The following is a 55,374-nucleotide window of genomic DNA, read 5'->3' as shown; positions in this document are numbered from 1 at the left end:
ACCAGCGGGGAGGGCCTTCGTCGTGTCCAGGGGCCACGCGTCGACGATGCGGTCCAGGGTGCGCCTGCCCCAGCGGCTCATCGTCGGGTTCGTGTCGCGGTAGTACCAGACCAGTCCCATCGCCTGCTGGAACGCCCAGGCCATGCCCCGCGCCCACTGGACGTCGCCGCAGCCGAGCGCGTCACGCAGGAGCTCGCGGCGGGGCACGTCGAGCAGGTGCCAGGCGGACACCAGGTCGAGCGCCGGGTCGGCCGGACCGTACCCGCCGCCGTCCAGGACTCCGACCAGGCGGCCACCATCGACGAGGACGTTGGGCGGGATGAGGTCCCCGTGGCACATCGCGTCGGGGTCGACCACGGGCAGCGTCCGCAGCTGGGTCCAGACCTCACGGAGCAGCCGCACGTCGAGGACGTCCTCGCTGTGCCGGAAGCAGGTCTCGAGCCACGGGTCGTGGTCCGGGAGGTGCCCACCGCGGCCGCTCCCGGAGAAGCGTCGCCCCCGGGTGTCCTGGGCGCGGAGTGCGGCGATGAGCCGAGCGAGGTCGAGGGCGAACGCGTCCGAGCCTGCGGGGTCCTCGACGGTCCCGTCGTGGCCGGGCAGCCAGGTCTGGACGCTCCACGGCAGCGGGTAGCCCGGCCCCGGCGCACCGATCGCCACCGGCTCGGGGACGGGCACGCAGGAGGTGCCCGACAGCTCCCGGGCGGCCTCGGCCTCGGCCTGCAGGGCAGCCCTGACCTGCACCGGGTCGTCCCCGACGAGCGGGAACCGAGCAGTGAGGTCCTCGCCGATCCGGAAGATCGCGTTCACGGTCGCCGGGGTGCGCAGCTCGACCACCGGCAGGCCGCGCCAGTGGGGGAACTGTGCATGGACGAGGCGGCGGACCGTCGGGGCGTCGACGTGGAGCTGGTCGGCGTGCATGGTCATGGCGGCATCCTCGCGGCCGGCAGCCACCGGTGTCCCTCGACTTTCACGCGGCCGGTCCGGCAGCCTCGGGCCGGGCGGATACTGGGGAGGTGGGTTCGTCGCTGCTGGGTGGCCTCCTCGTGGCGGTGGCCGTCACCGCCGCCAGCCTCTGGGTGCTCCAGGACGCCCGGTCGCGCGCCCGGCTGAGGCGGCCGGTGGTCGCCACCCTCGGCGGCCTGACGGTGGACCGGCCCGAGGTGTGGGCGACCCTGTGCCTGCTGGTGGTGGTCGTATTCCTGCCGCTCTACCTCACGGCGCGGCGCGCCGACTGACGGGCGAGCGAGACCTCGACGAGGGACGACCACGGACTGGATCCGGTCGTGCAGGGCCAGCGCGCCGCCGTGATCCTGTGGACGGACGACACCCCCGCGGCATACGCGCAGCTGCTGGAGCTGGGCGCGACGGCGGTGAAGGCGCCGGAGCCCTGGCTCGGACGACTCCTCATCGCCTGGGCCGCGGACCCCGACGGACACCTGGTCCAGGTCGTCCAGGACGCCGAGCCGCGCACCACCTGAGCCGCACCACCTGAGCCGCCCGCACACGAGGGCGTCCGCACCGAGAGCGGGGCGTCGGCAAAGCCCCTCGGGGCGGCGCCGCCGGTCAGGGGAACGCCTTCCAGGTGCCCTCGGAGACGACCTCCACAGCGCCGTCGACGACGGCGACGGCGGTCTGCTCGTCGATGGCGTACGCGGGACCGCCGACCTCGGCGGCCCACTTCTCGGCGTTGGCCAAGGTGTTCCAGGCCATGTCGGGATGGTTCAGGTGCGGGAAGATCGAGAAGTCGACGAGGCCGAGGGTCCGGTCGCCGTCGGTGGTCCCGCTCCAGGAGACGAAGTCCTCACCGATGCGGGGCGTCATCACCATGCTGCCGGCGCTCACGCCGACCCAGACAGTGTCGTCCAGCGACGGGAACAGCTCGGCGAGCCCCGACTCGCGCAGCCAGTGGCACAGGTACGTCGCGTCACCGCCGTCGACCAGGAGCACATCCGCCTCGCGGACCCAGCATTCCCAGCGCTCTCGGCCGATGCTGGGCAGCGCGGTGAGCTCGAGGAGCCCGACCGACCTCCAGCCCAGGTTGACCATCGGTGACGACGGCTCGCCGCCCGGGGCCAACCCGGACACGAAGCGCCAGGCGGACTGCGGCGTGCACCACGGGTGGCCCCACTCGGCGCTCGGGATGCACAGCGCGGTGGACTCCTCGACGGGCTTGCCGAGGAGGCTGACCAGCCGTTCCCGGATGGTCGGGTTGGTGACACCCCCGGACGTCAGCAACAGCTTCACGACGCTTCCCCTCCTGCTCGTGGTGCGTGGCCCCCTGCGGTCGGGACGACGCGGTGGTCATTCTGACCGGTCGACCGGCCGGGAGTCATCGGTCATCGTCGCGGGCGGTCACCTCGCGACGCGGTCGAGGGCGGCGAGGTAGCGCCGGGTCATCACGTCCTGCACCAGGGTTCCGAGGGGTCCGCCCAGACGGGCCAAGGCGGTCGCCGGCCGCGAGAACGCGGTGATGGTGAAGGTGATTCGGCCGTCGGCACCGCTGTGCAGCAGGAACAGCTCCTCCCCGGACTCCGGGTGCCCGGGCAGCGTCCCGTAGGCGAAGCCGCCCCGGTCCGGCTCGTCCACCACGGACACGACGCGGCACGGGATCCGGACGGACAGCGGCCCCGGCCCCAGGCGCATGTCGACCACCGCGCCGGGAACCGCGGGACCCGAGGCTGCGACGCGTAGGCCGGCCCGCTGGTGCACCCGCCAGGCCAGCAGGTCCTCGGCCGCCCGTCGAGGTCCGGCCGCTCCAGGACGCGCTCCTCCCGCACGGCCCGGTAGCCGGCCGGCGGCGACGCCGAGCCGCTGGCCCCCACGGCGGCATACGTCAGGGGCGCGGCCCGGAGCTCCTCGAGGCGGCGGGGTGGGATCGGGCTGGTGACCATGGCCCATTGTGGGCTGCGCCGCCGAGACAGCCTCCGGCGCCCCGGCGTGGGCGCCGGGTGTGAGAGCGTTCGCCGCATGGACGACTGGCGCGCGGACCGCATCGGCGCGGCACTGCGCGGGGAGAACCCGACGGTGCTGCGGCGTATGCCGGGTGGCTTCGCAGTCGTGGGCGACGTGCAGTGGCTCCCGGGGTACTGCGTCCTGCTGACCGACGACCCGCAGGTCCAGCGGCTGTCCGACCTCCCCCGCGGGCGCCGGCTGGAGTTCCTCGACTCGATGGCGCGCCTCGGCAAGGCGGTCGAGCGTGCCTGCGGCGACATCGATCCCGAGTTCCGCCGGGTCAACCTGGAGATCCTCGGGAACACCGACCCGTACCTGCACGCCCACGTCTGGCCGCGCTACGGCTGGGAGCCGCCGGAGCTCGTGCGCAAGCCCGTCTGGCTGTACCCGCCGGGCCACTGGTCCGACTCTGCCACCGCTCTCGGGCCGCAGCACGACGTCCTCCGCGCGGCCATCGCCACGCACCTCGCCGAGGAGCCTGTATAGCGGCTCCCCCGAGTGGGTACGAGCAGGCGCCGAGGGTCGTGCCGTCGGCGTGTGCGCCTGGCGACCGGCGGCGCCGAGCCGGAAAGGACGTGCTGGATGCCGCAGGAGCTGTGGGAGATCGAGAGGGCACGGTCGAGTTCTTCTGCACCCTGCCCGAGGAGGAGCGCACCGTCGGCTACTCGATCGACACCAGCGGGGCGCTCACGGTGACCATGGACGGCCTGCCCCGGTTCGTCTTCAACGCCCGCTCGTGGGACTCGGTCAAGCTCAACGGCGCGACCCTCCGCGACTGAGCCGTCCTCCTCTCCGCAACTCACCCCGCTCACCCTCACCGCCCCCGACCGGCAGGTGCGGCACCGACCTGCGTGCCGACAGCGTGAAGCGCGCCAGCGGCGCCTTGGGCCAGCCGGCCCCGTAGGGTTGAGGGGCTGGCGCAGGGCCCGAATCGATGAGGATGTGGCGATGGCAGACGTACTGCTCGGCGTGGACACCGGGACCGGAAGCACCAAGGGTGTGCTGACGACCGCCGACGGGACGATCCTTCGCACCGCGGTCCGACAGCACGCCATGAGCCTGCCGCGCCCCGGATGGGCCGAGGTCGACGCCGAGGCCGTCTGGTGGGCCGACTTCGTGGCCGTGTGCCGCGATCTCGTGGCGGACCTAGGGGGCCACCGCCTCGTGGGCATGTGCGTCAGCGGGGTGGGTCCCTGCCTCCTCCTCTGCGACGCGGACCTGGCTCCCGTCCGGCCTGCCATCCTCTACGGCATCGACATGCGCGCCACCGCGGAGATCGAGGAACTGACCGACCGACTCGGCCCCGATCACGTGCTCGACCGGTGCGGCAAGGCCCTGTCCACGCAGGCGGTCGGACCCAAGATGACTTGGGTCCAGCGGCACGAGCCGGACACCTGGCGGCGCGCCCGCCGGTGGTTCAACTCCAACTCCTACCTCGTGGCGAAGCTCACCGGTGAGTACGTCCTGGACCACCACACCGCCAGCCAGAACGACCCCCTGTACGACCTGCAGCGCAACGACTGGGCGCACGACTGGTTGGACGGCATCGTCGGGCACTTGGAGGTTCCCCGACTGGTGTGGCCGGCCGAGGTCGTCGGGCGCGTCAGCGCCGAGGCATCCGCCCAGACGGGGCTGCCGGAGGGGGTCCCCGTGTGCGCCGGGACGGTCGACGCCTGGAGCGAGGCCTTCTCGGCCGGCGTCCGCCACCCGGGGGACCTCATGCTGATGTACGGCTCGACGATGTTCTTCGTGCAGGTCCTGCCATCGATGCACACACACCCACTTCTGTGGACCACGTCGGGCGTCGAGCCGGGCCAGTACACCCTCGCTGCGGGCATGTCGACGTCCGGCTCCCTCACCTCGTGGGTGCAACAGCTGACGGGCGGCGCTCCGTTCGAGCAACTCGTCTCCGAGGCCGCTGCAATTCCACCGGGATCGGACGGCCTCGTGCTGCTGCCGTACTTCGCCGGTGAGCGCACGCCGATATTCGACCCGAGGGCGCGCGGCGTCGTCGCCGGCCTCAGCCTCAGGCACGAGCGCGGACACCTGTTCCGGGCGGTCTACGAAGGCATCGCATACGGCATACGACAGATCGTCGAGTTTCTCGACGGCGAGCAGACGCCCATCGAGCGCCTCGTGGCAGTGGGCGGCGGCACCCAAGGTGGCCTGTGGACCCAGATCGTCAGTGACGTGGTCGGACGCCCACAGGTCGTCCCCACCCAGACGGTCGGTGCCAGCTACGGCGACGCGCTCCTGGCCGCCATCGGCACCGAACTCGTTGCGCCCGAGACCGACTGGGCCTCGGTGGGGACGGTCGTCGAGCCCAACAAGGAGAACCACGAGTTCTATGACCGTCTGTACCGCGTGTACGGCGACCTCTACCCGGCGACAAAGTCCCTGGTGCACACCCTCGCGTCGACGCAGGAGGACGCCTTCCGGAGCTGAGGCTCCGGCGCCCGTGGTCGGACCGGAGAGCTTGCCCCTGCGCGGGCACACGGACGGGCCGGACGCGGAGTGTCCGCGCCCGGCCCGCTTCGGCCGCTCTCAGGCTCGTCCGTGGGAGACCCGCGAGCGCCGCGCCAGCGAGTCGATGAGCACGGCGAGCGCGAGAACCCCGCCGGTGATCATGAACCGTGGCGCCGACGAGAGGTTCAGGAGCGTCAGGCCGTTCGAGATCGACTGGATGACCAGGATCCCGAGCAGGGCGGAGTAGGCGGACCCGCGGCCACCGAACAGGCTCGTTCCTCCGATGACTGCCGCTGCGATGGCGTTCAGGTTGACGTCACCCGTGCCTGCACTCTGGCTCGAGGACGCCAACCGGGCCGCGCTGAGGACGCCACCAGTCGCGGCCAGCAGGCCGGTCAGGACGAACGCCGACAGGTACACCCTCTTGACGTTGATACCCGCCCGACGGGCGGCCTCGACACTGCCACCGACCGCGAACATGTGCCTGCCCCAGCTGGTCCGGGTCAGGGCGTAGTTCGCCACCACGACGGCGATGACGAACAGCATGAACATCCACGGAACGCCGTTGTCACGGTTGAGGTACCACGCAGCGAGCAGGAAGAGCACCAAGAGGGCGACCGCACGGAGCACGAGGACCTGGGTGCTCGTGTACGAGAGGTTGGCCTTCCGTCGTTCGCGGGTGTTGAGGAGCCCGGTGAGGAACACGACCCCGGCGGCCACCACCGCGAAGACGTAGGCCACCACTGGAGGCAGGAACTGCTGCTGGCCGAAGGTCACCAGGGCAGTGCCGTAAGGAAGGTTGATGGACCCCTGACTTCCGAGCAGCTGCAGCTGCAGGCCGAGGAAGGCGAGCAGCCCCGCGAGGGTCACGACGAAGCTGGGCATCCCGAAGCGGGTGAAGACGATGCCGTAGAGCAGCCCGATCACCGCCCCGCTGAGCATGGCTGCACCGATGGCCAGGACCACGGGCCAGCCTTGGTTGACCCAGAGCACCCCGAGAAAGGCGGAGGACAGCCCGCTCAGCGACCCGACCGAGAGGTCGATCTCCCCCAGGATCAGCACGAGGACGATGCCCAGGGAGATCGTGCCGACTGCGGCGCTGTCGTACAGCAGGTTGACCAGGTTGGTGGAGGTCAGGAAGACCGGGTTCAGCGCCTGGAAGATGACGGCGATGATTACCAGGCCCACGACGACCGGCAGGGGTCCGAGGTCGCCGGACCTCACGCGTCGGCCGAAGTCGCCGACAGCACCTCGCACGCCACCCTGCCCGACCGAGACCCGGCTGTCCTGGCGGTCCAGGGTCGCCCCACTAGAAGGAGCCGAGCGAGCCGGCTGCGCCGGCGTGGCGGCGGACTGTGGCGATCGTTCCTGCGTCATGACGGCTCCTCCGGAGAGTGGATGGACGACCCGGTTTCAGCGGCTCGCCGTTCCGAGCGACGGGTGACCACGTTGTCGGTCGCCCCCGTGATGGCGGCGACAAGGTCATGGCTGCTGGCCTCCGGGCCGAAGACACCGTTGTTGCGTCCGAGGCGCAGAACGACGATGCGGTCGGCCACCGCGCGCACGTCCTCCATGTTGTGGCTGATCATGATCACGCCGAGGCCTCTGGCCCTCACCCGCTCGATGAGGTTGAGGACCTCTGCCGTCTGCGCAACGCCGAGGGCCGCGGTCGGCTCGTCGAGCATGACGATCCGTGGGTTCACGAGCAGCGACCGGGCGATGGCGACCGTCTGCCTTTGGCCACCGGACAGTGAGGCGATCGGCACCCGGACGCTCGGGATCCGGGCCGAGAGCTCGCCGAGCAGCTCCCACGACCTGGTCTCCATCTCCACCTCGCTGAGGCGAAGCGGACCCATCTCGCGGCCGAGGAAGAGGTTGCCCACCACGTCGAGGTTCTCGCACAGCGCGAGGTCCTGGAACACCGTGGCGATGCCGAGCTCCAGTGCAGCCGAGGGCGACTCGATCGAGACGCGCCGTCCGTCGAAGAACAGTTCGCCCGTATCGGGCTGGTGCACTCCGGACAACACCTTGACGAGCGTGGACTTCCCGGCACCGTTGTCACCCACCAGGGCGACCACCTCGCCGGCGTGGACCTCCAAGTCGATGTCGGTGAGCGCTGACACGGCACCGAACATCTTGCCCACACCGCGCAGGCTCAGGACGGGCGTCGTCTCACCGGTAGCGGTCGGCGTTGTTTCTGTGACTGTCATGGAGAGGCCTCCCTTGGACTCGACAGCGTGCTGTGCGTCAGGAGATTCCGAGGGACTTGCACCCGGCGGCGTAGGCGCCCGTGCAGAGGTCGGAGGCCTTCGCGATGTTCGTGTCGATGATCTCGGCCTTGAGGTTTTCCTTGGTGATCACCTTCGGGACGAAGAGCATGGTGGGTGCGTTGAAGACCGTCGTGAGCTTGCCTCCGCCGACTGCCTCGACCTTCTTGCCCTGGACCAGGTCGACGACCACCTGCGCAGCCGCCCCAGCCACGATCTCGCTGGGCTTGGAGATCGTGTTGTACTGGTCGCCGGCGATGATGAGCTGCAAGCCGGCGGTGGTGGCGTCGTTGCCGGTGACGGGCGGAACGGGCTTGACGTTGGCTGCCTTCAGCGCAGCGATCGAGCCACCACCGGTGCCGTCGTTGGCTGCGACGATGCCGCCGATCTTGTCGCCGAAGCGTGAAACCTGCCCCGCCACCCACTGCTGGGCCTTCGTGGGTTCCCAGTCGGGGGTGTCGTACTCCGCCAGCGTCGTGTATCCACTCCCCGCGAGACCCTCGTGGATGCCCTTCTTGATCAGTCCCGCGGCGGCGTCGGTCGGGGAGCCGTTGACCTCGAGGATGCCCTTTGTCGTCGGCACCGAGGTGTCCTTGAGGTGCTTGACCAGGGACTGTGCGATCGACTTGCCGATCTCCTCGTTGTCGAACGACACGTAGTAGTCGACCTTGGCGTTGGGGATGGGCCGGTCGTAGGCGATGACCTTGATACCCCGCGCCTGGGCCCGGGCCACCATCGACGTCGCAGCCGTCGAGTCGACCGGGTCCAGGACGATGGCCTTCACGCCCTGGGAGATGGCTGCGTTGAACTGCTGCTGCTGCTTGGAGGCGTCACCGGTCGCGTTGTTGTAGAGGACGCTGCAGCTGGAGCAGAGCTTGCCCAGTGCGCTCTTGAAGCCGGGGGCGTCGTGCTGCTCGTAGCGGGTGGACGCCTCATCGGGCATCAGGAAGGCGACCTTCGCGCCCTCGATGGAGCCCTTGCCCGCCCCAGACGCACCGGCATTGGCGGACTTGCCCGAGCTGCATGCCGCGAGAGGCACGACGAGCGCGGCGGACAGCAGGATGGTGGCCTTGGTGGCGCGGCGGTGCTTCATGGCGTGGTCCTTGTCTCAGATGAGTGGTCGGGTGGGGGTGGGGTGGACGGAACCGTAGGAGGTGTGGACGGGACGCCCCGTCTCAGGGCAGGAGGGAGACCTTGATCGACTGGGAGCCGCTCGCGACCAGGTCCAGGCCGTGGGCGAATTCGCTGATGGGCAGCTGGTGGGTGCAGATGTCGTCGAGGGGCAGGCGGCCCTCCTCGATCAACCGGATGGCCGCCGGCCAACAGTTCGGGCCGAGGTGCGCGCCGAGGACGTCCAGCTCCTTGTCGTCGCTGATGATCGTCCAGTCGACGGAGACCTCGTCCTTGAAGACGCTGTATTCGACGAAGCGCCCGAGCTTGCGCAGCAGCGAGAGTCCTTGCACGACCGCCGAGGGGTGCCCCGTGCCCTCGAGGTAGACGTCGGCCCCGTAGCCGTCTGTGAGCTCCATGACCGTCGCGACGGGGTCCTGCTTGCCGATGTCGATCGTGACGGTGGCACCAGTGCGTGCGGCGAGCTCCAGCTTGCGCGGTTCGAGGTCGAGGGCGATGACTTGCGCGGGGGACTTCGCGGCCGCACCGGCGATCATGCCCAGTCCGATCGGCCCGCAGCCGGCCACGACCACGACGTCGGAGAACCCGATGCGTGCCCGCTCGACGGCGTGCAGGGCGCACGAGAGGGGTTCGGCGAATGCGGCGTGGGCGGGCGGGATGTCCGAGCGCACACGGTGCACCAGAGAGCCGCGGGTCAGCACCATGTACTCCTGCATCCCGCCCTGGGTCGCGCGCTTGAAGCCGTAGATGTTGTGCACTTGGCACATGTGGTAGGCCCCTTCGAGGCAGTACCGGCAGGCGCCGCACGGCACGATCTGCTCGACGACGACGCGATCGCCTTCGTCGACCTGCCAGCGCTCTCGCGCCTCGGGCGAGATGGCGACGACGCGTCCGGCCACCTCGTGCCCGGGAACGACCTGGGTCTCCGCCCAGGCCGGCCGAGTGGCATCCCCCCAGAACTTGGCGGCGCCGTGGAAGCACTTGAGGTCGCTGGCGCAGATCCCGACGGCCTCGACGCGGATCAGCGCCTCCCCGGGACCGGCGGTGGGGACAGGGAGCCGCTCCAGTCGGTAGTCACCCGGCCCGTGGCAGACCACCGCCTGCATCGTCCCCTCCGCGTTGCCGAGCGCTTCGACGGTCTCGACCATGGGTGACCTCCTTTGGCCTGGTTGTCCGATCTGCCCTGAACCGGCATCGAATCCGCCATCACCGTAAGACGCGATTGCACAATTGTCCAGCACAAATGTTCAGCCGCTTCCACTATGCTGAACATCCGTGCACCAGCGCACGGCTCGACGACGCACCAGGGGGCGGCAACAGTGGGAAGGGACTCGACCCCGAGAAACGAGCACGGGCCTGCGCGCCAACGCTTTTCGTCGCGACTGGTCTACGAGGCGGCCCGGCTCTACTACCTCGAGGACGCCACCCAGGCGGAGATCGCGCGCCGCATCGGCACGAGCCGTCCCACGGTGAGCCGGCTGCTGGCGGCAGCCCGGGAGACGGGCATCGTGGAGGTCCGGGTCCGGGACCCCGAGCACGGTGCCGCTGCGGACCTGGAGGGTCGGCTCATCGCCTCGCTGGGCCTGACCAGCGCCTACGTGACCCCGTCGGCCCGCGGGGTGGAGCCCGGGGTGCTGCTCGCTCCCCGGGTCGTTGAGGCGCTGGCTGCAGCCCAGCTTCGAGCGGGTGATGTCCTGATCGTGTCGTCAGGCGCGACCGTCTACACCGTCGCCCAGCAGAGCCTTCCCGCCATGCCGGGAGTCGTCCTGTGCCCGACGGTCGGTGGGGTGGAGGAGCCGGAGCCGCAGTACCAGACCAACGAGATCACCCGTGCCCTCGCCTTCAAGGTCCAGGGGAACCCCGTCATGCTCTATGCGCCGGCCATGCCCACGCCGTCGCTTCACCGGGTGCTCGTGAAGGACCCCCAGGTGCAGCGCGTGCACAACCTGTGGGATCGCGCCGACGCCGCTCTCCTCGGCATCGGCGCACCGCCACACCGACGATGGTCACTGCCCAGCGTCATCTCGGCCCACGAAGAGGCCATGCAGGCAGCCGTCGGTGACATCTGTGCGCGGCCCTACGACCGGGACGGCCAGCCGATCGACTTTCCCGGGTCGGAACGTCTCATCGCGATCACCCTCGACGGACTGCGCCGCATCCCGCACACCATCGGGGTGGGAGTGGGCGCCGACAAGGTCGAGTCGATCCGGGTGGCGGTGCGTGCCGGGTACGTGAAGGTGCTGGTCACGGACACGGCCACCGCCGAGCTCCTGCTCTCAGGCGACGAGGTCTGAGCGCCGGGCGCGGGAACACGACGGCACGACAGTTCGCCGCCGGGACAGGTCTTCAGGTCGGGGTCGTCACGATGTCGACCGAGACCTCGACGGCCGTCTCGGTGCCCCGGTTCTCCAGCCAGTGCAAGGTGTTCCGGTCCTCGGGCCACCCCAGCCCCGGCCCGTAATCGGTGGCCACGCCGTCCCGGTGGTCGGTGATGGTGCCCTGGAGCACGTAGACGGTGCCGGGCCGGCCCTTGTGGTCGTGCTCAGGGCCGAAGGTGGCGCCCGGCGCCATGGTCACCAGGCGCATCCGCAGCTGCCGGCCCTCCATGCCCTCGATCTCCGGGCCGAGGTCGACGGTGGCCAGGAGCTCGACGGTGACGCCCTGCGTCGAGGGCGAGGTCTGTTCGCTCACGGCGCCATGGTCCTCCCCCGGGCCGCATGGAGGAAGGGCTGCGCGCCGCCGCGAACCGCGGGCTCAGAGGCCCGCGCGGAGCAGCACCGTCAGCAGCACGGCCGCGGCATACAGGACCGCGACGGCGCCGGCCACGGCGGCCATCGTGTGGCCCACCCACCAGCGCGGCTGGTGGTGTGGCACGTGCAGGTGGTCGAGTGCTGTGCGCATTCCGCACCCCCTCGTCTCGGGTACCGACCACCTTCACGGTAGCCGTTGTCGACGGTAGGACTCGAGGGTCGAAGGTCACAGCCGCCACGCCGCGGCGCGGCCAGGGTGCGCTCGGCGCGGCACGGCGCTCAGGCCCGGTAGTTCTCCACCGTCGCCGCGTCGCGCACCTGCGCGGCCCCCGGGTCCTCGCCGAACTCGCGACGGGCGCGGCGCTGGCGCAGCAGGTCCCAGCACTGGTCGAGCTCGACCTCGAGCGCCCGCAGGCGCGAGTTCTCCTCCTCGACGCTGATGTCCCCGTCGCCGAGCTGCGCCCGGAGCGAGTGCTCCTCGTCGATGAGTCCCTTGATCCGCTGCTGGATGTCGATGTCCTCGGCCACCCGCCCACTATGGCACCGAGGCCTTCCGCCGGCGAGGGATCCGCTGCTTTCATGGACGCGTGGCACCGGACGGTGTCGAGAGCCGGGAACCGCCCGCCTGCACCGTGGTCGGCGGCGGTGGTGCCGCGGGCCTGGCCGCCGCGTGGGAGCGCCTGCGCCTCGACGTCGTGGCCCCGGCGGTGGTCCTCGCCCGCGTCAGCCCGCCCACCCCGGCGGGCGCGGAGGTCGTCCACGCCGTGGTCGACCTGCTGCACCGGCACGGGTGCGACGAGGTGTCCGTCGGCGTGCGGCTGACCGTCGGCGACCACGACCGGGGTCACCGGTCCGCGACGCTGCTCGCGGTCGACGCCGGCCTCACGGGACGCACCGGGGAGGGCCGCCCGTATGCCGTGGTCGACCTCGGCGACGACCTCGTCACCGCACCCGTCCCCGAGACGGCCGTGCTCTCCGGCCACCCGTGCAGTGCGGCGTGGGCGCATGCCGGCACGCGGGTGGTCGTCGGGCGGGCCGTCACCGACCTCGTCGACGGGTATGCCGGGTCGCTGGAGACCCTGCTAGGCGCGGCTCTCGAGGTGGCTGGGGCCGAGCCGGCGGACGTCGTGGTCGACCTGCTGGCCCACCTGCCGCCCACGCTCGTCGTCGTCGACGCGCTGGCGCCGTGCGTCGGCGTGGACGGGGCGCGGCTGCCGGTGCCCGTCGACACCGGGGTCCTCGTGGTCGCGACGGACGCGGTGCTGGCGGACACCTGCGCCGCCGGACTGCTCGGCCAGGACCGCGGCGCCTCGCGCCTCGTGGCCCGTGCCGTGGAGCGGCTGGGCCCGTCGCGCGGTCGGCTGGAGGGGCGGGTCCCCACGCCTGCGCAGCCCCGGGGGCCGCACCCGCGCCTGAGGGCGGCTGCCGCCGCGCTCGCTGCCGAGCCCAGGCTCGAGCGGGTGCTGAGGGCGGCCGTCGGCCGCGACGACGAGGGTGGCGAGCAGGCGGACCCGGTGCTGGCGACCCTGCGGGGACTGCTGACCCCCGTGGTCGCGGCCGCGGACGACCCCGCCGGCCAGCTCGCCCTGGAGTCGCTCCTCACCCTCACCCACGGCGTCGCGGGCTCGGCCCGGGCCTGGGCGGTCGCCGCGGACAAGGACGCGGTCGACCGGCGCGAGGTGCCGCTCGGGTTCGACCCCACGGACTGGCCGGGCGAGGCGTACGACGGGCTGCCGGCGTTCCTCGCACCGTTCGAGGGGCTCCTGGACGGCACGCGCCCCAACGCCGACGGGATGCGCTGGCGGCTGGTCGACGGCGCGACCGTCTTCGAGGTGTCCCGCGAGGTGCCGGCGGGCTTCGACGCCTGGGTCGCGCGGGTCGACGTGGCGGCCGGGATCAGCCTGATGGCCGACTACCTGGGCGGACGGCGCGTCACCGTGCCGGGCAGCGCCGACCCCGAGGCGACGCGGCAGGCCGAGCGCAACCTGTACCTCCCCCAGCCGAACTGGGTCGCCGCGTGGGGCGGCCGGGCCATCGACGTCGGCAAGATCGAGCTCGTCGAGCGGCGCGAGGACGAGCACCGCCTGACCTGGCGGACCGTGGTCAGCCCCAACGGTTCCGCCACCTACGACGACGGCCTGCTCAGCTTCCGGCGGACCGGCCGTGGGACGCGCGTCACCGTGCGCGGTCGCCAGCTCTTCTCCCTGCCCCCGGCATGGGCCGGGGTCGACCTCGACCTGTGGCCCGAGGTGCGCACGCCCCTGCTCGAGGAGGCGTACCGGCGGTTCTTCACCACGACCTTCGACAACCTCGAGGCCTGCTTCGAGGGACGCGAGTTCCGCATCGGCCGGCCGCCACCGGACCCGCGCGAGCCGTTGCTCACCCGGTCGGTGGAGCTGCTCCTCGCAGCCGCGAAGGACTGGGTGGCAGACCGCACCACAGTCCACGACGGCGGCCCGGACGGTGGCCCGGCGCAGGGGCCGGTCGTCGACGACCGCGGCTTCACCCACGTGCGGGGCCCGCGATGAGGGTGGCCGTCACCGGTGCCACCGGCCTCGTCGGGACGCAGGTCGTGGCCGCCGCGATGGCCCGTGGCCACGAGGTCGTCGCCGTGACGCGGGACCCCGGACCACCCGTGCCGGTGACCGGCGGAGGCACGGTCCCGCGTCGCGTCGCCGCCCTCACGGACCGGGAGGGCCTGCGCGGCGCCTTCATCGGCTGCGACGCGGTGGTGCACTGCGCGGCCGTGTACGCGTTCGGCTCGGCGCGGGCGGCCGAGGTGGGGCGGGTCAACGTCGACGGCACCACCTCGGTGGTCCGTGCCGCGGCCGACGCCGGGCTGGACCGCGTCGTGGTGACGAGCTCGAGCGTGACCCGCGGCTCGAGCCTGCTCCCCGTCGCCCGCACGGAGGACGACCGTCTCGGTGACGAGCCGGCCCCCGCCTACTACGCGAGCAAGGTGGCACAGGAGGAGGCGGCCCTCGCGGCCGGGCGCGAGCACGGCATACCGGTCGTCCTGGCGCTGCCCACCGTCGTCCTCGGCGGCCCGTTCACCCGCCTCGCGCCGAGCAACGCCATCGTCCTGCGATACCTCCTCGACCCGACCCGGAGCACCTTCCCCGGCGGCTGCAACGTGGTCGACGCCCGCGACGTCGGCGCCGGCCACGTCGTCCTGCTCGAACGGGGCGGCCCGGGCGAGCGCTACCTGCTCGGCGGCGAGGACGTCACCTGGCGCACGCTGCACACCCTCGTCTCCGAGCTGGCCGGGCTGCCGGGCCCCTTCGCCGAGCTGCCTGCCGCGAGCGCATGGGGCATCGCCGCGGTCACCGAGTGGTGGGCGAGCCTCACCGAGCAGCAGCCGCTGTCGACCCGCGACGAGGCGAGCACCGTGGGCCGCCACTACTGGTACTCCAGCGCCAAGGCGCGAGAGCTCGGGTATGCCGCGCGGCCGGCCCGCGAGGCCGTCGCCGCCTCGCTGGCGTGGCTGGCGGTGAGCCGCGACCTGCCGCGCTGGGCGCGCGAGGGCCTGCGGCTGCACGCGGACGTGCGGGCCGCGCGGGAGCTCGTGCCCGCTCCCCTCGGCGACCCCGCGGCCGACGCGGCCGTGGACGCAGGTGCCGGGACGGGTGCGCACGCGGACGGTCCCGGCGGGTCGTTCCCTGGGACTGGGGCGGTCAGGCCACGACCTCGACGGTCACCTCCAGCGTGGCCTCGTCGCCCCCGCTGACCTCGACCGTCCCCTCGTACCGGTCGCCCACGGCGGCGTCGGCGGCGTCGAGGTCGACCTCGAGGCGCACCGGGTGGTCCCCGCCGGCGGGCACGGTGACGTGCTCGGGGTCGACCCGCAGCCGGGCCGCCACGAGGGCGCCCCCGGGGTCGCGCAGGTCGCTCGGGGTCAGCTCCACCCGGCGGGCGCGGGTGTGGCGGTTGACGACCGTCACGGTGGCCTGGGCTGTCTGGCCGAGCACGCCGCGCAGGACGACGGCCGAGCGACGGGCGCCGTCGGGTGCCCTCCCGGCCGGGGGCGGCCCGCCCGAGGAGGGTCCACTCCCCGCCCGGGTGTGGTCCGTGCCCCGCGAGCCGGCCGCCGAGGCCTCGCTGACGACGCGGGCCGCGCTGCGCGTGCCGAGGGCCAGGAGCTCGCTGGCGTAGTCGAGCCCGAGGGCCCCGACCTCACGCCAGTAGCGCGCCCCCTCCCGGCTGACCGCGTCGAGGTAGGCGCGGCCCGCGCTCGACCGGTCGACGTCGCCGCTCAACGTCGCGCGGCCGAGCTCGAGCGACTGCTTGGCGAGGTTCGCCTGGGCCTGCAGCGCCTGCCGGGCCAGCTCGGTGATCCGCGCGAGGGTCTCGTCGGTTCCGGTCGTGCGCTCGCTCACCGGTGCTCCTCGCAGCAGCACCCGCACCCGCACCCGACGTCGACCGGGTCGCACTCGGCCGGCAGCACCACGAGCGCCACCCGCTGGGGTCGGGCGCACCCCTCGAACCGCACGTCGGCATACGCGGTGGAGCAGGAGCCCACGTCGGCGCCGCGCAGGACGGACACCTGACGGACCGCCTCCTCCCCCACGTCGCCGGCGGCACGTACTCGCTCGTCCTGGGCGGGATCGGCCTGTCCCGGCTTCCCCGGGTGCTCGGTCGTGGTGTCTCCGGCGGCCTTGGAACCGGTGGCGGTGACGAGCAGCCGCACGACGCGGTCCTCGCACGGGGCCAGCGTGAGGCTGGTGTCCTCGAGGCGCGCCCGGACCTCGAGCGCGTCACCCCCGCAGGCGTGCCACGGCCCGACCTCGAGGGTGACCTCGCGCTCCCGGCGCCACGGGTTGTGCAGGCGGAACGGCACGACCCGGACCTCGCCGGCCCGCGCCCGGACGACGACGTCCGCCTCCGGGACGCAGCAGTCGCACGGACCGGCACAGCAGCCGTGGGCGTGCTCGCGCCCTCCGCAGGCGCACCCACGGCCGTGGCCGCCGCACCCGCAGCCCTCGTGCCGGTGGGCCTCCGCGTGGCCGCGACACTCCGCGCACCCGCAGCCCTCGTGCCGGTACGCCTCCACGTGTCCATGGGGCTCCGCGTGCCCCTGGGGCTCCCCGCAGCCACAGCCCTCGTGGCGGTGCCCGGCGCGCTGCTCCCAGCCGTGGTGGTCGTGGTGGTGCCCGTGGCCCGGGTGGACGCCGTGCCCGTGGTCGTGGTGTCCGTGGTCGTGGCGGGCGGCTGCGCCCGCGGCCGTCACGACCCGGGGCGGGGAGCCGGGCTGCAGGCGCGGCACGCCGAGGGCGTCGGCGCCCGCGTCGGCGACCGGCTGCCACGCTCGCGTCCACTGCTCCCACGCCGAGGTGGACTGGTCCGCCCACTGCTGCACGGCCTCGGCGAGGCCGGTGCGCAGCGTCGTGAGGTACTCCGGTGCCGTGGTGCTCATGACAGCTCCTCCGTTGCGGTGCGGGGCAGGACGACGACCTCGAGGTCGGCGGTCCCGACGGGGATGCGGGCGACGTGTCGCCGGGTGGGATCGAGGTCGTCGGGCACGGTGAGCTCGGCGGCCACGCTGACGACGGCACCGGGCTCGACGGTGGTCGGGTCGAGCACGGTGAGGGAGACGTCGGGTCCCGGCTCGGGGCCGCCGTCGTCGGTCCGCGCCCGGGTCAGGGCGGCCAGGGGGATGTCGACGTTGCCGTGGTTGACCAGGGTGAGCGGCAGGCGCTGGCTGCCCGGCACGGCGAGCACGCGGGACGGGCTCAGGTGGAGGTCGAGCTCGGGCTCGACCAGGACCCGCACCGGCCGGCGGGTGCCCCCGACCTCCAGCTCGGCCTCCAGCTCCCCAGGGGGTGTCGTCCGGGAGAGGCTGACCGACACGGGCACCGAGGCGGTCGCGCCCGGGGAGATCAGGGCCGTGGCCAGGCCCGGTACCGGCTGCTGGCCGGACCGGTGCAGCACCGCTCCGCGCACCGACACCCGCTCGGAGACGGCGTTCTCGACCGAGACCGTCGCGTGCAGCCGGCCCGGTGGCCCCGTGAGGACGACCTGGTCGGCCACCGAGGCCGTCCGCGCGCGGTCAGCGGCTCCGGGCTCGGCGGGGCGACCCGCCGCGCGGGAGGAACGGGTCGTGGAGGGAGCCTTGCGGCGACTGGTCGGCATGGGGACCTCACAGGTCGATCACGACGGGGCCGTGGTGCTCGGGTCGGATGTGTGCGGTGGCCCGCCCCCGCACCGTGAGCGAGAACAGCTCCAGGCCGAGGACCGACCAGCCCCACGTCTGCTCGTACGGCGTGCACACCTCCGTGGCGGGCGGCGGCCCCAGCTCCAGGCGGACGCACGTGTCCACGGCCACCGGCTTGAGGTCCACCGACGAGGTGGTGTCGACGCTGGACCGGCTCTCGAGGTTCGAGGTCGTGTTCACCGTCGACGTGGTCGTCACCGGCTCGAGGGTGATCGTCGCGTCGGAGTGCACGGTGTTGGTGCCGTTGTTGGTGTTGGTCGTCCCCCCGGCCAGCGTGAGCTTCATGTCGTCGAGCCCCGTGAGTGTGGAGGTCACGTCGGCGGTCACGTCCGAGCTGAGGGTGCTGCCCCCGTAGACGGTGGTGTCGATGCTGTAGTCGGCCATCAGGGCTCTCCTGCCGTGGGCGTGGGTGGGCTGACGAGGTAGGAGTGGTGGAAGCCGAGGCGCGGGTCGCCGAACGCGCCCACCCTCGGGTCGAGGTCCTGCAGCTCCGGCATGACGACGCGGTCGCGCAGCTCCAGCGACGGGTAGTCGTAGACGGTGATGTGGTTCTGCCCGCGGTTGGCCGTGAAGAGCAGCGTCTGGTCGGCCGAGAGCTGGCAGGCGTAGATGCCGTCGACGAACGCCCCGCGACTCACCCGCAGCGACTCGGCATACAGGTGGCTGTTGCCGAAGACGTTGCCGCGCATGAAGGACTCGGCGATCGTGCTCGCGCTCTGGCGCGTCAGCGCCAGGCTCTCCAGCGCGCCCGGGTGCTCGTCGATCAGGCGGTGGTGGCTCAGGGTGAGCAGGTCGACGAGGACGACGGTGTGGCTGCCGCCGGTGCAGAAGATCAGCTCGGAGTCGGAGATCGTGACGTCCGAGTTGACGTGTGCGGGCAGGTCGCGGTCACCGGTCCAGTGACGGACGACGCGACCGTCCTCGGCGTCGATCTCGAACGCGTACTGGCGCAGCCACGCCATGCCCCAGTGCTCGTAGTCGGTGCGGTCGGCGGGGTGCACGCGGAACGAGATGGCGTAGAACACGTCGAGCACCGGGTGGCAGACGACGTGCCAGCAGGTGGTCGGCAGCGGCACCCGCCGGACCTCGCCGGTGACGGTGTCGAGGATCCCGACCTCCTTGGCCTCGCCGCGGGTCGGGTGGTCCATCCCGCCGTAGACGACGTAGCGACCGGAGGCCGTGCGCTTCATGGCGTGCGGGATCTTGAGCTGGTGCGGCGCGACCTGCTCGGCCTTGGTGAGCCGGTTGACGTCGAACTTCCAGAGGTGCTCGCCGATCGAGGTGACGAACTGCGTGTCGTCCAGCCAGACCAGGTGGGTGCTGCCCTTGATCGTCGTGTCTGGCACCTCGAAGCGCAGGGTGGAGACCCGGTCCGCCTCTTCGAGCGTGGCGAGGTCGTAGAAGAGCAGGTGCTGGCCGGTGTTGCCCAGGAACCCGATCCGGCGACCGGGGTCGACGTTGGGCGCGTGACCACCGGAGGCGCCGTCGAAGTAGGTGACCTTGTACGCGTGGTCGCCGGTCTCGGGGTCGTAGTGGAACAGGCACACGCCGGCCCGGCCCTCGAGCCCGTTCAGCCCGTTGCCGTCGAGGGCGACGTGGAACGCATATGGGTAGGTGCGCATGTGCCCCCGGCCCGCTTGCCCCGGTCGTGCGGTCGGCGGCCCTGGCGGAACCACCGCACTTCACGGTACCCGGGACCGAACCCGCGTGACAGGGGTCAAGGAGCCCCGGGCGGAGGCGACTGGCGGCAGGCGGGCAGGCTTTGTCCCCTATCCACCCAAGTGCCCGGCTCCGTTGCCGCTCAGCGGAACAGGGCCCAGCGGAACAGGGTCCCGTGGCACGGGGCTCAGCGGAACAACTCGGGAAACTGCTCGTCGCGGAACTCCTCCGACAGCGACGTCCCGCCGTCGAACGCCCGCTGCTCCCGGTCACGCAGCTCGACCCGGCGGATCTTGCCCGAGATCGTCTTGGGCAGCTCGTAGAACTCGATGCGGCGCACGCGCAGGTACGGCGCGAGGTTGGCGCGGGCGTGGGCCAGGATCGACTTCGCCGTCTCCGCGTCGGGCGCGTGCCCGGCCGCCAGCGCGATGTATGCCTTGGGCACGGCCAGGCGCGTGGGGTCCGGCGCCGGGACGACCGCGGCCTCGGCCACGGCGGGGTGCTCGATGAGGACCGACTCGAGCTCGAACGGCGACACCTTGTAGTCGCTCGCCTTGAACACGTCGTCGGTGCGCCCGATGTACGTGATGTAGCCGTCCTCGTCCCGCTGGGCGACGTCGCCGGTGTGGTAGAAACCGCCCGCCATCGCCTCGGCCTGCCGCTCCTCGTCGCCGAGGTAGCCGATCATCAGGTTGACCGGGTGCTGCGACAGGTCGAGGACGATCTCGCCCTCGTCCGCGCGCTCGCCCGTCAGCGGGTCCACGAGCTCCACCGGGACGCCGGGCATGGGCCGTCCCATCGACCCCGGCTTCACCCGGTCGCCGGCGATGTTGCCGACCTGCAGCGTGGTCTCGGTCTGGCCGTACCCGTCGCGGATCGTGATGCCCCACGCCTTCTCGACCTGGGTGATCACCTCGGGGTTGAGCGGCTCCCCCGCGGCCAGCAGCTCCCGCAGCGAACCCTTGCCGTCGGAGCCGCCGAGGTCGGCCTGGATCAGCATGCGCCACACCGTCGGTGGGGCGCAGAACGTCGTCACGCCGGCCCTGCGGATCTGCTCGAGCAGCGCCGCGGCGTCGAAACGGGCGTAGTTGTAGACGAAGATGGTCGCCTCGGCGATCCACGGCGCGAAGAAGCACGACCACGCGTGCTTGGCCCAGCCGGGCGAGCTGATCGCCAGGTGCACGTCGCCGGGCCGGACGCCGATCCAGTACATCGTCGACAGGTGCCCGACGGGGTAGGAGACCTGCGTGTGCTCGACGAGCTTGGGCTTGCTCGTCGTCCCGGACGTGAAGTAGAGCAGCAGCGGGTCCGACGGCGCGGTGGTCGTCTCGAACGGATGTCCTTGCACGGCATACGCATCGGCGTAGGAGTGCCACCCCTGCGACTCGCCCACGACCACGCGCAGGTAGCTCCCAGGCACCTCCGCGAACTTGGGCGCGTCCGCGGCGTTGGCCACCACGACCTTCGCACCGCCGCGGTCGACCCGGTCGCGCAGGTCGTGGGGCCCGAGGGCGGCAGTGGTCGGCATGACGACGGCCCCGAGCTTGAAGACCGCGAGCATGGTCTCCCACAGCTCGACCTGGTTGCCGAGCATGAGCAGCACCCGGTCGCCCTGTGCCACACCGAGATCCGACAGCCAGACCGCCACCTGGTCGGACCGCGAGGCGAGCTCGTCGAAGGTGAGCCGCTGCTCGCTGCCGTCCTCCTCGACGATCCACAGGGCGGTGGTGTCGTTGCCGCGCGCAATGGCGTCGAACCAGTCGACCGCCCAGTTGAACCGCTCACCCACGTCGGGCCAGCGGAACTCGCGCATGGCGTCGTCGTGCCGGCCGAACAGGGAGACGAGCTGGTCGCGCGCTGCGCGGTATGCCGTGGTGGCGGTGCTGGGTGCCATGGCCCGACCCTGCTACGCCCGTGCGGGCTCCGCAAGGGTGCGGCCACCCGGGGTTCGGCCGCGGCGACGGCACGGGCAGTGGCTGGGAGTCGGGCAGCGGCTACGGCACGGGCAGTGGCTAGGAGTCGGCCATGCGGGTCAGCAGCTCGGCGGCCCGGGCGAGCACCCTCCTGTCGGACTCGGGGAGGTCGTCGAGGCACGCCTTGAGCCAGGCGTTGCGACGCGCCCGCGCCTCGCGGGACACCCTGGCGCCGTCCGGGGTCGCGGCGATGCGGACGCGCCGGCCGTCGTCGGGGTCCGGGACCCGCTCGGCGAGACCCGCCCCGGTGAGGCGGTTGACCGCCTGGCTCATCGAGGGCGGCGTCACCCGGTGGTACTGGCTCAGGGCGGTGAGCGTGTGGGGGCCGTACTTCTCGATGCGGGCGAGCACCGAGAGGGCGACCTCGCCGAGGTCACCCTCGACGCGCTCGGAGCGGAACCGGCTGTAGACCCGGCTCACGGCGTGCTTGACCGCGAAGACGAGCTCGTCCTCGCCCTCTGCCGGGCCGGCCGGGGGGGCGGGCCGGTCACCGGAGCCGTTGGCGGCGTTGCTGCCGGTGCTGCTCGCGGGCTTGGCACGGGTGTCCATGGGCGATTAGTATACCTAAGGTAATGGTTAGTACATCTAAGGAACTTAAGCCGAGCCGGTTCGACCGGCGGCTCGTGGCACCCATGGTGCTCGGCTCGGTGCTGAACCCGGTCAACAGCTCGATCATCGCCGTGTCACTCGTGCCGATCGGGCACGACCTCGGCGCGGCGCCGTCCCAGACCGTCTGGCTCATCTCCGCGCTCTACCTCGCGACCGCCGTCGGCCAACCCGTCGTGGGCCGGCTGGTCGACCTCGTCGGACCCCGGGCCGTCTACCTCACCGGCACGGCGCTGGTGGGGCTGGCCGGGGTGCTCGGCCTGGTGGCGCCCGACCTCGGCTGGCTCGTGGTGGCCCGCGTCGTCCTCGGCATCGGCACCTGCGCGGGGTACCCGAGCTCGATGGACCTCATCCGGCGCGAGGCCGACCGCACGGGCGAGTCCTCGCCCGCCGGCATCCTCACCGTCCTCGCCGTGGCGAACCAGACCGTCGCCGTGATCGGGCCCCCGCTGGGCGGCCTGCTCATCGGCGTCTGGGGCTGGCGCTCGACGTTCGCCGTCAACATCCCGCTGTCGGTCGCGTGCCTCGTCCTGGGCTGGCTACGGCTCCCCCACGACCCCGGCGGGCGCGACGACGCCGCCCGACAGGGTCAGGCGTGTGCCGGTGGGTCCGCTGGCAGTGCCGGTCGCGCCCGCTCGCTGGCCGCCACGCTCGACCTGCCGGGCATCATCCTGTTCGCCGGGGCGCTCGTCACCCTGCTGCTCTGGCTCATGCGGCTGCAGACGGCGACGCCGTGGCTGCTCGTGGCGGCCGTGCTGCTGGGTGCCGGCTTCGTCGTCGTCGAGCTGCGCAGTGGCGCCCCGTTCGTCGACCTCCGGGTCCTGCGCGGCAACCTGCCCCTGGCCCTGACCTACGTGCGGATGATGCTGTCGGCCACCGTGAGCTACGTGGTCCTCTACGGCTTCACCCAGTGGCTCGAGGACGGTCGCGGGCTGCGACCGTCGGTCGCGGGCCTCGTGCTGCTGCCCATGTTCGCCACCGCCATCGTCGTGTCGACCACGACCGGGCGACACCCCGAGATCCGCGGCAAGCTCCTCGTCGGTGGGGCGGTCCAGGTCGTGGCGACGCTCCTCATGCTCGGCCTGGGGGCGCACAGCAGCGTCGTGGTGCTCGTCGGGGTGGTGCTCCTGCTGGGCGTGCCGCAGGGCCTGCTCAGCCTCGCCAACCAGAACGCGGTCTACCACCAGGCCCAGGCCGACCGGATCGCGTCGTCCGCGGGCCTGCTGCGCACCTTCATGTACCTCGGCGCGATCGTGGCCTCGTCCGCGAGCGGCCTGTTCCTCGGATCCTCCGCGGACACCGCCGGACTGCACGAGATCGCCCTCTTCGCCTCCGGCGTCGCACTGGCGATGCTGGTGGTGACCCTCGTGGACCGCTCGCTCGCCCGGACCGGGACGAGCGCGGCGAGCCGACGGCAGACCGCCGACCCGGCTCCCGCCGGGGACACCACGTCCTGAGCCGCGATGACGTCACGATCCCCGGATCCGTCGCCCGGACGCGGAGTCTGCGAGAGCCGGGTGCCGGTCACGTCACCCAGGTCTGTCGTCACACGAGCTAGGCCTGGCCGATGTCCCGCAACAGCCCGGCGAACCAGTCGACCGAGGGGTCGAAGGCCTTGCCGCCCTTGATCCGCTCGAACTCGATCGCCCGCAGCTCGTCGCCCCGCTCCTCGTCCTGGCCCACCACACCGGCCTCGCCGCGCAGGGCCGCGTCCACGGCATACGTCGTGCAGCGGCGGATGAGCTCCAGGTCGGCGGCGTTGGGCGCGGCCGACCGGGCGAAGTAGCCGCTCTTCTGCACCAGGACCTTGTCGGCGCCGAGCTGCGCGGCGAACTGCTTGGCGAACCACGCGCCGGGGTTGATCTTGTCGAGCTGCACGTGCCCGAACGGGTCGCGCGGCACGTCCTCGCCGGCCTGCTCCATCGACGCGACGATCTCGGCGACCCCGGCACCCTCGGAGACGAACAGGTTGACGCCGTCGGCCCGGTCCATGAGCCCCCGCAGCCGGTCGGCCTCCTCGGCGATGTCGAACGGCCGCTCGGGCACGTACACACCGTGCACGTCCCAGCGCTCGGGCGAGTTCTCGAGCCAGCCGGCGAAGTCGGCCCCCTGCACCCAGCGGTGGTGCTCGAGCGCCGTGGCCGCCGTGAGCCAGCCGCAGTTGCGCCCCATGACCTCGTGCACGACGAGCATCCGGGGGTTCGAGGAGTGCTCGGCGACGATGTTGCGCGCGTAGATCGCGCCCTGCTCGGCCGCGGTCCACGCGCCGAGCGACTGCCGGATCGGGACGACGTCGTTGTCGATGGTCTTCGGCAGGCCCACCACGGTGAGGGTGTGCCCGTGCTCGCGCAGGTATGCCGCGAGGTCGGCCGCGGTGCCGTTGGTGTCGTCGCCGCCGATGGTGTGCAGGACGTCGACGCCGTCGGCCGTGAGCTGCTCGGCCGCGACCTGCAGCGGGTCCTGCCCCTCCTGCACCAGCCCGCGGCGGACGCAGTCCTCGACGTTGGTGAGCTTGACCCGGCTGTTGCCGATGGGGCTGCCGCCGAACGCGTGCAGCCGGTGCGCGACCTTGCGCACGTCGTCCGTGACCTCGACGGAGTCACCGGTCAGCAGGCCGGCATATCCGTTGCGGTAGGCCAGGATCCGCACGTCGGGCGCGACCTCGGTGTACCGCTCGATGAGGCCGCCCACGGCGGACGAGAGGCAGGGGGCGAGGCCACCCGCGGTGAGCATGGCGACAGTGCGCACGTCGGTCATGCCCTCACTCTGCCAACTCCCCGTCCCGGCGGCCAGAGCCGTCCGGGGTGCGTCGTGACCTCGGGTGCGTCGCGGCCGGGCGCGCCTCGCGACCTCGGGGCCCGGCGGTCAGCTGATCGAGATGACGGCGCCGGGGCGCTCCCAGCGGAACACCGCGAGCAAGGACGCCGTGGGCAGGGAGATGCAGCCGGCGGTGCCGCGGCCCTTGTCCACGTGGAAGAAGATCGCGGACCCCTTGCCGGGCACTCGGGCCTCGTTGTAGCCGACGACCTGCGCGTAGTCGTACGCCGGGACCTGGAGCAGCGGCTCGGCGGAGGACCAGCGGCCGCTCGCCGGCGCGCGCTGGTGGGTGTTGTAGAGGCTGGAGGCCGGGTCGTCGACCCAGACGTCGTTCGCGTCCACCCGGAACCAGCCCTGCGCGAGGCCGGGGTTGCCGTCGACGCCGAAGCCGCCGCGCAGCGGGAACGTGCCCGCGGGTGTCATGAGGTCGCCCTCGCGCTTGGACCAGGTGACGCCGTTGAGCCCGACGTGGCCGTAGTAGGGGCCGAGCTCGAGCTGGTAGGTGCCCGAGACTCGGCGGCAGGCGCGAACCGTGGCGGAGGAGCCGGACCCCTTGACCAGCACCACCTGGGTGGCGGTCACCCCGGTCGGCACGCTGCAGCGCGGGCTGGACGCGGTCGTCGTGGCCGCCCTGTGGGATGCGGTGGCCGTCGGCGTCGGGAGCTTGGTGGGGGTGGTGCGGGTCGGTGTGGGGGCCGGCGGCCGGGTCGTGGTGGTCGTCGTCGCCGTCGTGGTGGAGGCCGGGGTCGTGGTCGTCGTCGTGGACGTGCTGGAGCCCGTGCTCGTGGAGGAGGTAGAAGGAGCTGCGCCACCACAGCCGGTGAGCACCACCAGGGCCGCAGCCGCGACGGCGAGCGCGGGCCGGGACGGCCGGGGACGGGCGCTCACCGGTCGAAGTGCTGGTAGTCGGGCTGGGACCACAGGCCACCCCAGCGCAGGCCCTGGCTGGTGAACGCGCGCACGGCGTCGCTGCCGCTGGAGGAGAAGACCCCTGGCGCGGGGCCCCGGCGGTGCAGCCAGTAGGTGCCCGGGTAGACCGTACCGTCGCTGTCGACGTAGGGGTTCTCGAAGTCGTTGACGTCGATCGCCGTGCCGTAGGCGTGCTTGCTGTACACCTTCGACGCCTCCTGTCCGCCGACGTAGCGACAGTTGAAGGCGGAGGTGTTGTCGGCCCGCATGGCTGCGTAGTCGTCGGCGCCCGGCCCCTTGGGGTTCCTGCCCCAGCTCGAGTCCATGGGCCGCATCTGCCGGATCCGGAACCGCAGGTCGTACAACCGGGTGAACCCGGCCGCCGCGGCGTCCGCGATGCTGGCGTTGACCACCACGGCGCCGCGCGACCGCGCCCCGTCGAAGCCCCAGAAGTTGACCTGCACGTAGCGCAGCTGCGAGCGCCCGACCGGGCACCCCTGCGTCCACGAGTACCCCACCATCCGGGCCCACACCGGGTCCGGGACCGGTCCGATGGTCGCGTTCGCCCCGGCGCCGACCGCCGGCTCGTTGCGCGGGAACCGGACCGTCGGCTCGGCGCCGGCCAGGGGCACGGGTGGGAGCGCGCCGGCAGAGGCCGAGGCGGCCCGGGTGGTCGGGGTCGCGCTGGACGGCGTCGCCGTGCGCGGCGTCGAGGCCGCCGACGTCGTGGTGGTCGGCGGCGGCGTGGTCGGGGAGTCGCTCGTCGAGGACGAGGACGGCGCGGACACGGACGGCGCCGGCGCCGCGGCAGCGGTGCGGTCGGGTGACCCGCCACACCCGGCCACGAGGGCCACGGCGAGGCAGGCGGGGGCTACGGCATACCGGCGTCGGGACTGCATCGGGACACCACTGTGCCCCGCGCACCCCGGCTGGGCCAAGTCGGGTCCGGCCGCGGCGGACTCAGCCGTCGGAGCACGGCCGCGCGACCGTGGGCGTCACGGCCTTGGGCCGGGGCGGGAGCGGCGGGACCTCAGCGGCGGGGACGAGGGCGGTGTACGCGTTGCCGATCACGAGGTCGACGGAGGCGTCCGCGCGGGTGTCCTTGACGAGCTCGGCACCGGGGACGTGCTCGGCCAGCAGGGCGGCGTTGAGGTCGCCGAGCTCTCCGTAGCGGATGACGGCCGTGCCGAGCTGCATCGTCCGCAGCGGGTCGTTGGAGACGTCCTTGACCTTGAAGCCGCGGCCCTTGAGCTCGGTCGCGACCACCTTGGCCAGGCCGGTCTTGTACGTCGTGTTGTAGACGTTGACCGACACCTCGGACGGGATCGGCTTGAGCCGCGGGGGCAGTGGTTCCAGGCCCTTGAAGCCGAGTCCGACGACGACGTCGACCGACGTGCCGGGGCGGACGTCCTCGAAGAGCTTGGCGCCGGGGATCTGCTGGGCGGCGAGCAGCGCCTGGTCCAGCCCGGCGGGGCCGTAGTGCACGACGGCCGGCGGGGTGACGTACCAGGAGTCGGGGGCGTTGCTGATGCCGCCGACCTTGAACTGGCGCTTGCCGTACCCCGCCGCCACCTCGGCGGCCACGCCCGAGCGCCCGGTCGCGTTCATCACGTTGACGGTGAAGGACCCTCGAGCCGGGGCCGGGACGACCTGGGGCGTGCAGGCGGGCTTGGGCTTCGGGGGCGTCATGAGGCCGGCGGAGTACGCGGCGGTGATGCTCGCAGTGCCCAGGAGCACGCCGGGCACGGTCACGAAGAGCAGGATCTGGCGCAGCCGGTGCTTGCGCCAGACCTCGGTGGCCGTGCGGTCGTCGTCTGAGGCGATGCGGTCCTCGTCCGTCATGTCTCCCCCTGGCTCTGCTGCGGTGGGGCTGCCACCGGTCTCTCCGTCTCGAGTCACAATCGTCACACCAGTCACATCCGTACCGTGTCAAGCGACACGCTAGGCCGGGTTTTCGTCACCGACCCGTGACGAAGGGCCCGCCTTCCACGACGTGGACACCGGCGACCACGACGTGCATGCGGGCGCCGCCCGGGTCAAGGCGTCCGTGCGCCGCTGGCGTCCCGGGCCACCACGGCCAGGTCCTGCGCGACCAGCTCGGCGACCTGCACCATGTTGAGCGCCGCGCCCTTGCGCAGGTTGTCGCCACAGATGAAGAAGTCGAGCGTGTGCGGGAAGTCCCGTGCCTGCCGCAGCCTCCCCGCGAACCGCGGGTCCGAGCCCACGGTGTCCGAGGGGGTGGGGAACTCCAGGGCGTCGGGGTCGTCGAGCACCACGACCGCCGGCGCCTCGACCAGCGCCTGGCGTGCCCGGTCGACGTCGACCGGGCGGGCGAACGTCGCGTGCACGGAGACCGAGTGGGTCGTGACGACGGGCACCCGGACGCAGGTGGCCGCGACCCGCAGGCCCGGGAGTCCGAGGACCTTGCGGGTCTCGTTGCGGATCTTGAGCTCCTCGGTGGTCCAGCCGTCCTCCGCCGCACGGCCGATCCACGGCACGACGTTCAGGGCCAACGGCGCCGGGAAGGGCGAGTCGGACCCGAGCTCGTGCTCGATGAGGCGGCGGACGTCACCCGGCTGGTGACCCAGCTCGCGGTGGCCGGCCACGACCTCGAGCTCGTCGTAGAGGCGGGCCATGCCGACCCGGCCCGCTCCGGAGGCGGCCTGGTAGGAGGACACGACCAGCTCGGTGAGCTCCCACTCCGAGTGCAGCGCGCTCAGCGCCCCGACCATGGTCAGGGTCGTCGCCCCGGGGTTGGCGATGATCCCCTTGGGCCGGTGGCGCACCTGGGCCGGGTTGACCTCGGGCACGACGAGCGGGACGTCGGGGTCGCCGCGCAGCGCCGAGCTGTTGTCGATGACCACGGCACCGCGATCGGCCGCGACCGGCGCCCACTGCGCCGCGACCGGCGCGGGCAGGTCGACCAGGGCGATGTCGACGCCGTCGAAGAACTCGGGGGTCAGCTCCTGCACGACGACGTCCCGGCCGATGACGTCGATGACGGCACCGGCGTCCTCGACCGCCGCAGCGGCCCGCACCTCGCCCCAGATGTCCGCCCGCATCGCGAGCACCTGCCGGGTCACCTGCCCGACCGCACCGGTGGCGCCCACGAGGGCGAGCGTCGGCCGGGAGGACCGGGAGGCGAGGGAGGTCACCGGCCGGTGCCTCCGTAGACCACTGCCTCGCCCTCGCTCGAGTCCAGGCCGAACGCGGTGTGGACGGCGCGGACGGCGTCGTCGAGCACCTCGGCGCGGGTCACGACGGAGATGCGGATCTCGGAGGTGGAGATCATCTCGATGTTGACGCCGGTGTCGGCGAGCGCCTTGAAGAAGGTCGCCGAGACACCGGGGTGCGACCGCATGCCGGCGCCGACCAGCGAGAGCTTGCCGATCTGGTCGTCGTACTGGATCGAGGCGAAGCCCACCGACTCCTGGACGCGCTTGAGCGCCTCGACGCCGGTGCGGCCGTCGGTCTTGGGGCAGGTGAACGAGATGTCCGTGAGGCCCGTGTCGGTGGCCGACACGTTCTGCACGATCATGTCGATGTTCATCTGGGCGTCGGCGCAGGTCTGGAAGATCTCGGCGGCCTTGCCCGGGTGGTCGGGCACGCCGACGACGGTGATCTTGGCCTCGCTGCGGTCGTGGGCGACACCGGCGATGATCGGGGCTTCCACGGTGTCTCCTTGGGCTGGGTGGTCGGTGACGATGGTGCCCTCCTTCGCTGAGAAGGAGCTGCGGACGTGGATCGGGATGTCGAAGCGGCGGGCGTACTCGACGCTGCGCAGGTGCAGGACCTTGGAGCCGGACGCCGCGAGCTCGAGCATCTCCTCGGCGGAGATGGTGTCGATCTTGCGCGCGCTGGGCACGATCCGCGGGTCGGCGGTGAAGACGCCGTCGACGTCGGTGTAGATCTCGCAGACGTCGGCGCCGAGGGCGGCGGCGAGCGCCACCGCGGTCGTGTCGGTGCCGCCACGCCCCAGCGTGGTGATCTCCTTGGTGTCCTGGCTGACCCCCTGGAACCCCGCGACGATGACGATGTGGCCCTTGTCGAGGGCGTCGGTCACGCGGCCGGGCGTGACGTCGATGATGCGCGCCTTGCCGTGGGTGGAGTCGGTGATGACGCCGGCCTGGCTGCCGGTGAAGGAGCGCACCGAGTAGCCGAGGTCGTGGATCGCCATGGCCACCAGTGCCATCGAGATCCGCTCGCCGGCGGTGAGCAGCATGTCCATCTCACGCGGCGGCGGCTGCGGGCTGACCTCGTTGGCGAGGTCGAGCAGCTCGTCGGTGCTGTCGCCCATCGCGGAGACGGCGACACAGACGTCGTTGCCGGCCTTCTTCGCCTCGACGATGCGGCGGGCGACCCGCTTGATGCTCGCGGCGTCGGCGAGCGAGGAGCCGCCGTACTTCTGGACGACGATCGGCACGGTGGGACTCCCCAGGGTGGTGCGGTGGCTGCGGCGCGGACAGTCTAACGGTGGCTCGGCAGGCGAGACGCGGGTGCCGTATGCCGGACGGCGACGTCGGGCGCGGACGTCGCCGCCGCTGTCCGCCGGGTGCACGACCCTGACGCCGGGAGCGACCGGGTCAGGGGTGCAGGGCGTCGAACTCGGCCTCGGACGCGACCTCGTCGTCGGCGTCGAGCCGCACGTGCCCGAGCAGGCACAGGACCGCCCGCAGCGCGCGGGCGCCGGAGTCACCCCACGTCGACAGGTAGCTGAACTGCCACCACCACAGCGCCTCGACCGGGCGACCCGCGTCGTAGTGCCGCAGTCCGTGGGACAGGGCGAGCGCGATCTCGGCGACGTCGTCGGAGACCGAGCTGCGCGCGACCTCGACGTCGAGGAGGGGGTCGACCACGTAGGCGTAGTCGTCGATGCCCTCGAAGAGGTTGCCCAGGGCCGTCCGCAGGGGGTCCACGTCGACGTCCGGGCCCGGGTCGGACTCGAAGCGCTCCACCGGGACGACGTCCTGGACGGCGCCCAGCCGCGAGCCCATCAGCAGGACCTGCGACACCGCCAGCAGCGTCATCGGCAGGGCGGCGGCGGGCTCGCTGCCGGAGGCGACCTCGGTCATCGTCGAGAGGAAGGTGCGGGCCTCGGTGGCGCAGTCGTCGGCCAGCATGCGGAGGTCGTCAGACATCGAGCAGCCTCCTGCCCTCGAACGCCCGGCCGAGCGTGACCTCGTCGGCATACTCCAGGTCGCCACCCACGGGCAGTCCCGAGGCGAGGCGGGTGACCTTGAGGCCCATGGGCCGCATGAGCCGCGCCAGGTAGCTGGCGGTGGCCTCGCCCTCGAGGTTCGGGTCGGTGGCGATGATGATCTCGGTGACCTCGCCGGAGGCAAGGCGGGTCATGAGCTCGCGGATGCGCAGGTCGTCGGGGCCGACGCCCTCGATCGGGCTGATGGCGCCGCCGAGCACGTGGTAGCGGCCGCGGAACTCGCGGGTGCGCTCGATGGCCACGACGTCCTTGGGCTCCTCCACCACGCAGATCGAGCTGCCGTCACGCCGCGAGTCGGCGCAGATGCGGCACTGCTCGCCCTCTGCGACGTTCCCGCAGGTGGCGCAGAAGCGCACCTTCTCCTTGACCTCGGTCAGCGCGTCGACCAGCCGCTTGACGTCGACCGCGTCGGCCTGCAGCAGGTGGAACGCGATCCGCTGGGCGCTCTTGGGCCCCACGCCGGGCAGCCGCCCGAGCTCGTCGATGAGGTCCTGGACCACGCCTTCGTACACACGACGAGCCTAAGCCCTCCCGCTGACGCCGCCTCCCGTCGACCCGCCGCCTGCGAGCAGCCGCTCCCGCAGGCCCGCGGCCAGGCCGGCCACCGTCAGCAGGTCGAGCGCACCGCCGCCCACCTCGCCGACCCACGGCCGACGGACACCGCCGAGCCTCAGCCGCAGGTGGACCCTCGTCCCGGTCCCGCGCGGGGCCGTCGGCCGGGTGCAGGACGATGCACCAGGACAGCCGGATCGCGCCGCGCCGCGACGTGTGCACGAGGTGGCTGCCGGGGGCGAGCTCGGCCACGGTGAACGTGGCGTCGCGACCGCCCCAGTCGGGGATGACGTCGCCGACTGCCAGGCCCAGAAGGGCCGCGTCGAGGTGGCGCAGGGCCAGGCGCCGCGGCGGCACGACGCGTTCGAGCCAACCGGGCAGGTACCAGCCGCCTCGCCGCCGGCCGAGCTGCACGAACCACGGCCACACGTCGGCGGGCGGTGCGGGCAGCGTGAACGCGCGGTCCATCACGACGACCGCGTCGGGCACCAGCTCGTCGCCCGGCAGGGGCGCGGTGCGCTCGCCCCGGCGCGGCCGCACGAGCACCTCGTCGAGCCGCACAAGCACCTCGTCGAGCCGCCCGCCCACGGTCTCAGCGGCCTTCGTCGATGACCCGTCCGCCGAGGATGCGCTCGATCACCGGGCGGCCCACGTCGCCGAGCTCCTCGATGTCCTCGTCGTCGGCGCTGACCACGCTGTCGTCGGCCACGCGCCGAGGTGCGTCGACGGGCTGCTCGGCTGCGACCGCTGCCTGGGCCCGCGCGAGCAGGGACTGGCCGCCCTGTCCACCGGTCGGCGCCGTCGTCGTCGCCTGGTTCGGGGTCGACGGGCCGGTGCCCGGCTCCGGCGCCGCCCACGACGGGCCGCTGTCGGGCGCCGAGGCGGCGCTGGCCCAGCCCCCGCCGCCGCTCTCCGGGGGCGGGGCCGCGGGCAGGCCCATGTCGGCGGAGCGCTCGTATGCCGAGCTCGCATCGCCGCCGGACGTGCGGCCGGGTGCCGTCGGGGCGGCCGGTGCGCCTGCTTGGGCCGTGCCCTGCTGCTGGGTCTGGGCCGGGGCGCCGGACGCGTCGTCGTCCTCGTCGTCGGACCGGCCGGGCGTGACGACGGGGTGCGAGGCGCCGCTGGGGGCGGACGCCGCGGCGTCGGGCACCGGGATGCCCTCGACCCGGGCGTCCACGCCGAGCACGTCGATGAGCGCCTGCCGGACGAGGTCGGCGTGCGGCCCGCTGCGGAAGGTGTGCGCGATGCCGACGGTGGAGATGGCGAGGACCACCTTGGAGCCGTCGTAGTCGTGGACCGTCGCGTGCTCGGACAGCAGGGTCCAGGTCGTGCGCTTGTGCTTGAAGATCCACCCGAGGATGTCGGGCCAGGCCCGCCGGATCGCGGCCGTGTCGATGCCGCCGTGGGCCGGCGACGGCCCGGGCGCCGGCTGCGGGGCAGCGGGCGGCGCCGCGGGGCGCTGCGCGGACGTAGCAGGGGTCTGCTGGGACCGGGGGGACTCGGGTGCAGAGGCGCCGGTGGGGCGCTCGGCCGCGGCCGGGGGGCCGTCGTCGCCGGGGCCGGGACCGCGGCGGTCGTCGCCCGCGGGACGCGCGGGAGCAGCCTGGGCCGCCGGCTCGGGGGCGGCGGGGGACTGCGCCGGTGGGGCTGCCGGGGCCGCGTCCGGAGCCGGCGCTGCCGGAGCGGGGGCCGAGGAGGCGGCGGCCGCTGGAGCCGGAGTCGAGGCAGGTGCCGCCGGGGCCGGAGTCGAGGCGGGCGCGGGCGGGGGAGAAGCAGCAGCCGACGCGGGCATGGGCACGGTGGCGACCGGCGCGCCCGGCGCCCGGGTGACGGAGGGGACCCCCTCGACGTCGAGACGGCGCTCGAGCCGGTCGAGGCGCGCGGCATACCCGCTCTCGCCGGAGGCGGCGGGCAGGAGCACGCGCGCGCAGATGAGCTCGAGCTGCAGCCGGGGCGCGGTGGCGCCGGTCATCTCGGTGAGGCCCGCGTTGACGATGTCGGCGGCGCGCGACAGGGCGCCGCTGCCGAAGGCGGCGGCCTGCTGGCGCATCCGCTCGAGCTGGTCCTCGGGCAGGCCGCGCAGCACCGACGAGGCGCCGTCGGGCACGGCGGCGACGACGATGAGGTCGCGCAGCCGCTCGAGCAGGTCCTCGACGAACCGGCGCGGGTCGAGCCCGGTCTCGATGACGCGGTCGACCTGGTGGAAGACGCCCGCGGCGTCACCGGCGGCGAAGGCGTCGACGATGGCGTCGAGCAGCTCGTTGTCGGTGAACCCGAGCAGCGACGCGGCGCCCTCGTAGGTCAGGCCCTCGTCGCCGGACCCGGCGATCAGCTGGTCGAGCACCGACAGCGAGTCACGGACCGAGCCGCCGCCCGCACGGGTGACGAACGACAGCACGCCCGGCGCGACGGTCACGCCCTCCTGCTCGCACAGCCGCGCCATGTAGTCGGTGAGCTGGCCCGGCGGGACGAGCCGGAACGGGTAGTGGTGGGTGCGGGACCGGATCGTGCCGATGACCTTCTCGGGCTCGGTTGTCGCGAAGACGAACTTCACGTGCTCCGGCGGCTCCTCGACGATCTTGAGCAGGGCGTTGAAGCCCTGCGGCGTGACCATGTGCGCCTCGTCGATGATGTAGATCTTGAACCGGCTCTGGGCCGGGCCGTACGACGCCCGCTCGCGCAGGTCGCGCGCGTCGTCGACGCCACCGTGGCTCGCGGCGTCGATCTCGATGACGTCGACGCTGCCCGTGCCGCCGCGGGCGAGGGCCACGCACGAGTCGCAGGTGCCGCACGGCGTGGGCGTCGGGCCCTGCTCGCAGTTGAGGCAGCGGGCGAGGATGCGCGCGCTCGTGGTCTTGCCGCAGCCGCGCGGGCCGGAGAACAGGTAGGCGTGGTTGACGCGCCCGGTGCGCAGCGCCTGCATGAGCGGCTCGGTGACGTGCTCCTGCCCGATGACGTCGGCGAAGGTCTCGGGCCGGTAGCGGCGGTACAGGGCGGTGCTCACCCTTGGAACCCTAGTCGGCCGTCCCGACACGGCACAGGCGCCGTCACGGCACCGGATGCACCGCCGTCGCGGCACCGGATGCACCGCCGTCGCGGCACCGGATGCACCGCCGTCGCGGCACCGATCGCACCCCGGGCAGGCTCCGGTGACACACTGTGCCGCGACGAGGGAGGCCCATGTTCGGACGACGCAGCCGGGTGGCGGGCGAGGCGCCGTCGAGCCCTGCCGGCCCCGTCCACCTCGAGGCCACGCAGGTGGGCAAGGACATCGACGGCGCGGTGCTGCTGGCCCCCACCAGCCTCTCGGTGCGCTCGGGCGAGTGCGTCGTGCTGCGCGGGGCCAACGGCAGCGGCAAGACGACCCTGCTGCGGGTGCTGGCCGGTGCGCTCGAGCCCTCGACCGGCGCGGCCCTGCTCGACGGCGCGCCCGTCGACGAGCGCGACCCCGGCACCCGCGCGCGCGTCGGCGCGCTGCTCGGCTCGCCCACGGCATACCGCGACCTCACCGTCGTCGACCACCTCGTCCTCGTGGACTCCACGTGGGGCGGCCGGATCGACACCGCCGACGAGCGCGCGGACGAGCTGCTCACCACCCTCGAGATCGACCACCTGTCGGAGCGGTTCCCGCACGAGCTGTCCTCGGGGCAGCAGCAGCTGTTCCACCTCGCGCTCGTGCTGTTCCGGCCGGCGTCGGTGCTGCTGCTGGACGAGCCCGAGCAGCGCCTCGACACCCACAAGCGCGAGCTGCTCACCACGATCCTGCTCGGGCGCAAGGCCGCCGGCACCGCGCTCGTCGTGGCCTGTCACGACCCGGTCATGACCGCGGCCCTCGCGGACCGGGTCGTCGACGTCAGCGGTGGGTGAGCAGGTTGGGTGAGCCGGTGGGTGACCCCGTGGCAGGTGCCACGGCGCAGGACCGCGTGGGCACGGACGCCGAGCGGCTGGAGCAGGCGCGGGGCGTGGTCCGCGGCGAGCGGCCCGCCCAAGGCAGCGGCAACGTCGTGTATGCCGCGTACGTCGCCGTCATCGCGTCCCTCACCTACGGCATCCCGGCCGCCCGAGCCTTCTTCCTCTTCGTCGACCCGAGGTGGCTCTCCCGCCACCTCACCGGCGTCCAGGGCGTCCTGGTCGTCGGCGGCGCGGTGGTGGCGCTGGTCCTGCTCGCGCACCGCCTCGGATCGCTGCGCGGCCCGGTCGTCCCGGACCTGCCGTACCTCGACCACGTCGCCACCAGCCCGCTCGACCGGGCGCTGGTGCTGCGCCGGTGGTGGCGGCTGAGCCTGCTCGGCTGCCTGTTCGGCGGCCTCCTCGCGGGGGCGGTCACCGGTACGGGCATGCTCGTGGCCGCCGTCGCTGCCCCGTCGGTCCTGCTCCCGACCAGCGTCGCCGGGCTCCTCGTCGGGCTCGCCGTCGCGGCGGCCTGGCTGTGGGGGCAGGTGCGCTCGTGGCCGACCGGCCCCCGCGGTCCGTCGACCCTGCTCCGCGAGCGCCGGTCCCTGCGTGCCCTGCACCACGTCGCGCTGCGGACCCAGTCGGCCCGGGCGGTGACGATGGGCGGTGCCGTCCTGGCCGGCGACCTGCGCGCCGCGCGGCTCGACGTCGCGGCTCCCGGCACCCGGCTCCGGCGGACCCGGCTGAAGGCGCGCAGCCCCGTGGCCGTCATGGCCGGTCGGGACCTGCTCGGCCTGCGCCGTTCGCCGGGCGTCGCGCTCACCGGTCTGGTGCTCGCAGGGGCGGGCTCGTGGGCGCTCGCCCACTCGACCGCTCCGGGGGTGCCGAGCATCGTCGCCTTCGCCGGGGTGCTCGGCTGCCACCTCGGGTACGGCGCGTGGTGCGAGGGGCTGCGGCTCCAGGGCGACAACGCCGGCACGCCCGCGCTGCTCGGGCTGCCGGCCCGAGTCGAGGCGATCGCCCACCTCGTGACGCCATCGGCCCTCTACGCCGTGGTCGCCCTGGCCGCCGGCGGTGCAGTCGCCGGGACCTCCGACGCGGGTGCCACCGCGGTCTGGTGGCCGCTGGTGATGCTGCCGCTGCTCGCGGGGTGCCAGCTGCTCGCGGCGTTCCGCGGGCTGCCGCCGGTGACCCTGTTCTCCCCCGGGTCGGCCGTGTTCGCGGTGGCCTTCTGGTACTCGCGCCCGCTGCTGCTCGCGCTCGTCACCGGGGTGGGCGCCACCGCCGTGCTCACCCGGTCGGGCGCCGGCAACGCCGTGCCCCTGCTGGCGCCGGGCGCGTATGCCGCCGTGCTCTTCGGCCGCCGCCGCGTCCGCCTGCTCGACGAGGCCCATCGCGTCTGAGGGCTGCGTCACCCGAGCCGACGAGGACGGTGCAGGAGGTGCGGGTTCGGGGGCAGGCGGCTCGGGGAACCGGCCGCTGCGCCGACCGCCGCCGCCCCGACCGCCGCTGCGCCTGACCGGCTGCGGACACAGGGACACCCCGCGTACCTGGAAGAGCTCTCCTACCCTTGCTGCATTCCTGCCCTGGGGGAGTTCGGGGAGGTACCACCACGCGGGGTGCCAGTGGGCAGTGTAGACGGCCCGCGAGCGCAGCGACGAATCCCCTCCCAGGGACCCCGCTGGCCCGCCGTGCCGGTGGCCTGGGGTTCGCCGTGCGAGGCACGAGCACCGCGGTGGCAGGCCACCCGGAAGCGGCTGGGAGGGCGATTTCTGGCAGAGGCCGGTCCTCGGGTAGCCTCCTCCGCGGAGGATTCGCATAGTGGCCTAGTGCGCACGATTGGAAATCGTGTTGGGATAAAACCCTCGGGGGTTCAAATCCCCCATCCTCCGCCAACGACAGAAGGACCCCACATGCTTTTCGTGGGGTCCTTCTGTCGTTCCCGGAGCGCTCGGATTTGGGAGGAGCTCGCGAGGGACGAGCGAGCGACGGTTCCCCCATCCTCCGCGAGACATGCGCTGTGCCGGACGGAGTCAGCCCGGCGAAGACGGGCTCGGGGCCGGTCAGGAGGGCTGGCCACCGGCTGCGGTGGCGGGGGTCGAGCCGCCGCCCGAGAGGGTGGCGAGCGCCGCCGCGACGGACCCATGCTGCCCGTCGAGGGCGGATCGGGCCTCGTCCGCGGAGCAGCCCGCGAGCATCGACAGCAGCGCCGGCTTGAGCTCGCCGCCTGCCTCCTCGAGGGCGACCCGGGCGGTCTCCTCGTCGGCCCCGGTCGCCTCCTGCAGGATCCGCAGCACGCGGCCGCGCAGCTTGGCGTTCGTCGCGACGAGGTCGACCATGAGGTTGGACCAGGTCCGCCCGAGCCGGACCATCAGCGCGGTCGAGAACGCGTTGAGGACCATCTTCTGCGCCGTCCCCGCCTTGAGCCGGGTCGAGCCGGTGAGCGCCTCGGGGCCGGTGTCGGGGGCGATGACGTGGTCGGCGAGGGTCGCCAGCTCGGCCTGCGGGTCGGCCGTCACGAGGGCCGTCACGGCCCCCACCTCGCGCGCCCGCCGCAGGGCCCCCGCGACGTAGGGCGTGCGTCCGGACGCGGCGAGCCCGATGACGACGTCGCCTGACCGGACGTCGCGCGCATCGGCCGCGCCCTGCTCGGCGTCGTCCTCGACGTCCTCGACCGCCCGCAGCAGCGCGGCGGGGCCGCCGGCGTGGTGGGCGACCACCAGGCCCTCGGGCACGTTGAACGTGGGCAGCAGCTCGGCGGCGTCGAGCACCGCGAGCCGCCCGGAGGTGCCGGCGCCGAAGTAGTGCACCGTGCCGCCGCCACGGACGGTGTCGACGGCCCGGTCCACGAGCCGGGCGAGCTCGGGCAGGGTGCGCTCCACGGCGGGGGCGACCAGGGCGTCCTCGGCGTTGATCCGCTGCAGGACCTGGAGGGTCGGCTCGGTGTCGATGGCCGCGGTGCCGGGGTGGCGCTGCTCGGTCGGCGCGGACACTCGGCTCACGTCGCGAGGCATGTCGGCAGGGTACTTTTCCACAATCCGGCGGTCAACGACGTCACAAATTCACCACCGAGCCGGCTCCGGTTGCCCGCGGTGCCGGTCGGTTCAGGAGCCCACGTGGTGCCCGGCGACGGCCTGCCGGGTCTCCTTGACCGCCTTGCGCGCCCGCGTCAGGTGCCGCTGCGCCACCGCGATGTACAGGCAGTCGACGACCGTGAGGGCGGCGATGCGGCTGGCCGTCGCCCCGGAGCGCAGGCTCGTCTCGCGGGCCGCGGTGGTCAGGACGTGGTCGGCACGCTCGGCCAGCCGCGAGAGTGGGAAGTTCGTCACCGCCACGGTCGTCGCACCGCGCGCCCCCGCAGCCTCGAGTGCCTCAATGGTCTCCGACGTCGTGCCCGAGTGCGAGATCGCGATGGCCACGTCGCCGCGGTCCAGCAGCGTGGCGCTCGTGAGGGCTACGTGCGGGTCGTTCCAGGCGAAGGAGACGACGCCGATGCGGTGGAGCTTCTGCTGCAGGTCGGTTCCCACGATCGCGCTGGCCCCGATGCCGTAGATGTCGACCCGCTTGGCGGCTGCGATCGCCCTGGCGGTCGCAGCGAGGCTCTCGTGGTCGAGCTGCTGCGCGGTCTCCTCCACCGCACTCGCGTCGACGAACGCCACCTTCGCGATGATGTCGGCGATCGTGTCCTTGGCGCTGATGTCGGTGTCCTGCGTCGTGCTCGTGCGCGGCTGGGCGCTCTCCTCGGCCAGCCGCAGCCGCAGCTGGGGGTAGCCGGGCAGGCCCAGGCGACGGCAGAACCGCAGCACGGTGGTCTCCGAGGTGGACGCCGCCGAGGCCAGCTCGCTGATCGTCAGGGCCGCCGCGGCCCTCGGGTCGGCCAGCACCTTCTCGGCGACCCGGTCCTCGGCCGGGGACAGCGAGGGCCGGATCCCGCGCAGCCGCACCAGCAGGGAGGCACCGGGCGCGCCCGCCGCCTGGTCTCGGGACGTCTCGGTCGCGGCCATGGCCCCACGCTACGACCTGCGGGCCCGGCCCACCGCGAGGAGCCGCGCAGCGACACGGGCACGGCACGCGAACTGCGCGGTCGACGCGAGGGGCCGGGGCAACCCACCTGCACCTGCCCCCGGTTTCCCGGGGGTCGGGGTTGGCTCACCGGCGCACGGCAGGGAGGATGCCGTCAGGGACGGCGAAGGGACCGGCAGGCGATGGCTCGACAGATCTCGTGGCGTGGGGTGCTCAGCCCCGACGGGGCCGGTTCCGGCCGCCCGGAGCGGGCGGTCTGGCGACCGGGGACGCCCCTCACCCCGCCGGCCGCGACCGTGGAGGCCGTCCGTGCCATGCAGGCCGGGGCGATCCTGAGCCTGGTGGAGGTCGTCCGCGCCTGGCTGACGCGGGGGTCGCTTCGCGACGCCTTCGCGCAGGCCGCCTCGACGCAGGGCCGGGGCGCCACACCCGAGGAGCTCGACCGGCTCGTCACCGTGGCCCTGACCGTGTCGACGGTGGTCGGGCTGCTCGCCGCCGCGCTGTGGTTCTGGATGTCCCGGGTGACGGCCCGCGGCTCGAAGTGGGGCCGCATCGGGGCCTGCCTGCTGCTGGTCCTGGCCCTCGGGGTGTTCTTCGGCGGCCTGCTGCCCACCGCCGGGCTGTTCCACCAGGTGCTCGCCGTCGTGCTCCTCCTCGTCGGCGTGTGGGCGGTGGTGCGCCTCTGGCACCCGGACTCCTCCGCCTGGATCCGCTACCAGACCACCCCGCAACCCTGAGCCCCGTGACCGGTCGCCTGCACCACGTCGTCCTGGACACCCGGGACCCCCACGGCCTGGCCCGGTTCTGGTCGGGCCTGCTGGGTCTGCCGATCACCTTCGCCAGCGACGACTGGGTCGTGGTCGCCGTCGACGACCACCACTCGGGCATGGCCTTCCAGCTCGCGCCGGACCACCAGCCCCCCGTGTGGGGCGACCCGGCCAGGCCGCAGCAGCTCCACGTCGACGTCATGGCGGACGACCCGGACGTCACGGGTCGGCTGGCGGTCGAGCTCGGGGCGACACCGCTCGGGGACGGGCACGTGTACGCCGACCCGGCCGGCCACCCGTTCTGCCTCGTACCGCGACCCGGCTGGGCGCCACCAGCCACGAACCTCTGGCGCGACCGCGCCGGGCGACCCACCATGGGCCCATGAGCACCGGCGCCTACTCCGCGGCATACCAGCGCAGCCTGCAGGACCCCGACGGCTTCTGGGCCGAGGCGGCACGGGCGGTCGAGTGGACCACGCCTCCGCCGCGCGTGCTCGACTCCGACCGCCCACCGTTCCACCGCTGGTTCCCCGGCGGCCGGCTCAACACCTGCTTCAACGCCCTGGACCGGCACGTGCGCGACGGGCGGGGGGACCAGCCGGCGCTCCACTACGACAGCCCGGTGACGGGCACGAAGCGCACGCTGACGTATGCCGGCCTGCTCGAGGAGGTGGCGAGGTTCGCCGGCGCGCTGGCGAGCCTGGGCGTGGGGAAGGGCGACCGGGTCGTCGTCTACATGCCGATGGTGCCGGAGGCCGTGGTCGCGATGCTCGCGTGCGCGCGGATCGGCGCGGTCCACTCGGTCGTCTTCGGCGGGTTCGCGCCGGCCGAGCTCGCCGCCCGGATCGAGGACGCCCGGCCGGTCGTCGTGCTCGCCGCCAGCTGCGGCATCGAGCCGAGCCGCGTCGTGGAGTACAAGCCGCTGCTCGACGCCGCGCTCGACCGCAGCAGCCACAAGCCCGAGGCCGTCGTCGTCCTGCAGCGCGAGCAGGCCCGGGCGGCGGTCGGCGAGCGCGACACCGACTGGGAGGAGATGGACTGGGCCGAGCTCGTCGCCGACGCCGAGCCCGCGGACTGCGTCGACGTCGACGCCACCGACCCGCTGTACATCCTCTACACGTCGGGGACCACCGGCCGACCCAAGGGCATCGTCCGCGACAACGGCGGCCACGCGGTCGCCCTGCGCTGGTCGATGACCAACGTCTACGGCATCGGGCCCGGCGACACGTGGTTCACCGCGAGCGACGTCGGGTGGGTCGTCGGCCACTCCTACATCGTCTACGCGCCGCTGCTCACCGGGGCGACCTCCGTCCTCTACGAGGGCAAGCCGGTCGGCACCCCGGATGCCGGGGCGTTCTGGCGGGTCGTGTCCGAGTACGGGGTGAAGGCGATGTTCACCGCGCCGACGGCCTACCGCGCCATCAAGCGCGACGACCCGGAGGGCGCGCTCATGGCCGGGTACGACCTGTCCTCGCTGGAGACGGTGTTCCTCGCCGGTGAGCGCCTCGACCCCGACACGTGGGAGTGGGCGACGCAGCGGCTCGGCGTGCCGGTCGTCGACAACTGGTGGCAGACCGAGACCGGGTGGCCCATCGCGGCGAACCTGCGCGGGCTGGAGCCGATGCCGATCAAGCCCGGCTCCCCCACCGTGCCCGTGCCCGGGTATGCCGTGGAGGTCCTCGGCGAGGGCGGGCGCCCCGTGCCCGCGGGCGAGGAGGGCGCGATCTGCATCCGGCTGCCGCTGCCGCCGGGGACGTTGCCGACGCTGTGGGGCGACGACGACCGCTACGTCGCGGGGTACCTGTCGGCGTTCGACGGGTACTACCTCACCGGCGACGGCGGGTTCCTCGACGAGGACGGGTACCTCTTCGTCATGGGCCGCACCGACGACGTGCTCAACGTGGCCGGGCACCGGCTGTCGACCGGCTCGATCGAGGCGGCCCTGGCCGGTCACCCCGCCGTCGCCGAGTGCGCGGTCATCGGCGTGCACGACGACCTCAAGGGCCAGGTGCCGCGAGCACTCGTCGTGCTCAAGGCGGGCGTCGACAGGGGCTCGGCCGACGCCGTCGCGGCCGAGCTGATGCAGCGGGTCCGCGACGAGGTCGGCGCGATCGCCTCGCTGCAACGGGTCGACGTCGTGGCGGCGCTGCCCAAGACCCGCTCCGGCAAGATCCTGCGCAAGACGATGCGCGAGATGGCCGACGGGCTGCCGGCCAAGGTGCCCGGGACGATCGAGGACGCCTCGGTCCTCGACAGCCTCGCGCCCGTCCTCGCGCCGCCGTCCTAGCCTGTCGGGCGTGCAGGGGGTACTCACCGGGTTCGCGACCATCGCCGTCGTCATCGCCGTCGGCGCCCTGCTCGCCCACCTGCGCATCGTCGACGCCGGCGCCCAGCAGGTGCTGTCGCGCCTCGCCTTCTTCGTCGCCAGCCCGGCCCTCATGGTCGGCACCCTCGGCCGGGCGGACGTCCACCAGGTGCTGTCGGCGAACCTGCTGGCCTCGCTCGCCGGCATCGCCGTGGCCGTCGTGCTCTACGTCGTCCCGGCGCGGCTGGTGTGGCGACGGTCGCTGGGGGACACCACCATCGGCGCGCTGTCGTCGGCATACGTCAACGCGGGCAACCTCGGCATCCCGGTGGCGAGCTACGTCCTCGGCGACGCGGCGTTCGTGGCGCCCACCCTGCTCCTGCAGCTGCTGGTCCTGCAGCCCCTCGCCCTGGGCGTCCTCGACGCCGACGCCCGCGGGCGTGGGCTGCGGTGGTGGGAGCTCGCCCTGCGGCCGCTGCGGAACCCGCTGACCGTCGGCTCGCTGGTCGGGCTGCTGCTGTCGGTCACGGGGTGGACGCTGCCGGCCGCGGTGTCCGACCCGCTCGCGCTGCTCGGGGCGATGGCGGTGCCGAGCATGCTCGTGGCGTACGGCATCGCGCTGCGTCTCGGGCCGGGGCTCGGGCGCACCGGGTCGGTGGCCGAGCTGGTGACGACCTCGACGCTGAAGATGCTGGTGCAGCCGCTCGTCGCGTGGTTCGTCGCCGACGTGCTGCTCGGGGTGTCGGGGCACGCGCTGCTGGCGATCGTCGTCACCTCGGCCCTGCCGACCGCGCAGAACATCTTCGTCCACGCCACGCGGTACCAGCGGGCCACCGTGCTGGCGCGCGACACCATCCTCGTCACGACCGTGGGCGCGGTGCCGATCATCCTGCTCGTCGCCGCCTGGCTGGGCTAGGGCGCCGACCGCCGTCCGTCAGGGGCGGAACAGCGCGGCGAGCTCCGGTGTCCGCGCGAGGTGCGCGTCGAGCAGCGCCCGCGCCGATGTCACCGAGTCGACGAGCGGGTGCAGCGCGAAGGCCTTGAGCGCAGCCGCCTCCGAGCGCTCGACGACGGCCTCGAGGACGAGCCGGTCGACCGCCTTGACCGACTGCATCAGCCCGAGCATGTGCCCCTCCGGCTCGGCGACGGGGTGGGGGCGGGGGCCGCCGGAGTCCACGGTGCACGGCACCTCGACGACGGCGTCCTGCGGCATACCGGGCACCGCGCCGGCCGACCGCACGTCGAGGACCAGCTCGGCCGGCGCCCCACCGCCAATGGCTCGCATGAGCGCCAGGGCGACCCCCTCGTACCCGCCGCCCTCCAGGTCGAGCTCGTCCCGCGACTCGCCCTCGGCGCGCGCCTCCTGCAGGTAGGTCGCGTCACGCTCGGCGCGCACGCGCCGCCACGTGGCCAGGGCGTCGGCGGGCGTGCTGGCCACCTCGGCGTAGAACGCCTCCTGCTGGTCGCGCAGGAACTCGCCGCGGGTCTGCCCGGCCGCGCGGAGGGAGGCGACCGCCTCCCGGGTGAAGTAGTAGTAGAAGAGGTACTCGTTGGGGACGGCGCCCAGGGCCCGCAGCCACGGGGCGCCGAACAGCCGGCCCTCCTCGGTGCGCGCGAGCAGGCGCTCGTCGGCGAGCAACCGGGGCAGGTGGTCGGTGCCGCCCGAGTGCAGGCCCCGCAGCCAGCCGAGGTGGTTGAGCCCGACGTAGTCGACGACCGTCGCCGCGGGTTCGAGCCCCAGCACCCGCATCGCCCTGCGCGCCAGGGCGACCGGCGAGTCGCAGATGCCGACGACGCGGTCGCCCAGCTCGGTCTGCATGGCCTCGGTGACGACCCCGGCGGGGTTGGTGAAGTTGATGACCCAGGCGTCCGGGGCGAGGGCGGCCACGCGCCGCGCCACCTCCAGCGACGCGGGGACGCTGCGGAGGGCGTAGGCCACGCCGCCGGCACCCGTCGTCTCCTGGCCGAGCAGGCCGAGGTCCAGCGCCACCCGCTCGTCCACCGTGCGGCCGCGCACACCCCCGACGCGCATCGCCGAGAAGACCACGTCGGTGCCGCGCAGGGCGTCGTCGAGCGTCGGCGCCACCACCAGGCGCGGCGCAGTCGCCGCCCCTGCCGCCTGCTGCTCCAGGACCGCGACGATGGCGGCGAGGCGACCGGCGTCGGGGTCGTGGAGCCGCAGCTCGTCCACCCGGTGCTCGGGGTCGGCCAGCAGCGCGCCGTGCACCAGGGGGACGCGGAACCCGCCGCCGCCGAGGATGGTCAGCCTCACCCGGAGCAGGCTACCGAGCCGGGCCTCGGCCGAATGCCGGTTGCACCGCTCGCAGCCGCCGCGACACCATGGCGGGACGACCGCGACGGCACCAGCCCGGGACGGCGGGCAGGGTCGCGGCCACGAGGAGGGAGCCAGCCGTGTCCGCGGACCGAGTCTTCGACCCGCTCGCACACCTGCGCGGCGACGGGGACCCCGAGGTGGACGTCTTCCTCCAGGGGATGGTGTTCCTCGACATCATCTTCACCGGCCTGTCCGCGATGCCCAAGAACGGCACCGAGGTGTGGGCCGAGGGCATGGGCTCCTCCCCCGGCGGCATCGCGAACCTCGCCGTCGCGGCCTCCCGCCTCGGCCTCAGGACGGCTCTGGGTGCCGCCTTCGGCGACGACGACTACGGCGAGTTCTGCTGGCGCACGTTGGAGGAGCAGGAGGGGGTCGACCTCTCGAGGTCGCGCCGCTACACGGGCTGGCACTCGCCGGTCACGGTGTCCATCGCGGTCCAGGGCGAGCGCCGGATGGTCACCCACGGCCACCACGCCCCCGAGTCGGCCACGGCCATGATGGGCGTGCCGCCGCGCGCGCGTGCCGTGCTCCTCGACCTGCGTGCCGACGAGCCGCTCGGCGCCGGGCACCCCGACCGCGAGTGGGCCGACAAGGCACACAAGGACGGTGCGCTGCTCTTCGCCGACGTGGGGTGGGACGCCACGGGTCGCTGGGACCCCACGGTGCTCGACCAGCTCCAGAGCTGCCACGCCTTCCTGCCGAACGCCGTCGAGGCCATGGCCTACACCCGCACCGAGACCGCCCAGGACGCGCTCTACTGCCTGGCCGACAAGGTGCCCCTCGCCGTGGTGACCAACGGCAAGGACGGCGCCCTCGCGATCGACAACCTCACCGGCGAGGAGGTCGCAGTGCCGGGGCTGCGCGTCAACGCGATCGACCCGACGGGTGCCGGCGACGTGTTCGACGCCGCCGTCACGCTGGGGACGCTGGCGGGCTGGCCGCTCGTGCAGCGGCTCAACTTCGCCAGCCTCTGCTCCGCCCTGGCGGTGCAGGAGTTCGGCGGGTCGCTGGCCGCCCCGGGCTGGGGCGACATCGCCGACTGGTGGCACCGCGTGCGCGACCACGGCACGACGGCCGAGGCCCTGTCGGTGCGCCGGCGCTTCGCCTTCCTCGAGGACCTCGTGCCCGCGACCCCCGCAGGGGCGGTGCACCGCGCGGTGGCGACGATCGCCCGGCGCTCCGACGCCTGAGGGCCCCGAGGGAGCGGCGGGGGCGGCTACCGCGAGCGGCGGGCCGTCCCGAACAGCGACCGCGTGATCTCGCGGCCGATGACCGTGCCGGCCGAGCGCAGGGCGGACTTGAACGCGCTCGACGTCACGACCTGCTCGACGATCCCGGGCTGCTCCTTCGCGGGCCGCGGGGCCCGGCCGGGAGACGGCGCGGGCGCTGGCGCCTGCTGCGGAGCGGGAGCCGCCGGCGGGGCGGCAGGGGCCTGCTCGAGCCGCGCGCGCAGCTTCTCGTAGGCGGACTCGCGGTCGACGGCGGTGGCGTACTTGGGGGCGAGCGGGGACCCGGCGACGAGCGCATCGACCGTCGCGTCGTCCGAGGGGGCCATCAGCGACTGCGGTGCGATCATCCGCGTCCACGCGACCGGCGTGGGGGCGCCCCTCTCGGACAGGACGGTCACGACCGCCTCACCGGTGCCGAGGGAGGTGAGCAGCTCCTCGAGGTCGTAGCCGCTGTGGGGGTAGGTCGACACGGCCGCCTTGAGGGCCTTGGCGTCCTCGGGCGTGTAGGCGCGTAGCGCGTGCTGCACCCGGTTCCCGAGCTGGGCCAGCACCCCGCTCGGCACGTCCTTGGGGCTCTGCGTCACGAAGAAGACACCGACCCCCTTGGACCGGATGAGGCGCACCGTCTGCTCGATCGCGGTGAGGAACGCCTTGCTCGCGTCCTGGAAGAGCAGGTGCGCCTCGTCGAAGAAGAAGACGAGCTTCGGCTTGTCGGCGTCACCGATCTCGGGCAGGTCGTGGAACAGGTCGGCGAGCAGCCACATGAGGAACGTCGAGAACAGCGCCGGCCGGTCCTGGACCGCCGGCAGCTCCAGGCACGTGACGAGGCCCTTGCCGTCGGCCGCCGTCCGCAGCAGGTCCCGGGTGTCGAACTCGGGCTCGCCGAAGAACGCGTCGGCACCCTGGTCGGAGAACGCGACCAGCTCGCGCAGGATGACGCCCGCGGTGGCCGACGACAGGCCGCCGAGCTCCTTGAGGTCGGCCTTGCCCTCGTCGGACGTGAGGAACGAGACGACCTCGCGCAGGTCCTTGATGTCGAGCAGCGCGAGCCCGTTCTTGTCGGCGTAGTGGAAGACCAGGCCCAGGCTGGACTCCTGGGTGTCGTTGAGCCCCAACACCTTCGAGAGCAGCGTCGGGCCGAACGACGTGATCGTGGCGCGGATCGGGATGCCCTTGCCCATCCCTCCCAGCGAGAGGAACTCGGTGGGGTATGCCGTGCCGACCCAGTCCTGCCCGACCTCCTTGGCACGCGCCGCGACCCGGTCGTTCGACTGCCCCGCGGTGGCCATGCCGGACAGGTCGCCCTTGATGTCGGCGAGGAAGACCGGGACACCCTGGCCCGAGAGCTGCTCGGCCATGAGCTGCAGCGTCTTCGTCTTGCCGGTGCCGGTCGCCCCGGCCACGAGCCCGTGCCGGTTGAGCGTCGCGAGGGGGACCTTCACGGGCGCGTCCGGGTGCGCGGTCCCGTCGATGACGGCCGCTCCGAACAGCAGCGCCCCTCCCTCGAACGCGTACCCGGCCCGGATCTCGTCGAGCTGGGTGGACGACTCGGACTTCCCCGCCGCACTGTCGGTCACCCCGGCACTCTAGTGCGGGTGGCCGCACCCGGCGCGGTCATCGAAGGCGCGCTCGGGGCTGCGCGCATAGGGTGTCTCGGTGATCTTCAAGAAGGTGGGCGAAGGACGTCCGTACCCGGACCACGGCAAGCAGACCCCCAGGGACTGGGCCGACGTGCCCCCGCGCATGGTGCGCCTCGAGGAGCTCATCACCACGAAGCGGACCCTCGACCTCGGCCAGCTGCTCGCCGAGGACTCGACCTTCTACGGCGACCTGTTCGCCCACGTCGTCGAGTGGCACGGCGACCTGTACCTCGAGGACGGCCTGCACCGCGCGCTGCGGGCGGCACTCCAGCAGCGACCTACTCTCCACGCCCGCGTCCTCGTGCTTGACTGACCCCACGGCAGCAGTCCGGGACCGGGCGGAGGTGGTGGGGTGAGCTACGTCGAGGCGGGGGCGCCGTCGGACGCCCGCCGCGCCCGCCGCCGTCGTGCCCTCATCACGCTCGGGCTCGTCGCGCTCATGCTGTTCTTCGCCTTCTGGTACGCGTACTCCTACTACCGGTCCGACAACACCCGGCGCGCTGCACCCAGGCCGGTCTGCACCACCGCCGCGACGGCCCCGCAACCGGCGGACGTGACGGTCAACGTCTACAACGCGACCACCCGCGACGGCCTCGCCAAGAAGACGGCGGCGGAGGTGCGCAAGCGCGGCTTCCTCGTCGCGACCGTCTCGAACGACCCGCTGCAGAAGAAGGTCACCGGCCCGGCCGAGGTCCGCTACGGGCCGAGCGGGAAGAAGGAGGCGGCGCTCGTGCTGCAGCTGGTCAAGGGGGCCAAGGGGGTGCAGGACGCGCGCAACGACTCCTCGGTCGACCTCGTGCTCGGCGCGACGTACAAGGCACTCGCGCCCCCGGTGAAGCAGGTCCCCACGTCGACCGCGACGAAGGGTGCCACCCCGACCAAGGGCGGCACGGCGACGCCGTCCACCGCCTGCTGACTCCCGTCCCGGTCCCCCGGCCGGGCACCCGCCGCTCGGCCGCCCGGCGCCGCCAGCCGAGACGCCTCGTGACACCCGGCCACCGGCCCCTCACACTGCCGACATGGAGCCCATGACGTCCGTGCGGCCACAGGTCGCCGACTCGTGGCTGCGCTCGGCGGCGGCCGGAGTCGACACCGGCCTCGTCGACGCGCCCATCACGGTCCCCGAGGACGCCCTGCGCGACCTGCGTCAGGCGCACCCCCTCGCGCAGGTGTTTCCCCTGCTCGACGACGTGCTCGGCCGCGCGGCGCGTGAGTGCGACGCGATCATGGCCGTGTCGGACGCCTCCGGCCAGCTCCTGTGGGTCTGCGGGACGCCGAGCGTGCTGCGCCGGGCCGAGGGCATCGGGTTCGTCGAGGGCAGCAACTGGGACGAGCGCGTGTCGGGCACCAACGCCCCCGGGATGGCCCTCGCGCTGGACCAGCCGGTCAACGTCGTGGGCGCCGAGCACTTCCGCCGCAGCGTACAGCGCTGGAGCTGCGCGGCGACGCCCATCCACGACCCCACCGACGCCTCGCTGCTCGGCGTCCTCGACATCACGGGCGGCGCCCAGATCGTCGTGCCCCAGACGATGGCGATGGTGCGGGCGGCGGCTCGCATGGCGGAGGCCGAGCTGGCCCGGGAGCTGCTCGCCCGGGGCGCAGAGCCCGACCCGGCGACGTCCTCGCGGACCCGTGTCGGGCTGCAGGCGCTGGGCCGTGACGAGGCGCTCCTGGTCCTCGAGGACGGCCGCCACTCGCGCCGGACGGTGCGGCTCAGCCGCCGCCACGGCGAGATCGTCCTGCTGCTCGCCTCGACCCCGCGGGGCATGTCGGGCGACGAGCTCGCCGTGCTGCTGTACGAGGAGGACGTCTCGCCCTCCACCCTGCGGGCAGAGCTCAACCGTCTGCGCAGCCTGCTCGGGGAGGACCTGCTCGCCTCCCGGCCCTACCGGCTGACGGCCGAGGTGGCGGCGGACTGGCTGGCCGTGGAGGCGCACCTGGCCGCGGGCGACGTCGCCTCCGCGGTGCGGGCCTACCGCGGCCCGGTGCTGCCGTCTTCCACGGCGCCCGGCGTCGTGCGGGTGCGGCGCAGCGTCGAGGGCTCGCTGCGGCGAGCGGTCCTGGCCAGTCGTGAGCCCGACCTGATGTCGACGTGGACCCGCTCGGCCTGGGGTGCCGACGACTACGAGATGTGGACGGCGCAGCTCGCGGCGCTCACGCCCTCCTCGCCGCTGAGACCGCTCGTCGCCGGCCAGGTCGCACGCCTCGACCGCGAGCTGGGAGCCGGCTGACCGGCATACGCCGCCGCCCGTGCAACGTGGTCGCAACGTTGCCGTTCCTAGCGTTCTGCACACCCCGCTGACGGGGCACCACCAAGGACGTTGGGAGAACCACCATGACGGTCTACGCACCCCCCGGCACCGAGGGCTCGCTGGTCTCGGTCGAGCCGCGGTACGGGCACTTCATCGGCGGCAACTGGGTCGAGCCCAAGAAGGGCGACTACTTCGAGGACCTCTCGCCGGTCAACGGCAGGGCGTTCACCGAGGTCGGCCGGGGCACGGCCGAGGACATCGAGGCCGCGCTCGACGCCGCGCACGCAGCAGCACCGGCGTGGGGTCGCACCAGCCTCGCCGAGCGGGCGCTGGTCCTCAACCGGATCGCCGACCGGCTCGAGCAGAACCTCGAGATGCTGGCCGTCGCCGAGACGTGGGACAACGGCAAGCCGGTGCGCGAGACCCTGGCTGCCGACCTGCCGCTCGCGGTCGACCACTTCCGGTACTTCGCGGGCGTGCTGCGCGGCCAGGAGGGGTCGAGCTCGGAGATCGACGCCGACACCGTCGCGTACCACTTCCACGAGCCGCTCGGCGTCGTCGCGCAGATCATCCCGTGGAACTTCCCGATCCTCATGGCGACGTGGAAGCTCGCACCGGCGCTGGCAGCGGGCAACGCCGTGGTCCTCAAGCCGGCCGAGCAGACGCCGTGGTCGATCCTCAAGGTCATCGAGCTCATCGGCGACCTGCTGCCCGCCGGCGTCGTCAACGTCGTCAACGGCTTCGGGGTCGAGGCCGGCAAGCCCCTCGCGTCCTCGCCGCGCGTCGCCAAGGTCGCGTTCACCGGGGAGACCACGACCGGCCGGCTGATCATGCAGTACGCCAGCCAGAACATCATCCCCGTGACGCTCGAGCTCGGCGGCAAGAGCCCGAACATCTTCTTCGAGGACGTCGCCACCGACTCGGACGCCTTCTACGACAAGGCGCTCGAGGGCTTCACGATGTTCGCGCTCAACCAGGGCGAGGTGTGCACGTGCCCGTCGCGGGCCCTGGTGCAGCGGTCCATCTACTCCGACTTCGTCGGTGACGCCCTCGACCGGGTGGCCAGGGTGAGGCAGGGCAACCCGCTGGACACCGACACCATGATCGGCGCGCAGGCGAGCAACGACCAGCTCGAGAAGATCCTGTCCTACATCGACATCGGCCGGCAGGAGGGCGCGAAGGTCCTCACCGGCGGCGAGCGCAACGTGCTCGACGGCGACCTCGCCGGGGGCTACTACGTGACGCCCACGGTCTTCGAGGGCACGAACGACATGCGGATCTTCCAGGAGGAGATCTTCGGTCCCGTCGTGTCGCTCACCGGCTTCTCCGACGAGGCGGACGCCCTCGCGATCGCCAACGACACGCTCTACGGGCTCGGGGCCGGCGTGTGGACCCGGGACGGCTCGCGCGCCTACCGGGTCGGCCGCGCCATCAAGGCCGGCCGCGTGTGGACGAACTGCTACCACCAGTACCCGGCCCACGCCGCGTTCGGTGGCTACAAGCAGTCCGGCATCGGCCGGGAGAACCACAAGATGATGCTGGACCACTACCAGCAGACCAAGAACCTCCTGGTCTCCTACTCGCCCGACGCGCTCGGCTTCTTCTAGGCCGATGACGACACCCGAGGTGCCGACGCCCGCCCAGTCGGGCACACGGCCCACCCGGGTCGACCTGACCGGTGGGGCGGCGGACCTCCTCCGCCGCCTCACCGCCAGGCACGGCCCGCTGATGTTCCACCAGTCGGGCGGGTGCTGCGACGGCAGCGCCCCCATGTGCTACCCGCGAGGGGACTTCCTCACCGGCAACGCCGACGTCCACCTCGGCGACCTCGCGGTCGACGGCGTCCCCGAGCCGGTCGGGTTCTGGATGTCGGCCGCGCAGTACGAGTACTGGAAGCACACCCACCTGACCGTGGACGTCGTCGCCGGTCGCGGCAGCGGGTTCTCAGTGGAGGCGCCCGAGGGGGTGCGCTTCCTCATCCGCTCGCGGCTGATGACCGAGGGCGAGCTGGAGGCGTTCGACCTGCTCTGAGGCACCGGCCGGACCTCGGACGTAGGCTCGGACCATGATCACGGTCGAGCTCGCCCGGCAGCTGGTGGAGGCCGGCGTGCTGTGGGAGCCGGCCCCCGGCGACCGGTTCACCATCGACCAGCCCAACGTCGTCGGCGAGGTCTTCTGGATCAGCCACCTGACCATCGACGTGCACACGTTCCACGGCCAGCCGCTGCTGGGGTTCAACGGCACGACGGAGTGGGCGCTCGACTCGGTCACCCTCGACACGGCGCTGTGGCTGCCGCGCGAGGACCAGCTGCGCGAGCTGCTCGGTGACCGGCTCACCACCCTGCGCCGCGAGGACGACGCCTGGGTGGTGGACGTCGTCGACCCCGATGCCGGGCACGCCACGTTCCGCGACGCGGACGTCGAGTGTGCCTACGCGCTGGCGCTGCTCAGCTTCACCTGAGGTGCTGCGCATCCGCCGGCGGCGCTGCGCAGCACCACTGGGTGGTCAGTGCTGGGCCGCCATGCCTCCGCGGTGGCTGCGCGTGACCTGCAGGTCGGCGGCACCGATGACGACGGTGACGACGCCGGCGATCCATGCCGTCCAGGACATGGCACGCAGGTCCGAGAACCCCATCACCCACGGGGCGATGAAGAACAGCACACCCATGACCGCCATGAGCCCCTCGACGCTCATCATGTCGGGACGGAACATCTCGACGAGTGCGAGGACCGCGGTGACCGCGCCGAGGACGACCATGGTCCAGGTCGCCTTGGTCGTCGTCGTGGTCCAGATGGGGGCCAGTGCGGCGTAGATGCCGACCACGAGCGGGATGATGTCCTGCGGGTGCATCCGGTTTCTCATGTCAACCACCTCTGTGGAGACGTGGTCCGTCGATCCGTGGCGGACCTGACACCTCCATCGTCTGCCCGCCGGGCACCCCGGTCAACGGTCCCGGGACCCCAGGCGCTGCAGGGTGGCGAGGCGCCGCTCGTACTCCTGCTCGTCGATCTCGCCGGCCGCGTAGCGCTCGGCCAGCCGGGACTCGCCGGCCCGCTGGCCGGACTGGGCGTGGAAGCGCGCCCAACGCCGTCGGCCGAGGAAGCCGAAGGTCGCGAACAGCGCGATGACGAACAGCAGCCACACGAGCGGGAAGACCGGCCACCACGGGCCGGGTCCGTTCCAGTGGCCGTTGGCGGCGAGGGTCGTGGCGGGGAGGGCTGCGGCGGAGAGGGCGGTGCCCATGGTGTGCTCCTTGGTCGGATCGGATGATGTCTCCATCCTTCGACGGCGCGGCTCCCGGCGAATCCCTCCGCGGGCGACACCTCACCTACCTCCGGCGGGGTATGCCGGGGCGCCCGTCCTCAGCCGTGCGACCAGCCGGGGCGGACCAGGCCGCTCTCGTAGGCCAGGACGACGAGCTGGGCGCGGTCGCGCACCTGCAGCTTGACCATCGACCTGCTGACGTGGGTCTTGGCTGTCGCCGGGCTGAGGAACAGCCGGGCGGCGATCTCGTCGTTGGACAGGCCCTCCCCGACGAGCGCCACGACCTCCCGCTCGCGCTCGGTGAGGACCTCGAGGTCGGCGCGCACCGCTGCCGGCCGGCTCCTCGTCGCGAACTCGCCGATGAGGCGCCTCGTCACCCCGGGCGAGAGCAGCGCGTCACCGGAGGCAACCGCCCGGATGCCGCGCAGCAGCTCCTGCGGCTCGGTGTCCTTGACGAGGAACCCACTCGCGCCGATGCGGACCGCCTCGAAGACGTACTCGTCGAGGTCGAAGGTCGTGAGCACGACCACTCGCGTGGCCGAGGTGGCGGGGTCCTGCGTGATGGCCCGGGTCGCCGCGAGCCCGTCCGTGCGCGGCATCCGGATGTCCATGAGCACGACGTCCGGTGCGGTGCGGCGGACGACCTCGACGGCTTCCGCCCCGTCGGACGCCTCGCCCACCACCTCGATGTCGTCCTCGGCGTCGAGCAGGGCCCGGATGCCCGCGCGGAGCAGGGCCTGGTCGTCGGCGAGCACCACCCGGATCACGGCGCCCTCCTGACGGCGGTGTCGTCGCCCTGGGTCGCACCCGTCGGCAGCACTGCGTCCACCCGCGTGCCGCCCAGGGGCGACGGGCCTGTGACCAGGCTCCCGCCGAGGGCGGAGGCGCGCTCGCGCATGCCGCGGATCCCGTTGCCCACCAACGACTCGGAGTCCTCAACACCCCCGTGGCCGTCGTCGTCGACCCGCACCCCGAGCACGTCCTCACCGTAGAGGAGCCGGACCTCCGCGTGGTGGGCCCCGGCGTGCCGGACGACGTTCGTGACCGCCTCCTGCACGATGCGCGTCGCCGCCAGCTCGACCGCAGCGGGGACCGGCCGGGCGGGGCCGTCGACGGTCTTGCGCACCTGCAGGCCGGCGTGGCCCGCGCGCTCGACCATGTCGTCGAGGGCGGACAGGGTCGCGACCGGGGACAGGGGAGCCGGGCGGTCGGGGTCCCGGAGCACGTCGACGAGCGAGCGCAGCTCGGTCAGGGCCTCCTTGCTCGCGTCGCGGATCGCGCGCAGCGCGGGCTCGACGGCCTCCGGCCGCCGGTCGGCCAGGTGGAGGGCGACCCCGGCCTGGACGTTGATGAGCGACATGTGGTGGGCGACGACGTCGTGCAGCTCCTGGGCGATCCGCAATCGCTCCTCCCCCGCCTGCCGCCGACGCCGCTCCTGGGCGGCCTGCCGGAACGAGGCCGCGCGCTCCGCCCGGCCGCGCACGAGCTCGCCGACGGACAGGAGCACGAGGAGCCAGGCCACCTCACCGGCCAGCGCGGCCCAGGACCAGGAACCGCGCCCCCCGAGGAGGCGCCCGGCCGCGTCGGCCCCCACGACGACGAGCGCGGCGAGCCAGGCGGTCCCCCGGTGTCCCTTCACGACGGCGGCGACCAGCGTGACCGCGAGGCTCAGGAACACCGGTCCGTACGGGTAGCCGAGCCCGAGGAACGTCCCCGTCGCCACGGCGACCACGGCAGTCACGGCGCGGGGACGCCTCGCGACGAAGGGCAGCGCGACCGGCCCCACGATCAGGAGGACCACGCCGAGGGCGTCGACGCGGTGCCGGTCCGGCTGGCCGTGAGCGGCACCGAAGGTGCCGCCGACCTGCACCAGCGCAGCGACGACCACGAAGAGCGCGCGCGCGGCCGGCGGCGGCCCGGCATACCCCCAGTGCGCGCGGCCCCGCGCCCACGGGGGACCCCACGGCAGCGGGTCGCGCGCGGTCATGCCGCCAGCGTACGAGCGGTGGGTGCGTCGAGGCGTCGCCCGCAGGCGGCAGCGCCGCCTACTCCCCGGGGCGTATGCCGGGGGCCTCGCCTCCCGGCGGACGGTGTCTCGTTCCCCGATGGCGGAGGGAGACGTCGCGCGGGTCCCGGCTCGTTCCTCGCCGCGC

57 protein-coding genes, 1 tRNA gene and 1 other RNA gene (1 of these 59 only partly in view) are annotated in these 55,374 nt (G+C 73.1%); 24 read left to right on the top strand and 35 right to left on the bottom strand.

Annotated elements, in window-relative coordinates:
* A protein-coding gene (locus tag ACFUC1_RS04580) for a phosphotransferase (RefSeq protein WP_379117069.1) crosses the window boundary here: on the bottom strand, positions 1-924 show its 5' portion. It extends 18 nt beyond the left edge of the window; only the first 924 of its 942 coding nucleotides appear in the window; it begins with the start codon at positions 922-924; its stop codon lies off the left edge, out of view.
* 89 nt (positions 925-1,013) lie between these two features.
* Here ACFUC1_RS04580 and ACFUC1_RS04575 point away from each other — a divergent pair, with 89 nt between their 5' ends.
* The gene (locus tag ACFUC1_RS04575) at positions 1,014-1,235 is read left to right on the top strand and encodes a hypothetical protein (protein ID WP_379117067.1); all 222 of its coding nucleotides are present in this window, start codon (positions 1,014-1,016) and stop codon (positions 1,233-1,235) included.
* 48 nt (positions 1,236-1,283) lie between these two features.
* Positions 1,284-1,478 carry a VOC family protein gene (locus ACFUC1_RS04570; protein WP_379117066.1) on the top strand — a complete coding sequence of 65 codons (195 nt, stop codon included), beginning with the start codon at positions 1,284-1,286 and terminating at the stop codon, positions 1,476-1,478.
* 85 nt (positions 1,479-1,563) lie between these two features.
* Here ACFUC1_RS04570 and ACFUC1_RS04565 read toward each other — a convergent pair whose 3' ends face one another.
* Entirely contained in the window at positions 1,564-2,244 is a 681-nt protein-coding gene (locus ACFUC1_RS04565; protein ID WP_379117064.1) for a Type 1 glutamine amidotransferase-like domain-containing protein, read from the bottom strand.
* A 108-nt stretch (positions 2,245-2,352) separates the two neighbouring features.
* Positions 2,353-2,898 (bottom strand): DUF1990 family protein, encoded by a 546-nt coding sequence (locus ACFUC1_RS04560; RefSeq protein ID WP_379117062.1) that lies wholly within the window; start codon positions 2,896-2,898, stop codon positions 2,353-2,355.
* Between the two features lie 69 nt (positions 2,899-2,967).
* Here ACFUC1_RS04560 and ACFUC1_RS04555 point away from each other — a divergent pair, with 69 nt between their 5' ends.
* The 3 genes from ACFUC1_RS04555 (at position 2,968) to ACFUC1_RS04545 (ending at position 5,397) form a co-directional block, all read left to right on the top strand.
* Positions 2,968-3,438: an HIT family protein gene (locus ACFUC1_RS04555; RefSeq protein WP_379117060.1), complete on the top strand. Its 471-nt coding sequence runs from the start codon at positions 2,968-2,970 to the stop codon at positions 3,436-3,438.
* A gap of 110 nt (positions 3,439-3,548) precedes the next feature.
* Positions 3,549-3,731: a hypothetical protein gene (locus ACFUC1_RS04550; protein WP_379117058.1), complete on the top strand. Its 183-nt coding sequence runs from the start codon at positions 3,549-3,551 to the stop codon at positions 3,729-3,731.
* A 169-nt stretch (positions 3,732-3,900) separates the two neighbouring features.
* A complete protein-coding gene (locus ACFUC1_RS04545) occupies positions 3,901-5,397 on the top strand; it encodes an FGGY-family carbohydrate kinase (RefSeq protein ID WP_379117056.1) in 1,497 nt (498 codons plus the stop codon).
* Between the two features lie 99 nt (positions 5,398-5,496).
* On the opposite strand, the gene ACFUC1_RS04540 is transcribed toward ACFUC1_RS04545, so the two are convergent.
* The 4 genes from ACFUC1_RS04540 to ACFUC1_RS04525 form a co-directional block, all read right to left on the bottom strand.
* Positions 5,497-6,795, bottom strand: a complete 1,299-nt coding sequence (locus ACFUC1_RS04540) for a sugar ABC transporter permease (RefSeq protein ID WP_379117054.1) — start codon at positions 6,793-6,795, stop codon at positions 5,497-5,499.
* A complete protein-coding gene (locus tag ACFUC1_RS04535) occupies positions 6,792-7,628 on the bottom strand; it encodes an ATP-binding cassette domain-containing protein (protein ID WP_379117051.1) in 837 nt (278 codons plus the stop codon). Before ACFUC1_RS04535 ends, ACFUC1_RS04540 begins: the two co-directional genes overlap by 4 nt.
* 37 nt (positions 7,629-7,665) lie before the next feature.
* A complete protein-coding gene (locus ACFUC1_RS04530) occupies positions 7,666-8,778 on the bottom strand; it encodes a sugar ABC transporter substrate-binding protein (RefSeq protein ID WP_379117049.1) in 1,113 nt (370 codons plus the stop codon).
* A gap of 82 nt (positions 8,779-8,860) precedes the next feature.
* On the bottom strand, positions 8,861-9,964 hold the full coding sequence (locus ACFUC1_RS04525) for an alcohol dehydrogenase catalytic domain-containing protein (RefSeq protein WP_379117048.1): 1,104 nt from the start codon (positions 9,962-9,964) through the stop codon (positions 8,861-8,863).
* 171 nt (positions 9,965-10,135) lie between these two features.
* Here ACFUC1_RS04525 and ACFUC1_RS04520 point away from each other — a divergent pair, with 171 nt between their 5' ends.
* Positions 10,136-11,110 (top strand): sugar-binding transcriptional regulator, encoded by a 975-nt coding sequence (locus tag ACFUC1_RS04520; RefSeq protein ID WP_379117046.1) that lies wholly within the window; start codon positions 10,136-10,138, stop codon positions 11,108-11,110.
* A gap of 52 nt (positions 11,111-11,162) precedes the next feature.
* On the opposite strand, the gene ACFUC1_RS04515 is transcribed toward ACFUC1_RS04520, so the two are convergent.
* The 3 genes from ACFUC1_RS04515 to ACFUC1_RS04505 form a co-directional block, all read right to left on the bottom strand.
* Positions 11,163-11,507 (bottom strand): cupin domain-containing protein, encoded by a 345-nt coding sequence (locus ACFUC1_RS04515; protein WP_379117044.1) that lies wholly within the window; start codon positions 11,505-11,507, stop codon positions 11,163-11,165.
* 63 nt (positions 11,508-11,570) lie between these two features.
* Entirely contained in the window at positions 11,571-11,717 is a 147-nt protein-coding gene (locus ACFUC1_RS04510) for a hypothetical protein (RefSeq protein WP_379117042.1), read from the bottom strand.
* A gap of 128 nt (positions 11,718-11,845) precedes the next feature.
* Positions 11,846-12,094, bottom strand: a complete 249-nt coding sequence (locus ACFUC1_RS04505; protein ID WP_379117040.1) for a DUF2630 family protein — start codon at positions 12,092-12,094, stop codon at positions 11,846-11,848.
* 59 nt (positions 12,095-12,153) lie between these two features.
* Between ACFUC1_RS04505 and ACFUC1_RS04500 the strand changes: the two genes are divergently transcribed.
* Positions 12,154-14,094 (top strand): DUF362 domain-containing protein, encoded by a 1,941-nt coding sequence (locus ACFUC1_RS04500; RefSeq protein ID WP_379117037.1) that lies wholly within the window; start codon positions 12,154-12,156, stop codon positions 14,092-14,094.
* A complete protein-coding gene (locus ACFUC1_RS04495; RefSeq protein WP_379117035.1) occupies positions 14,091-15,293 on the top strand; it encodes an NAD-dependent epimerase/dehydratase family protein in 1,203 nt (400 codons plus the stop codon). Before ACFUC1_RS04500 ends, ACFUC1_RS04495 begins: the two co-directional genes overlap by 4 nt.
* Here ACFUC1_RS04495 and ACFUC1_RS04490 read toward each other — a convergent pair.
* From ACFUC1_RS04490 to ACFUC1_RS04460, 7 genes are all read right to left on the bottom strand, one after another.
* Positions 15,241-15,942 (bottom strand): hypothetical protein, encoded by a 702-nt coding sequence (locus ACFUC1_RS04490; protein ID WP_379117033.1) that lies wholly within the window; start codon positions 15,940-15,942, stop codon positions 15,241-15,243. The genes ACFUC1_RS04495 and ACFUC1_RS04490 overlap by 53 nt on opposite strands.
* Positions 15,939-16,979, bottom strand: a complete 1,041-nt coding sequence (locus ACFUC1_RS04485; RefSeq protein ID WP_379117031.1) for a hypothetical protein — start codon at positions 16,977-16,979, stop codon at positions 15,939-15,941. Before ACFUC1_RS04485 ends, ACFUC1_RS04490 begins: the two co-directional genes overlap by 4 nt.
* Positions 16,976-17,695: a hypothetical protein gene (locus ACFUC1_RS04480; protein ID WP_379117029.1), complete on the bottom strand. Its 720-nt coding sequence runs from the start codon at positions 17,693-17,695 to the stop codon at positions 16,976-16,978. Before ACFUC1_RS04480 ends, ACFUC1_RS04485 begins: the two co-directional genes overlap by 4 nt.
* Positions 17,696-17,702: 7 nt before the next feature.
* Positions 17,703-18,161 carry a hypothetical protein gene (locus ACFUC1_RS04475; protein WP_379117027.1) on the bottom strand — a complete coding sequence of 153 codons (459 nt, stop codon included), beginning with the start codon at positions 18,159-18,161 and terminating at the stop codon, positions 17,703-17,705.
* On the bottom strand, positions 18,161-19,399 hold the full coding sequence (locus ACFUC1_RS04470; RefSeq protein ID WP_379117025.1) for a hypothetical protein: 1,239 nt from the start codon (positions 19,397-19,399) through the stop codon (positions 18,161-18,163). Before ACFUC1_RS04470 ends, ACFUC1_RS04475 begins: the two co-directional genes overlap by 1 nt.
* A 224-nt stretch (positions 19,400-19,623) precedes the next feature.
* Positions 19,624-21,330: an AMP-binding protein gene (locus ACFUC1_RS04465; RefSeq protein WP_379117023.1), complete on the bottom strand. Its 1,707-nt coding sequence runs from the start codon at positions 21,328-21,330 to the stop codon at positions 19,624-19,626.
* 118 nt (positions 21,331-21,448) lie between these two features.
* Entirely contained in the window at positions 21,449-21,958 is a 510-nt protein-coding gene (locus ACFUC1_RS04460; protein WP_379117021.1) for a MarR family winged helix-turn-helix transcriptional regulator, read from the bottom strand.
* A 23-nt stretch (positions 21,959-21,981) separates the two neighbouring features.
* Between ACFUC1_RS04460 and ACFUC1_RS04455 the strand changes: the two genes are divergently transcribed.
* On the top strand, positions 21,982-23,472 hold the full coding sequence (locus tag ACFUC1_RS04455; protein ID WP_379117019.1) for an MFS transporter: 1,491 nt from the start codon (positions 21,982-21,984) through the stop codon (positions 23,470-23,472).
* A gap of 97 nt (positions 23,473-23,569) precedes the next feature.
* Here ACFUC1_RS04455 and ACFUC1_RS04450 read toward each other — a convergent pair whose 3' ends face one another.
* From ACFUC1_RS04450 to recR, 8 genes are all read right to left on the bottom strand, one after another.
* Positions 23,570-24,772 (bottom strand): pyrophosphate--fructose-6-phosphate 1-phosphotransferase, encoded by a 1,203-nt coding sequence (locus ACFUC1_RS04450; protein WP_379117017.1) that lies wholly within the window; start codon positions 24,770-24,772, stop codon positions 23,570-23,572.
* 108 nt (positions 24,773-24,880) lie between these two features.
* Positions 24,881-25,720 carry a L,D-transpeptidase gene (locus ACFUC1_RS04445; protein ID WP_379117015.1) on the bottom strand — a complete coding sequence of 280 codons (840 nt, stop codon included), beginning with the start codon at positions 25,718-25,720 and terminating at the stop codon, positions 24,881-24,883.
* Positions 25,717-26,640: a M15 family metallopeptidase gene (locus ACFUC1_RS04440; RefSeq protein ID WP_379117013.1), complete on the bottom strand. Its 924-nt coding sequence runs from the start codon at positions 26,638-26,640 to the stop codon at positions 25,717-25,719. The genes ACFUC1_RS04445 and ACFUC1_RS04440 overlap by 4 nt, the downstream gene beginning before the upstream one ends.
* A gap of 61 nt (positions 26,641-26,701) precedes the next feature.
* Positions 26,702-27,583 (bottom strand): LytR C-terminal domain-containing protein, encoded by an 882-nt coding sequence (locus tag ACFUC1_RS04435; RefSeq protein ID WP_379117011.1) that lies wholly within the window; start codon positions 27,581-27,583, stop codon positions 26,702-26,704.
* Positions 27,584-27,777: 194 nt separating this feature from the next.
* Positions 27,778-28,896: an aspartate-semialdehyde dehydrogenase gene (locus ACFUC1_RS04430; protein WP_379117009.1), complete on the bottom strand. Its 1,119-nt coding sequence runs from the start codon at positions 28,894-28,896 to the stop codon at positions 27,778-27,780.
* Positions 28,893-30,164, bottom strand: coding sequence for an aspartate kinase (locus tag ACFUC1_RS04425; protein WP_379117007.1), 1,272 nt, complete (start codon positions 30,162-30,164; stop codon positions 28,893-28,895). Before ACFUC1_RS04425 ends, ACFUC1_RS04430 begins: the two co-directional genes overlap by 4 nt.
* A 160-nt stretch (positions 30,165-30,324) precedes the next feature.
* Complete coding sequence (locus ACFUC1_RS04420) at positions 30,325-30,879, bottom strand: DUF5063 domain-containing protein (protein WP_379117006.1); 555 nt, start codon at positions 30,877-30,879, stop codon at positions 30,325-30,327.
* The gene (recR, locus tag ACFUC1_RS04415) at positions 30,872-31,471 is read right to left on the bottom strand and encodes a recombination mediator RecR (protein ID WP_310152852.1); all 600 of its coding nucleotides are present in this window, start codon (positions 31,469-31,471) and stop codon (positions 30,872-30,874) included. Before recR ends, ACFUC1_RS04420 begins: the two co-directional genes overlap by 8 nt.
* A 265-nt stretch (positions 31,472-31,736) precedes the next feature.
* Here recR and ACFUC1_RS04410 point away from each other — a divergent pair, with 265 nt between their 5' ends.
* Positions 31,737-32,123 (top strand): hypothetical protein, encoded by a 387-nt coding sequence (locus ACFUC1_RS04410; RefSeq protein WP_379117004.1) that lies wholly within the window; start codon positions 31,737-31,739, stop codon positions 32,121-32,123.
* Here the strand turns inward: ACFUC1_RS04410 and ACFUC1_RS04405 are convergent.
* Positions 32,104-34,515, bottom strand: coding sequence for a DNA polymerase III subunit gamma and tau (locus ACFUC1_RS04405; protein WP_379117002.1), 2,412 nt, complete (start codon positions 34,513-34,515; stop codon positions 32,104-32,106). The genes ACFUC1_RS04410 and ACFUC1_RS04405 overlap by 20 nt on opposite strands.
* A gap of 176 nt (positions 34,516-34,691) precedes the next feature.
* On the opposite strand from ACFUC1_RS04405, the gene ACFUC1_RS04400 reads away from it, so the two are divergent.
* Together ACFUC1_RS04400 and ACFUC1_RS04395 are read left to right on the top strand one after the other, a co-directional pair.
* Complete coding sequence (locus ACFUC1_RS04400; RefSeq protein ID WP_379116999.1) at positions 34,692-35,378, top strand: ATP-binding cassette domain-containing protein; 687 nt, start codon at positions 34,692-34,694, stop codon at positions 35,376-35,378.
* Between the two features lie 29 nt (positions 35,379-35,407).
* Positions 35,408-36,808 (top strand): hypothetical protein, encoded by a 1,401-nt coding sequence (locus ACFUC1_RS04395; RefSeq protein ID WP_379116997.1) that lies wholly within the window; start codon positions 35,408-35,410, stop codon positions 36,806-36,808.
* A gap of 125 nt (positions 36,809-36,933) precedes the next feature.
* On the opposite strand, the gene ffs is transcribed toward ACFUC1_RS04395, so the two are convergent.
* An RNA gene (gene ffs, locus ACFUC1_RS04390) (signal recognition particle sRNA small type) lies at positions 36,934-37,032 on the bottom strand.
* A gap of 180 nt (positions 37,033-37,212) precedes the next feature.
* Between ffs and ACFUC1_RS04385 the strand changes: the two genes are divergently transcribed.
* Positions 37,213-37,300 (top strand) — tRNA-Ser (locus tag ACFUC1_RS04385).
* A gap of 168 nt (positions 37,301-37,468) precedes the next feature.
* On the opposite strand, the gene murQ is transcribed toward ACFUC1_RS04385, so the two are convergent.
* Positions 37,469-38,419: an N-acetylmuramic acid 6-phosphate etherase gene (gene murQ / locus ACFUC1_RS04380; protein WP_379116995.1), complete on the bottom strand. Its 951-nt coding sequence runs from the start codon at positions 38,417-38,419 to the stop codon at positions 37,469-37,471.
* 90 nt (positions 38,420-38,509) lie between these two features.
* Entirely contained in the window at positions 38,510-39,409 is a 900-nt protein-coding gene (locus ACFUC1_RS04375) for a MurR/RpiR family transcriptional regulator (RefSeq protein WP_379116994.1), read from the bottom strand.
* A 201-nt stretch (positions 39,410-39,610) separates the two neighbouring features.
* Between ACFUC1_RS04375 and ACFUC1_RS04370 the strand changes: the two genes are divergently transcribed.
* From ACFUC1_RS04370 to ACFUC1_RS04355, 4 genes are read left to right on the top strand one after another with little or no spacing between them, the layout of a single operon-like run.
* Positions 39,611-40,165, top strand: coding sequence for a hypothetical protein (locus tag ACFUC1_RS04370; RefSeq protein WP_379116992.1), 555 nt, complete (start codon positions 39,611-39,613; stop codon positions 40,163-40,165).
* A 5-nt stretch (positions 40,166-40,170) separates the two neighbouring features.
* A complete protein-coding gene (locus ACFUC1_RS04365) occupies positions 40,171-40,581 on the top strand; it encodes a VOC family protein (RefSeq protein WP_379116989.1) in 411 nt (136 codons plus the stop codon).
* Complete coding sequence (locus ACFUC1_RS04360; protein ID WP_379116987.1) at positions 40,578-42,482, top strand: propionyl-CoA synthetase; 1,905 nt, start codon at positions 40,578-40,580, stop codon at positions 42,480-42,482. The genes ACFUC1_RS04365 and ACFUC1_RS04360 overlap by 4 nt, the downstream gene beginning before the upstream one ends.
* Positions 42,483-42,492: 10 nt before the next feature.
* On the top strand, positions 42,493-43,416 hold the full coding sequence (locus tag ACFUC1_RS04355; protein ID WP_379116986.1) for an AEC family transporter: 924 nt from the start codon (positions 42,493-42,495) through the stop codon (positions 43,414-43,416).
* 18 nt (positions 43,417-43,434) lie between these two features.
* Here ACFUC1_RS04355 and ACFUC1_RS04350 read toward each other — a convergent pair whose 3' ends face one another.
* A complete protein-coding gene (locus tag ACFUC1_RS04350) occupies positions 43,435-44,772 on the bottom strand; it encodes a 6-phospho-beta-glucosidase (RefSeq protein WP_379116984.1) in 1,338 nt (445 codons plus the stop codon).
* 140 nt (positions 44,773-44,912) lie between these two features.
* On the opposite strand from ACFUC1_RS04350, the gene ACFUC1_RS04345 reads away from it, so the two are divergent.
* Positions 44,913-46,025: a carbohydrate kinase family protein gene (locus ACFUC1_RS04345; RefSeq protein WP_379116982.1), complete on the top strand. Its 1,113-nt coding sequence runs from the start codon at positions 44,913-44,915 to the stop codon at positions 46,023-46,025.
* A gap of 26 nt (positions 46,026-46,051) precedes the next feature.
* On the opposite strand, the gene ACFUC1_RS04340 is transcribed toward ACFUC1_RS04345, so the two are convergent.
* On the bottom strand, positions 46,052-47,641 hold the full coding sequence (locus ACFUC1_RS04340; protein ID WP_379116980.1) for a helicase HerA-like domain-containing protein: 1,590 nt from the start codon (positions 47,639-47,641) through the stop codon (positions 46,052-46,054).
* A gap of 79 nt (positions 47,642-47,720) precedes the next feature.
* On the opposite strand from ACFUC1_RS04340, the gene ACFUC1_RS04335 reads away from it, so the two are divergent.
* From ACFUC1_RS04335 to ACFUC1_RS04310, 6 genes are all read left to right on the top strand, one after another.
* A complete protein-coding gene (locus ACFUC1_RS04335; RefSeq protein WP_379116977.1) occupies positions 47,721-48,017 on the top strand; it encodes a type II toxin-antitoxin system VapB family antitoxin in 297 nt (98 codons plus the stop codon).
* A gap of 39 nt (positions 48,018-48,056) precedes the next feature.
* The gene (locus ACFUC1_RS04330) at positions 48,057-48,620 is read left to right on the top strand and encodes a LytR C-terminal domain-containing protein (RefSeq protein ID WP_379116975.1); all 564 of its coding nucleotides are present in this window, start codon (positions 48,057-48,059) and stop codon (positions 48,618-48,620) included.
* Between the two features lie 103 nt (positions 48,621-48,723).
* Positions 48,724-49,935 carry a GAF domain-containing protein gene (locus ACFUC1_RS04325; RefSeq protein ID WP_379116973.1) on the top strand — a complete coding sequence of 404 codons (1,212 nt, stop codon included), beginning with the start codon at positions 48,724-48,726 and terminating at the stop codon, positions 49,933-49,935.
* 104 nt (positions 49,936-50,039) lie between these two features.
* Entirely contained in the window at positions 50,040-51,563 is a 1,524-nt protein-coding gene (locus ACFUC1_RS04320; protein WP_379116971.1) for an aldehyde dehydrogenase family protein, read from the top strand.
* 4 nt (positions 51,564-51,567) lie between these two features.
* Complete coding sequence (locus tag ACFUC1_RS04315) at positions 51,568-51,987, top strand: DUF779 domain-containing protein (RefSeq protein WP_379116969.1); 420 nt, start codon at positions 51,568-51,570, stop codon at positions 51,985-51,987.
* Positions 51,988-52,021: 34 nt separating this feature from the next.
* Entirely contained in the window at positions 52,022-52,417 is a 396-nt protein-coding gene (locus ACFUC1_RS04310; protein WP_379116967.1) for a hypothetical protein, read from the top strand.
* A gap of 45 nt (positions 52,418-52,462) precedes the next feature.
* Here ACFUC1_RS04310 and ACFUC1_RS04305 read toward each other — a convergent pair whose 3' ends face one another.
* The 4 genes from ACFUC1_RS04305 to ACFUC1_RS04290 form a co-directional block, all read right to left on the bottom strand.
* Positions 52,463-52,819 carry an SPW repeat protein gene (locus tag ACFUC1_RS04305; protein WP_310152784.1) on the bottom strand — a complete coding sequence of 119 codons (357 nt, stop codon included), beginning with the start codon at positions 52,817-52,819 and terminating at the stop codon, positions 52,463-52,465.
* Positions 52,820-52,900: 81 nt separating this feature from the next.
* Positions 52,901-53,200: an SHOCT domain-containing protein gene (locus ACFUC1_RS04300; protein ID WP_379116965.1), complete on the bottom strand. Its 300-nt coding sequence runs from the start codon at positions 53,198-53,200 to the stop codon at positions 52,901-52,903.
* A gap of 119 nt (positions 53,201-53,319) precedes the next feature.
* The gene (locus ACFUC1_RS04295; RefSeq protein WP_379116963.1) at positions 53,320-53,988 is read right to left on the bottom strand and encodes a response regulator; all 669 of its coding nucleotides are present in this window, start codon (positions 53,986-53,988) and stop codon (positions 53,320-53,322) included.
* Entirely contained in the window at positions 53,985-55,208 is a 1,224-nt protein-coding gene (locus tag ACFUC1_RS04290; protein ID WP_379116961.1) for a sensor histidine kinase, read from the bottom strand. The genes ACFUC1_RS04295 and ACFUC1_RS04290 overlap by 4 nt, the downstream gene beginning before the upstream one ends.
* Between the last annotated feature and the right edge of the window lie 166 nt (positions 55,209-55,374).

Source organism: Pedococcus sp. NPDC057267 (assembly GCF_042668795.1).
GTDB lineage: Bacteria > Actinomycetota > Actinomycetes > Actinomycetales > Dermatophilaceae > Pedococcus.
This window is presented reverse-complemented; position numbering and strand designations above follow the sequence as displayed.

Excerpts from the sequence above, each read along its gene's own strand:
- ACFUC1_RS04560 (WP_379117062.1), bottom strand. The coding sequence starts at position 2,898 with ATGGGCCATGGTCACCAGCCCGATCCCACCCCGCCGCCTCGAGGAGCT.
- ACFUC1_RS04555 (WP_379117060.1), top strand. The coding sequence starts at position 2,968 with ATGGACGACTGGCGCGCGGACCGCATCGGCGCGGCACTGCGCGGGGAG.
- ACFUC1_RS04545 (WP_379117056.1), top strand. The coding sequence starts at position 3,901 with ATGGCAGACGTACTGCTCGGCGTGGACACCGGGACCGGAAGCACCAAG.
- ACFUC1_RS04540 (WP_379117054.1), bottom strand. The coding sequence starts at position 6,795 with ATGACGCAGGAACGATCGCCACAGTCCGCCGCCACGCCGGCGCAGCCG.
- ACFUC1_RS04535 (WP_379117051.1), bottom strand. The coding sequence starts at position 7,628 with ATGACAGTCACAGAAACAACGCCGACCGCTACCGGTGAGACGACGCCC.
- ACFUC1_RS04530 (WP_379117049.1), bottom strand. The coding sequence starts at position 8,778 with ATGAAGCACCGCCGCGCCACCAAGGCCACCATCCTGCTGTCCGCCGCG.
- ACFUC1_RS04525 (WP_379117048.1), bottom strand. The coding sequence starts at position 9,964 with ATGGTCGAGACCGTCGAAGCGCTCGGCAACGCGGAGGGGACGATGCAG.
- ACFUC1_RS04510 (WP_379117042.1), bottom strand. The coding sequence starts at position 11,717 with ATGCGCACAGCACTCGACCACCTGCACGTGCCACACCACCAGCCGCGC.
- ACFUC1_RS04495 (WP_379117035.1), top strand. The coding sequence starts at position 14,091 with ATGAGGGTGGCCGTCACCGGTGCCACCGGCCTCGTCGGGACGCAGGTC.
- ACFUC1_RS04485 (WP_379117031.1), bottom strand. The coding sequence starts at position 16,979 with ATGAGCACCACGGCACCGGAGTACCTCACGACGCTGCGCACCGGCCTC.
- ACFUC1_RS04480 (WP_379117029.1), bottom strand. The coding sequence starts at position 17,695 with ATGCCGACCAGTCGCCGCAAGGCTCCCTCCACGACCCGTTCCTCCCGC.
- ACFUC1_RS04475 (WP_379117027.1), bottom strand. The coding sequence starts at position 18,161 with ATGGCCGACTACAGCATCGACACCACCGTCTACGGGGGCAGCACCCTC.
- ACFUC1_RS04470 (WP_379117025.1), bottom strand. The coding sequence starts at position 19,399 with ATGCGCACCTACCCATATGCGTTCCACGTCGCCCTCGACGGCAACGGG.
- ACFUC1_RS04465 (WP_379117023.1), bottom strand. The coding sequence starts at position 21,330 with ATGGCACCCAGCACCGCCACCACGGCATACCGCGCAGCGCGCGACCAG.
- ACFUC1_RS04460 (WP_379117021.1), bottom strand. The coding sequence starts at position 21,958 with ATGGACACCCGTGCCAAGCCCGCGAGCAGCACCGGCAGCAACGCCGCC.
- ACFUC1_RS04455 (WP_379117019.1), top strand. The coding sequence starts at position 21,982 with ATGGTTAGTACATCTAAGGAACTTAAGCCGAGCCGGTTCGACCGGCGG.
- ACFUC1_RS04450 (WP_379117017.1), bottom strand. The coding sequence starts at position 24,772 with ATGACCGACGTGCGCACTGTCGCCATGCTCACCGCGGGTGGCCTCGCC.
- ACFUC1_RS04440 (WP_379117013.1), bottom strand. The coding sequence starts at position 26,640 with ATGCAGTCCCGACGCCGGTATGCCGTAGCCCCCGCCTGCCTCGCCGTG.
- ACFUC1_RS04435 (WP_379117011.1), bottom strand. The coding sequence starts at position 27,583 with ATGACGGACGAGGACCGCATCGCCTCAGACGACGACCGCACGGCCACC.
- ACFUC1_RS04420 (WP_379117006.1), bottom strand. The coding sequence starts at position 30,879 with ATGTCTGACGACCTCCGCATGCTGGCCGACGACTGCGCCACCGAGGCC.
- ACFUC1_RS04400 (WP_379116999.1), top strand. The coding sequence starts at position 34,692 with ATGTTCGGACGACGCAGCCGGGTGGCGGGCGAGGCGCCGTCGAGCCCT.
- murQ (WP_379116995.1), bottom strand. The coding sequence starts at position 38,419 with ATGCCTCGCGACGTGAGCCGAGTGTCCGCGCCGACCGAGCAGCGCCAC.
- ACFUC1_RS04375 (WP_379116994.1), bottom strand. The coding sequence starts at position 39,409 with ATGGCCGCGACCGAGACGTCCCGAGACCAGGCGGCGGGCGCGCCCGGT.
- ACFUC1_RS04370 (WP_379116992.1), top strand. The coding sequence starts at position 39,611 with ATGGCTCGACAGATCTCGTGGCGTGGGGTGCTCAGCCCCGACGGGGCC.
- ACFUC1_RS04360 (WP_379116987.1), top strand. The coding sequence starts at position 40,578 with ATGAGCACCGGCGCCTACTCCGCGGCATACCAGCGCAGCCTGCAGGAC.
- ACFUC1_RS04325 (WP_379116973.1), top strand. The coding sequence starts at position 48,724 with ATGGAGCCCATGACGTCCGTGCGGCCACAGGTCGCCGACTCGTGGCTG.
- ACFUC1_RS04320 (WP_379116971.1), top strand. The coding sequence starts at position 50,040 with ATGACGGTCTACGCACCCCCCGGCACCGAGGGCTCGCTGGTCTCGGTC.
- ACFUC1_RS04315 (WP_379116969.1), top strand. The coding sequence starts at position 51,568 with ATGACGACACCCGAGGTGCCGACGCCCGCCCAGTCGGGCACACGGCCC.
- ACFUC1_RS04310 (WP_379116967.1), top strand. The coding sequence starts at position 52,022 with ATGATCACGGTCGAGCTCGCCCGGCAGCTGGTGGAGGCCGGCGTGCTG.
- ACFUC1_RS04305 (WP_310152784.1), bottom strand. The coding sequence starts at position 52,819 with ATGAGAAACCGGATGCACCCGCAGGACATCATCCCGCTCGTGGTCGGC.
- ACFUC1_RS04300 (WP_379116965.1), bottom strand. The coding sequence starts at position 53,200 with ATGGGCACCGCCCTCTCCGCCGCAGCCCTCCCCGCCACGACCCTCGCC.
- ACFUC1_RS04290 (WP_379116961.1), bottom strand. The coding sequence starts at position 55,208 with ATGACCGCGCGCGACCCGCTGCCGTGGGGTCCCCCGTGGGCGCGGGGC.